This is a genomic window from Corynebacterium curieae (assembly GCF_027570035.1).
Taxonomy (GTDB): Bacteria; Actinomycetota; Actinomycetes; order Mycobacteriales; family Mycobacteriaceae; genus Corynebacterium; species Corynebacterium curieae.
Map to the genome: position 1 here is coordinate 111505 of NZ_JAKMUU010000004.1, position 56660 is coordinate 168164.

Below are 56660 nucleotides of genomic sequence, written 5' to 3' on the forward strand. Positions count from 1 at the left end.
GAAGCTCGGAACCTGCGGCGGGAACTGCCCCTCGGCGTTCCACAGGCCGGCAAACGGCGCACCGTCTTCTTCCGCGGTGGCGTAGATAAAGTTCTCATCCTCGGACTGCATGGCGCGGATCTCCCAATTGAATAGCTCGCCATAAAAATTCATCGCGCTCTGGAAGCCCGAGGTAGCGGTGAGCTCGTGCCAGACCGGGGTGCCGGGCTCGCCAGCGGCAACGAAGTGCTCTGGGCCGGCGGGTTGAATGAGGCCAAACATGCCTCCGGCGGCGTCGACAAGCAGGGCCATGTGCCCCAGCTGCACCTGCTGCGGCTCCACAAGGATGCGCCCGCCCAAGTTCTGCGCGCGCTGGCAATCGCCCGCAATGTCCTTGGACAGGAAGTAGGTCACCCACGTATCCGGCATGGGGGCCTCCTCCGGCTGCGGGATCAACCCAGCGATGGGCAGCCCTTGCAGGCGCGCCATCTGGTACGGATTATCTTCGCCGGACTCGGCGGAAATTTCCCAGCCCAGCACCTGCTCGTAAAAGTGTGCGGACTTGCGCGGGTCCGAGGTGGTCAGGTCAATCCAGTAGGGCATGCCCACTTCAGCTTCGAATGCTGGCATCTACATATTCCTCCACTTTTCCGGATCAAAGTCATCGTCGGCCGTGGCTTCATCAAAGTAATCATCGTCATCATCCGGCTCGCCCACGCGCGCGCAAGCATCCTCGATGCACACCTCGTCGCCTGGGTGGAGCATGGCACCCCGGCGCGTTTCGGGTTCGCCATTGACCGTGACCACGCCTTCTGCGATGAGTTCTTTAGCCTCGCCGCCGGTAGCCACCAAGCTGGCCAGCTTGATGAACTGGCCCAATTTGATGGAGTCGCCGTTGATAGGAATGTCTAGCATGCCGCCCAGCTTACCCAGCCCGCGCGCGGCTATAGCTACGGGTGGGCGATATGGAAGAAATCCAGGACCGTATCGGTGGTCCACTCCGCCCTCACCAGCCCGGAATGGTCCGTGGCCCCGCCATTCCACGTGTGCGTGCCACCGTGGATGGTGTATTGCTCGGTGCGCGCATCACATACCCGCCAGGTAAAGTGCTCCACCGCTTCTTTCCGACGCCTCTTTGGAAACGGGTTACACCCATTCTCCCTGGCAATCCCGCGCAGCGATTGCTTTACCGAGCGGTAGTGCGCGCCGTGTTGGTGCCCGCCATCGTAATTCATGAGCACGTCCTCGGTGCCGTGAATATCCAGGTAATGGGTGGGTTCGCTGGCGCAGTCCTTTTCCACGCGGTCATACTTGGCCGCCGAGACCGTCGCCACCGCCTCGAATAGGCCCGGCCGCTTGCAGCTCACCGCGCGGGCAAACCCGCCACCATTGGAAAAGCCCACGCCATAGGTGGTCTCAGAGGCGGGATAGTGACGGCGGACGAAATCGATCGTGTCATCGACGTATGTGAGGTCATCGTCCAAGCTGGTTACCGCATACGGTGCTGGCGCCCATGCCTTGCCCGCGCCTTGAACGAAGACCGTGATGGCATCACCCTGGGAGAGGTCGGTGCCTTTGAACATATTGCCGGCGTCCATCTCATAGCCGTGCATTGCCACGACCACGGGCAGGCGGTGGTGCTTATCCGCGTTAAACGGCACGTGGACCACAAAGCTGCGGTCATTGCGCAGGTTAATGATCTGGTACTGGCCATTGGCCGTTGTGCCTTGGTCCGGCAGCGTGGTGATATAGCCATCGGCCGCGCCGTGCGATTCATTCGGCACGCTGCCCGGCCGCGGCGGTTCTTCCTCGCAGCCTGCCATGAGCCCAGCGGCCGCGCATAACCCAGCGCATAGAGCCAGTGTTTTCTTGCCTACCTTAGTCACGGGCGCGCAGCTTCACCGCAGTGCCGGTGGCAGTGACCATCAACGTGTCATTCGAGGTGCCCATGGGCGAATAATCAAAGGCGATGCCCACCACGCCATCGGCCCCGAGCTCCTGCCCGCGGCGCCACAACTCATCGAGTGCCGCCTCGCGTGCCTTGATGGCTTCGCTTTCGTATCCAGCAGAGCGTCCACCGGTGATATTGCGGAGGGATGCCCCGAAATCCTTCAGCATATTAATACCGATGACGGTCTCCCCGGCGATAATGCGGATATAGTCCGTAATCTCATAACCATCAACGGTATTAGTAGTGGTAAAAATCATGGCCCCAGATTACATCGCTATAAGGCCACGCACTCCTTCAAAAAGGATGATGATACCCAGCAGCAGGAAGACCACGCCGCTGACAATATCCACCCAGGCGGAGTTCTTAGCCATCCACTTTGAGACCGCACGAGTACTTAAAGCCACGCCTACAAAGAGCACGAGGCTTTCCAGAATCAATACGGCACCCACCATGAGATTGGCGCCAATGCCCATACCGGGATCAATGAAATTGGCAAAGATAGCGCCGAAGAAAATGACCACCTTGGGGTTCGAGAGATCGCAGATAAACCCCATGCGATAGGCGGTGGCCGCCTTGATAATGCCGTCCGGCGTAAACCCGCGCGGCTGCGGGGCGCGGGTTTCGGTGCCCACTACGGTTGCGGGTGCGCGGCGCTCCTTAATGCCACCGGTAATGGCGGTATAGGCCATCCACAGCAGGTAACAGCCACCGAGAACCTGCAGCGCCACGAGGATGCCAGGGTGCGCAGAAATCAGCGCGGATAGCCCCGCCAAGGAGGCCACGGTCCAAATGGTAAGGCCGGTGGTACTACCAAGCGCCGCCCATACGGCTGCGCGCGTAGAACGCGCACCTAAGCGAATGATTTGCACTACGTCTGGGCCCGGCGAGGCCATCGCCGCGAACCACACGCCCATTAAGGTCACCAGGGCGCTAATAGCCACCTAACACCTCCATACTCGCATGCTATTGGATTAACGCATGCCACTATAAGGGCCCTCTCACCTGCAGCGAAACAGGTAAGTTTTTTGATTTAGGTAGATCCTATATCAACTCTTTTATAGAAATCCGCCACCTGCACTAACCGAAGAGCTCGATAGCGCCCTCCACGGCCATAACGAGTCCCAGCACCGCAAAGATAAGACCGGAAACGATATCGATGGCCGCGGAGTGGTGCGCAATCCAGCGCGATGCCGCGCGCACAATGAGCGCAAAAGTAGAAAACCAGGTCACCCACATCGCCACGAGGATTACCGCCACCGCAACGGTCCAAGTGGGCGACATATCGGGGCGAATAAACTGCGCAAAAACTGCGCCGAAGAATCTGCATCTAGTCGGTTACGGCAACTGGAACGGCGAGGGCTCGGCAACGCTGATGAGGGTTGGGGCCTTTATCAAACACACTGCCCAGGTAGTCGCGGGCTGTGTCGATGAGACTCGACAGCACTCCGAATGGATGTCCGTGGTATCAAGACCGCTGAACTATTCAAGTTGCGGGACAAAAAGAGTCTCGCAGTGACGCTTGGTCCCTGAGCAAGTTCGATCCTTCCACGATCTGCGCTGGAGACGCCGAGCGCTCGGGGCCCTTGACCTGCTAGGATACGTGCCGGGTGGGGCTCGCCCACAGCCCCCGTGCCCACCCGCACCGAGAAGGGACAGGTCACCGGGTACGATCCCGATTCCACGGAAACGGATCGTAAACTCAAATGACGTGCCTGGCCCAAGGTGTGTCCGCTCGGCGTGTGGTTTAACCCTTATGAGACTTGCCGGTCACAGCCTCAGCGCTTCGCTTGCGCAGCCCGCAGGCCGTTCAAGATCACGATCACTTCGGCGACCTCGTGAACCAACACGACGGCGGCCAGACCCAGCACGCCGCTGATCGCCAGTGGCATCAACACGATGATGATGGCCAGAGACAGCACGATGTTCTGGTTGATGATCCTGCTTCCTCGGCGGGCGTGCTGCAGCGCCTTCGGGATTAGCCGGAGGTCGTGGCCGGTGAAAGCGACGTCAGCAGACTCGATCGCGGCGTCAGAGCCGGTCGCTCCCATCGCTATGCCCACCGTCGCACCCGCCAGTGCCGGCGCGTCATTGATGCCGTCGCCGATCATCGCCGTCGGCGTCTTGGAGGAGAATTCAGCGACGATGCTTGCCTTGTCTTCAGGGCGCAGCTCGGCGCGCACGTCATCGATTCCGGCGATTCCAGCCAGCGCCCGGGCGGTGCGAGTGTTGTCGCCGGTGAGCATGCTTACTTCCACATCGTTGGCGTGCAGGGCCTGCACGGCTTCGGGCACCTCGGGCCGCAACTCGTCGCGGACCCCGATCGCCCCGGCGAGGGCGTCATCGACGGTGACCAGGACGCAGGTCTGGCCCTCGGACTCCATGCGCTCAACGTCCGCTTTCAGTGGCCCGGCGTCGATCCATCGGGGGCTGCCCACCAGCACCCGTCGGCCTCCGACGGTGCCGCCAATGCCATGCCCAGCTTCCTCGCTGATGTCCGAGGCGGTGGGCGCTTCGGGCCCCGCTGCCGCGATCGCCGCGGCGAGGGGGTGTGTCGATTGCTGCTCAACTGCCACCGCGAAGGAAAGCACCTGCGTCTGATCGAATCCGTCTGCCGGGACCACTCCGGTAACCTCAGGCTGGTTGCGGGTAAGGGTTCCGGTTTTGTCCACTGCCAGGTGACGGATGCTGCCGAGTCGCTCGAACGCCGCGCCGGACTTGATGACCACTCCGAACTGGCTGGCCGCGCCGATCGCGGCCACGACCGTCAGCGGCACGGAGATTGCCAGCGCGCACGGCGACGCTGCGACCAGGACTACCAGCGCACGGGTGATCCACGTCTCAGGGTCGCCCAGCAGCGAGCCGATAACGCCGACCAGCACCGCCAGGATCATCACCCCGGGCACTAGGGGTTGGGCAATCCGGTCGGCGATCCGGGCGCGGTCACCCTTTTCCGCCTGCGCTTGCTCGACTAGGTCCACGAGTGTGGTCAGCGAGTTGTCCGTTCCAGCTGCGGTCGTCTCGACCTCCAGCACCCCGGCGGAGTTGATCGCTCCCGCAGGCACTTCGTCGCCGGGCGCAACCTCCTCCGGAATGGATTCTCCGGTGATCGCTGAGGTGTCAAGGCTGGAGCGCCCGGACCGAATGATGCCGTCCGTGGCGATCCGCTCCCCGGGGCGCACGAGCATTAGCTCGCCAACCTCGAGGTCCTTCGCTACGACCTCGGCCGCTGTGCCGTCGCGCAGCACCGTCGCGGTCTGCGGTACCAGCTTCAACAGTGCCCGCAGTCCGCCTTGGGCCCGATCCATCGCCTTGTCTTCCAGTGCCTCGGCGATCGAGTACAGGAATGCCAGCGCCGCGGCCTCTCCGACGAATCCGAGGATCACCGCGCCGACCGCGCTGATCGTCATTAGCAAGCCAATGCCGAGCTTGCGCTTCGTGACAAGGTTCCGGATCGCTCCAGGCGCGAACGTGTAAGCGCCCAACAGCAGGCCAACCCAATACAGTACCGTCGCGGGCATCTCCAAGTCGGACCAGTCCAGCGCCAGTCCTGTTATGAGGGCTACGCCGGAGAAGATCGGCAGCAGTAGCTCAGGGTCCTTCCACCATGGCCGATCGAGCTCGTCAATCTCCGTGACGGGCTCGTGTTCGCATCCACATGCTGAACTCATGCGTCCGTTCCTTTCTCGCCGCAGTCGGGCACCGAGCACTCAGTGTCGATGCAAGGGGCATTCTCGTCGACGGCCAGCGTCGCGTGGACCAGCGCTTCGAGCGCTGCCGCGAGGTGGGGATCGGCGATTTCGTAGCGGGTCTTGCGGCCCTCCGGCTCAGCGACGACAATGCCACAATCGCGCAGGCAGGACAGGTGGTTCGAGACGTTCGAGCGGGTCAGATCCAAGCTTTGCGAGAGCACGGCCGGGTAGCTCGGACCGTCTAGTAGGGTCATCAGGATTCGGGAGCGCGTCGGATCAGCCATGGCCCGGCCGAGCCGGTTCATGACGTCGAGGCGCGAAGTAATAGTCAGCATGTACTGAACTATACAGTATTCGATGAACTATTTAAAATGGGCTGAACTAACAGTCACGCGAAGGTCCTGCGACCTGCAAGAATTAGTCGATGGGATAGCCGATGACTGGTCCTTCACGGTTCGGCTGCCAACTCAATGCGGGGGCGATATGGGCGGCGAAATTCTCCAGAATCTTCACGTGGATGTCCACACCCACCCCTGTGGGGATGGTGATGAACAGGGTGTCGGCGGACATGACGGCGGCGTGGGTGCGGCCAGCGACACTGACACCAGGTTCTCCATCAAGGGCTAGACACTCACGGACATTGCGTACGGGTCGAACCACACGTAGCGAAGCTTTCTAATAGCCAAATGACTAACTCTTTTCGCTGGTATCCGGGAATGATACTTCCTTGAAGTCGGCGGCCTTGGCTACCCCGCGTACGAAGTACTGGAACTGCTGCTTGGAAACCACTTTGGTCTACGAAGCCATAGCCTTCAAGCTACATCGCAGGAAAATTCCATTTCACGGTCGGTATGGGCCTTTTGCAGTTGGTTAATTCGAAATTTGTTCACCGTCTCCTTAGCCACCCACACGCTTAACACGGTGTTTGGTCATCTTCGCGCGAGGCGAGTAGCTCCTTTAAGTGCGAATCGATGTCATCGAGCTTTTTAATAACGGCAACGGCGAAAACGATACTAATGACTAAAGCGATAATGCTGAGCATCAATGCCTTCCTTTACTCTGGTACCCCATTTCATTGGACCTGGTTCCTTGCGAGGCGATTAAATCATGGTTCTGGTCAGGCGGAGGGGTGCGCGGTGGGGACAAGGAGACGTCGGCAAGCAAAAGCGCCGCGCCCCCAGGGAAGGGAAACGCGGCGCTAGAGCAATCCGGCGGGAGGGTGCTTAGTGGTCGGCGCCCTGGATGGAGTGCTTGTGATCACGGACTGCTTCGCCCTCAGCGTAGAGCGGCATATCCTGCTTAGCCTTGTACCACTCAGCGCGGTTTGGCTCCAGCGGGGTACGGCCGGCGATGAGGTCAGCGGCCTTCTCGCCCACCATCATGGTTGGGGCGTAGATATTGCCGTTGGTCACGGACGGGAAGACGGAGGCATCCGCAATGTAGAGGCCTTCGACGCCCCATACACCCATGGTGTCTGGGTTAACCACGGCCATAGGATCGGACTCCGCGCCCATCTTGGCGGTGCAGGATGGGTGCAGCGCGGTCTCGCCGTCGTTGCGGACCCACTCCAGGATCTCCTCGTCGGTCTGGACATCCGGGCCGGGGCTGAACTCGCGGGCACCTACCTCTTCCATAGCCTTGGTATCCAGCAGGGAGCGGGCAACGCGTACGGCCTCAACCCACTCGCGGCGGTCCTGGTCGGTCTTCAGGTAGTTGAAGAGGATGGACGGCTTGTCGTGGATATCGGCGCTCTTGATGTGAACGTGGCCCTTGGTATCGGAGAACATCGGGCCCACGTGCCACTGGAAGCCGTGCTTGACGTCCGCCTTCTGGCCGTCGTAACGCACGGCCATCGGCAAGAAGTGGAACATGAGGTTCGGGTAGTCCTCGTTCTCATTGGAGCGCACGAAGCCGCCACCTTCAAAGTGGGAGGTAGCAACTGGACCCTTGTGGGTCAGCAGCCACTGCAGACCCATGAACGGCCAGCGCCACTTATCCAGGTAAGGCTGGGAGGAAGCGGTGGACTTGGTGGTCTCATACTGGATGTAGACCTCGAGGTGGTCCTGCAGGTTCTCGCCCACACCCGGCAGGTGCTTGACGACGTCGATGCCGTGCTTCTCCAGAATCTCACGGTCACCAATGCCGGAGATTTCCAACAGCTGCGGGGTGTTAATGGCACCGGCGGACAGCACGATCTTTTCGGCATAAACGCGGTGAACGCCGCCCTGCCACTCGTACTCGACGCCGACGGCCTTCTGGCCCTCGAAGAGGATCTTGGTGGTAAATGCGCGGGTGCGGATCTCGAGGTTCTCGCGATCCATATTGGGGTAGAGGTAGGCACGGGCAGCGGACCAACGCTTGCCGTTCTTAATATTGCGGTCGAACGGAGCGAAGCCCTCCTGGCGGTAACCATTGACGTCATTGGTCAGGTTGTAGCCAGCTTCCTGCACGGACTTAAACAGGGCTTGGAAGAGCTCGGAGGTAGCCGGACCGCGGGAGAGGTAGAGCGGGCCATCGTGGCCACGGCGCGGATCGTTCGGCTCGGCCGCAGCGGCGGTTTCCATGCGGTTGAAGTACGGCAGGCAGTGAGCGAAGTCCCAGTTCTCCATGCCCGGGTTCTGGCCCCACTTCTCATAGTCCATCGGGTTACCGCGCTGGTAGATCATGCCGTTAATGGAAGAAGATCCGCCGAGAACCTTGCCGCGGGCATGGTAGACGCGGCGGCCGTTCATCTCCGGCTCCGGATCGGACTCGTACATCCAGTCATAGTTCTTTGCACCGATTGGGAAAGAGAAACCGGATGGCATGTGAATGAACAGATCCCACAGGGAATCCGGGCGGCCAGCCTCAAGGACCAGCACGCGGGTGTTCTTGTCTTCGGTCAGGCGTGCGGCGATGACGGAGCCTGCGGAGCCACCGCCAACGACGACTACGTCGCTTACTTCATCGGTGACCTTTTTAGCGGAACGCTTCTTGGTCAGCTTGTCCATAAAACCCATAAATCCCCTTCTTTCTGTGAAATATTTCACACGTCAAGATTGCCCCACCGGAAGTGAAAATATTGTAATTTATACAAAACTCTGCATTTATTCACATCGCCTTATGTGCGGGCACTATCTCCAGAGTACACACCCCTCTAGAAGTTTGCCCATCTTAATGTATATTTACCTTGTCCGGATGGATGTCTCTGGAGATGAAATCCGAAGTCTTTGCGCATAGTTCGCCCTAATATGATTCATTTCACTCACCTATCTCTCCCTGCGATCTTGTGAGACTTTTGGGGCACTCGTGCGAAAGATTCGGCCCAAACCAATCAACAATAGGAGAAGTAGATGGCTAACTTTGACCCTCACGATCCTGAGGAGTCTCACACTTCCAATAAAGACCCCCAACAAGGGGGTAAAAACACCTCTCTCGCAACCCCATCTGGAGAGCCCAAGAAGCGCAGCCCGCGCTACCAAGTTCGCGCCCTCGTCGGTAGCTACAAGGCTGAAACCGGCGATGCCGTAGGCGCGGATCAGGTCCCTGCTCCCAAGACCAACTGGCCGGTATTTATCATCTCCGGCGTCCTCATTATTGCCATGGCGCTCTATGCCGGACTCGGCCGCGATTCCGCGGCAGAGACCCTCGCCAGCGTCACCGGATGGATCGGCACCAACCTCGGCTGGTTCTACGTTCTTACCGCCACCATCGCCGTGGTCTTCGTCCTCTCTATTGCCTTCTCCAATGCCGGCAATATTCGACTCGGACCGGACCATTCGCGGCCGAAATTCAATACTTTCTCCTGGGCATCCATGCTCTTTGCCGCCGGCATCGGCGTGGACCTCATGTTCTTCGCCGTGGCCGAGCCGGTCACCATGTATATGCAGCCACCGGTCGGTGACGGCGAGACCATGGAAGCCGCCAAGGAAGCCGTAGTCTATGCCATGTTCCACTATGGCCTGACCGGCTGGGCTCTTTATGCTCTGATGGGCATGGCCTTCGGTTATTTTGCCTACCGCCTCAATATGCCGCTAGCTATCCGCTCCGCGCTCTACCCGCTCATCGGCAAGCGCGTGCACGGCCCCATCGGCTCCGCGGTGGACATCGCTGCCATGCTGGGCACCGTCTTTGGTGTGACCGCCTCCCTGGGTATCGGTGTGGTGCAGCTGTCCTATGGCTTCCACCTCATCTTCGGCATTGAGCAGGGCTTCGGTCTGCAGGCCGCGCTCATCATCATCGCCATCACTATTGCCACCCTCTCGGCCGTATCCGGCGTGGATAAGGGTATTCGCTTCCTCTCCGAGCTGAACGTCTACCTGGCCATTGCGCTGATGATCTACGTCGTGGTCTTTGGCAAGACCGCCTACCTCTTCGATGCCATCGTGACCAATATCGGTGACTATGTCTCGAAGTTCCCATCTTGGACCATGGAAACCTTCGCCTTTGCCGATGACCAAGCCCACGTGGATACCTGGATGCAGTCTTGGACCCTCTTCTTCTGGGCTTGGTGGATTGCCTGGGCTACCTTCGTCGGCCTCTTCCTGGCCCGCATCTCCCGCGGCCGCACCTTGCGCCAGTTCATCTTTGGCACCCTGACCTTCCCGTTCCTGTTCATCTTGATGTGGATGTCCTTCTTCGGTAATACCGCCCTGGACATGGTCCGCTCCGGTGACTACCCAGAATTCGCCGAAAACGCGATCAACGTGCCGGAACAGGGCTTCTATGACATGCTGCACGAGTTCCCAGGCTCCGGCATCGTCATCTTCTTGACCACCTTCATCGGCCTGCTGCTCTACATCACCTCGGCCGACTCCGGCGCGCTGGTGATGTCCAACTTCACCTCTCGCATTACCGATAATCGCCAGGATGGCGCGCGCTGGCTGCGCATCTTCTGGTCCATCACCGTGGGCGCGCTGACCCTGGCGCTGCTGCAGATCGACGGCATCGCCACCGTGCAGTCCGCGACCGTTGTGATGGGCCTGCCCTTCGCGTTCGTGGTCTACCTCATCATGTTCTCCCTGTGGAAGTCCCTACGCCTAGAAAACGTCCAGCGTGAGGCCCGCACCACCGCTATGCACGGCGTGATTTCTTCCCGTACCGAGCGCGAGCCTGCGGATTCCAACCTCTGGAAGAATCGCCTGGACCGCGCCAATACCTTCCCTTCCAAGCAGAAGATGGATACTTACCTGCGCGATACCGCCACCTACGCTTTGGAGCAGGTTGCTACCCATATGCGTACCCGCGGCTACGACGCCATCTTGCTCACCAGCGAGCTTCCCGACGTCGAACTGCCCCAGCTCGACCTAGAAGTAAAGCTGCACAATGAGCGCATGTTCCGCTACCAGCTCTTCCCGGTAGCGGCCGAGCGCCCCGACTTCAGCGCGGGCGAAGGCAACGAGTACTACCGCTTCGAGGTCTACGATATGACCGGTTCGCTGGGCTATGACGTCTACGGCTATTCCGAGAACCAAATCATCAATAACGTGCTGGATCTCTACGAGCGCCACTTGGCCTTCCTCTACATGCAGCAGACCCAGCCGGGCGATTCCGATGTCTCCGATGGCGCCGAGCCCGAGCGCACTTGGCGCGAAGATAGCTAAGCTGGCCATTACAACTACCTCTATGAGAGAAAGGTTGCTTTTCACTTGAGCACCCAGAACACTTTGTTCGACCCCACCCAGACCGAGCTGCTGAAGGGCGTACATGCCGACGGCGCCCCAAAGTCCCTGTTTATCAACGGTAAGTGGGAAGCCGCCCAAAGCGGCGAAACCCGCACCATCATTTGCCCGGCCGATGGCTCCACCGTCGGCCTCGTCTCCGAAGCCTCCGACGAGGACACCGAGCGCGCCATCAAGGTTGCCCGGGAAGCCTTCGATAACGGCGAGTGGGCCAATACCCCGTCCGCCGAGCGCGGCAAGCTGGTCATCCGCGTTGCCGATTTCATCCGTGAGCACAAGGAACTTTTCGCTCAGGCCGAGTCCGCTGATACCGGCAAGCGCTACGAGGAGTCCTTGGGCGATATGGATGACATCGCCAACGCCTTCGAGTACTTCGGCACCCTGGCCCAGCACCAGGCCGGCCGCGTAGTCGACCCGCAGGATCCTAATCTCCGCTCGCGCATCGACGCCGAGCCCGTTGGCGTCTGCGGACTGATTACCCCGTGGAACTACCCGCTGCTGCAGGTCTCCTGGAAGGTGGGCCCGGCCCTGGCAGCCGGCAATACCTTCGTCCTCAAGCAGGCGGAGCTCACCCCGCACACCGCGATGCTGCTCATGGCCGCCCTCAAGGAATGCGGCCTGCCCGACGGCGTGGGCAACCTCATCACCGGCGCTGGCGCTAACTGCGGAAGCCCGCTGTCTCAGCACCCAGACGTGGACATGGTCTCCTTCACCGGCGGCCTGGTCACCGGCAAGATCATTGCCAAGAATGCGGCTGAGACCGTCAAGCGCACCGCGCTCGAGCTCGGTGGCAAGAACCCGAACGTCATCTTTGCCGATGCCGACTTCGACGTCGCCGTGGACAACGCCCTCAATGGCGCCTTCTTCCACTCCGGCCAGGTCTGCTCTGCAGGCTCCCGCATCGTCGTGGAAGAGTCCCTGCACGATAAGTTCGTCGATGCCTTGGTAGAGCGCGCCAATAAGATCAAGATCGGCGGCCCGACCGATGACAAGGCCGAGACCGGCCCGCTCATCTCCGCCGAGCACCGCGAGAAGGTTGCCGCCTACGTGGACAAGGCCCGCGAGCAGGGCGCCAAGATCCTCACCGGTGGCCGCGCGGCTACCAGCGAGGACACCAATGGCCAGCACGGCACCGGCACCACCGACCTGGGCGCTGGTGTGTACTACCTGCCGACCATTATCGATGGCGCTACCCGCGAGATGGACTGTGTCCACGACGAAGCCTTCGGCCCGACCGTGACCATCGAGACCTTCACCACCGAGGAGGAGGCCATCGAGATCGCCAACGACACCGAGTACGGCCTGGCAGGCGCCGTCTACACTTCCGACGCCGGCCGCGCCGAGCGTGTTGCTCGCGCCCTGCGCCACGGCACCATCTGGATCAACGACTTCCACCCTTACCTACCGCAGGCAGAGTGGGGCGGCTTCAAGCAGTCCGGCAACGGCCGCGAGCTTGGCCCCACCGGCTTGGCTGAGTACCAAGAGCACAAGCACGTGTACCAGAACCTCTCCCCTGCCGCTTGGGACCAGTTCGGCCTGCAGTAATTAAGCCGGCCGCATAATAGTCAGCCCCCGCTGCTCACGAAGAGCGCGGGGGCTGAATTTTTGCGCGAGGGACAAGTTGCGGCCACGCTATTGGTCTCGTTCGCCTACCAAAAGGCTAGAACGCGGCTGTTGTGTAGTTCCCAAATGCACAACAAGCACATAGTGACAATTTCACGGGAGAAAATCTACGAAACGCGCTTATTATGCACCCAGGGCCAACGTGGACCGACTAAGCAGAAAGGGCGTCTTCCAGCTCAGCCAGCAAGGAGTTGGTGCGCTCCACCTTGGCATCCACAGGGCGGAACTCGCCGTCGACCCAGTCAGTAAAGAAACCAAAGTCCAGCTGATTGCGAAGCTGGGGCATGGAGAAGTTCACTACGATAGAACGCCATGCTTCCACGCCGCGGATTGCCCCGGCCGGTCCGTAGCCAACGAAGGCAACCGGCTTGCCCGCCCACTCTGCGGCCAAGCAGTCAAAGGCATTCTTGAATGGACCCGGCACGGAGCGGTTGTACTCCGGGGTAACAAAAACGAAGCCATCGCAGGCATCCACTGCATCAGACCACGCCTGTACTTTTGCATCCGCGTACTGCTTATTAGCGGCAGCGGGAACGACCTCGGTGGTCAGGACCGGGATATCGAATTCCTTGAGGTTCAGCAGGGTGTACTCCACGCCGTCCTTACGGCCCTGGGCCAGGTCATAGAGCCACTCGCCCACTTCCTTGCCAGCGGCCTTATCGCGGGTAGTGCCGATGATGATACCGATACGAGACATAAGAGAACCTTCTTTCCTTCAAGCTTTATGTAACATCCCTAGCCTACCGCTCGCGCAGATACTTGTCTGATGGTGATGTTGATACGTCCTTCACTCAACCCGCACCCCTGCGGCAACGTGCCATCGTTTACGCGCACCACCCCGTGGTAAGCAAAGCGCTTCGGTCCGCCAAAGACCACCAAATCACCACTACATAGCGTGATATCGTCCCATGGCCGCGTGCGCGACTCGGTATGGCCCATGCGGAAAAGCGCCTCATCTCCAATGGAGAGCGAAATCACTGGGGCGGGCGATTCCTCAGAATCATCCACATGCATGCCCATAGCCGATCCCGGCGGGTAGTAATTCACGAGTGCCATCTCCGGCACGAAGTTCTCCGCCCATGGCTCTAGCTCGGGTGCCACCTCGGCCACGGCGCACAGCGCTCCCGGAGCAATCCGCCGCAGGCTCTCCGGCACCGGCGGAACCCGCGTGCCGTCCATATTGTCTACATACCGATAGCTGGGATAATGCCAATACCTGCCCAGATGCAGCTGAAATACGCTCATCTGTCCGCCCGATTTCAGCCGCGGACGCACCATCGCCATCGGCGTCGCCGCATACTCGCGCGCAATGCCGCGCATCTCTTCCACCAAGGCTTTCTGCTTATCGACGCCCACCCATCCCGGCACATGCCCCACCCCCGGAGCCACACGCACGCTCGGCCGCGGCAGCGAATCAAAAAGCATGACCTCACCCTAATCCCAGCACCCCAATAAATCGATCCACTCACCCTCTACAATGACACCCATGGATGCACAGAGGCGGCAGGACATGGAACACTACGGCTCATGGAAGCGGATGACCAGCGGGGAGTGGTTCCTGCCGAGCATGCCGGAGGCGAAAGAAGAGCACCAGCGCACTTTTCGCTTGGTTAAGCAGCTCAACGAGCTGCACAATACGGACCAAGAGCGTGCCGAAGGCATCCTGCGCGAGATTCTGCCAGAAGAATCTGCGGTGCCGGGCCTGCACGTGCCGATGAATCTGGAGTATGGCTGCAATCTAGTATGCGGTGAGCGCGTCTTCATTAATTTTGGCACCACCATCTTGGCCCAGGCCAAGGTGACGCTGGGTGATGGCGTCATGGTGGGCCCCAATTGCTCCCTGATTACGGTGGGCCATCCGGTAAACGATCATGAGATGCGCGCCGGTGGATGGGAGATTGCCAAGCCCATCACCATCGGTGACAACACCTGGTTCGGTGCCAATGTCACCGTGCTGCCGGGCATCACGATTGGAAAGAACTGCGTTATAGGTGCAGGCACGCTTATTACCACCGATATCCCGGATAATTCGCTGGTCCTGGGAACACCCGGCCGCGTGGTGCGCAAGCTGGAGAATAATGAGGACGCCTGGGAGCGCCAGGATCTCAACGGTCCTGTCGAGGGTTTTGGAGCCGCCAACTAAATGTTTGATCTCGCTCGCATCGGCGCGGGACTGCCCGTAGCCGAGACCATCGATTCGCTGCCTGAAACCGGAAACGTTGTCATTCAGGCCCCACCCGGTACGGGTAAAACCACGCTCGTGCCACCGGCGCTGGCCAATCATGCGGCAGGGCGCGGAAAGGTCATCGTCACCGCCCCGCGCCGTGTGGCTGTCCGCGCGGCCGCGCAGCGCTTGAGTACTCTTAGCGGCACCCCGGAAAAGGTCGGCTTTGCCATCCGGGGTGAGTCCCGCAAGGGCAGTGAGGTCGAGTTCGTCACGCCGGGCGTGCTGCTGCGCCGCCTGCTGAAGGATCCAGAGCTCGAGGGCGTGGCCGCCGTTGCCATCGATGAGGTCCACGAGCGCCAGCTCGATACGGATCTAGTACTAGGCATGTGCCTGGAACTGGCCGAATTGCGCGAGGACTTTCGCGTCATCGCCATGTCTGCAACCGTGGATGCGCAGCGCTTTTCCCAGCTTATGGACGCGCCCGTCCACGTCACCGAGGCAGTCACCCATCCGCTCGATATCCACTACGCCCCCATGCCGGGCAGGGCGGCGGGAACGAGGGAGTTTTACGGGGACGTCGCCAAGCAGGCAGCCCGCCAGCAGGAATCAACGCTGGTCTTTGTGCCCGGCGTGCGCGAGGTTAATCTCGTGTGCGATGCCTTAGCAGGCCACAATGTTTTCCCGCTGCACGGCAAGCAAACCACCGCGGAGCAAGACGCCGCGCTGTATACCGATGAGCGGCGCATTGTCGTGGCTACCTCTATCGCGGAGTCCTCGCTTACCGTGCCGGGCGTGCGCGTAGTGGTAGATGCCGGGCTCTCCCGCGTTCCCCGGCGCGATGCGCAGCGTGGCATGTCCGGATTGGTGACGGTGTCTACCTCAAAATCGAGTGCGGATCAGCGCGCTGGTCGTGCCGGCCGTGAGGCTCCTGGCACCGTCATTCGCTGTTACGCGCAGGATGATTACCAGCACTTTTCTCCGCATACCACCCCGGAGATCCTATCTGCGGATCTGACCCAGGCCGCGCTGTTTCTGGACTGCTGGGGCGCGGGCCCGGACTTCCCATTGCTCGATCCGCCGCCGGCTCCGGCCCTTGCGGCCGCGCACGCCACGCTTGAACGCATTGGTGCCACACAGGAGCTCGCCCTCCTGCCCACCGATCCGCGCCTCGGTGCCTCCTTGCTCCGGCATGGCAGCCAAGCCGCACCCATCATTGCCTCGCTTGCCGACGCCCCCTTAACCCCCGATCTCACCCGTCACCGCCCACCCCAAAGGGAGGTCAAGCGGCTCGCCCGACTGGTAGACGATCTCGGCCCCGCCGATCCCGGTGAGGTCGTCGCCACCGCCTTTCCCGAGCAGGTGGCTAAGCGCATGGGCGAGGATTACCTGCTGGCCAGCGGTACCCGCGCACGGCTGCTGGACAACTCGGGCCTGGCCGGCGCCTCGTGGCTTGCCATCGCGGAGGTATCTCTGTCCAACGCAGGCAATGCCATCATCCGCTCGGCCGCCCGCATCGAGGAAACCGCAGCGCTGGACACCATCGGCGTCACCGAGGAAACCCGCGCCTTCCTGCGCGATGGCCGCGTGCGCGGCGTTAAGGTCAAAGCTGCGGGCGCCATCCCGCTCTCTGAAACCCCTGTCAAGGTCACTGGCCCCGCGGCCGAGGAGGCCCTTGCCGCCGGCATCCGCGAGGAAGGTTTGGGGCTTTTCACCTTCAGCGAGAAAGCCCAAAGCTTAAAAGACCGCTTGCGCCACCTGCACGCCCACTATGGCGAGCCTTGGCCCGATGTCGATTCCGCGGATCCCGCCGAGTGGCTCGGCCCCGAGCTCCACCGCATTGCGGAGGGCACTCCCGCTGCCAAGCTAGACATGTACCCCGCGCTGCAACGCCTCCTGCCCTGGCCGGAAGCCACCCATCTGGACGATCTCGCTCCCGAGCGCCTCCCAGTCCCCTCCGGTCGAGACGCACGAATCGACTGGTCCGGCGACCGCCCCGTGGTCCACATCAAGCTGCAAGAATGCTTCGGCCTGGCCGAGTCCCCCGAATACTGCGGCCACCGCGTGCAATTCCACCTGCTCTCCCCCGCCGGCCGCCCGCTTGCGGTTACCGATGATCTCGCCAGCTTCTGGTCCGGCCCTTATGCCGGCGTGCGCGCCGATATGCGCGGCCGCTACCCCAAGCACCCGTGGCCGGAGGACCCGTGGAATGCGATTGCTACCGCGCGCACCAAAAACCGAATGTAGTTAGCCCCATTGCTGCCAGCCTAGGTAGCAGCTCATAACCACGACCAAGGTAAGTAGCGCGTAGCGGATGAATTTGGCACCGCCACCAAGTACGGTACGAGCGCCGAGAAGTGCGCCCGCGATATTGGCTACGCCGAGCACGATGCCTAGCGTCCACCACACGTGTCCGCCAATAATAAATACGATAAGAGCACCTAAGTTGGTAGCGGTATTGACTACCTTGGCCATGGCCGCAGAGGTCAAGAAATTCTGCGCAAAAATAGAGGTGAAGGCCATGATCAAAAACATTCCGGTACCCGGACCGAAGATGCCATCATAAAAGGAAATGATGCCGGAGAGCACCAAGACCACGACGGTCCGCCAACCACCACGGGTTCCGGCCGCATCGCTGCTGCCAAAGTCTGGCTTGAAGGCCACGAAAATGCCCACGGCCACCATGAGCACGATGATGATGGGGCGCATGATGTCCTTGTCCAAGCTCGAGGCCACGCTGGCCCCCAACCCGGAGCAGACCAGCGCAATGAGGATGAAGCGCGCCATTTCTGCCTTGTCCAGCTTCACCTTGCGCGCAAGGGTCACAGCTGCCGAGCCGGTGCCAGTCACCGCGGCGAGCTTGCTAGTGCCCAAAGCGGCGGCCGGAGCAAGGCCCGGCAGGACCGCTAGCAGCATCGGGATCAGGATCAATCCGCCACCACCGATGACCGCATCGACCCACCCCGCGGCCGCGGTACCAAAGAAGAGAATTATCCACTGCACCACATCGATTTCCATGCTCCCGATCATAAATCTTAAATGATGTAAGGTGATAACCCGCCTACTGCCATCTCCGTAGTGGAGAAAAAGCAGGCATTATACTTTTGTCGCAGCAGAACTAGGAGGCTCGCATGGCCGCACAGCAGGAAGGCACCGGGCTTAGTGCCCATACCGTGGCACGGTGGGCCATTGTTGTTCCGGCATCGGTCGCACTGGGCTGGCTTTTTAGCATGTGGCACGTACCTGCGGCTTGGATCTTGGCCGCGATCCTCTCCTCCGGCGCCATGGCGCTTTTTACTGGGGAAGATCTGCGCGTGAACCGCAGTTTTTATAGCATGTCGCGTGGTTTTATCGGCATGATGGCTGCGATCCCGCTGACCGTGGTGCCGGTGGGCCAATTGCTTGGCTTCCTGCCTGCCGCCCTGACGATGTCCTTTGTCACACTGATGGTAGGCGTTATCGGCGGCCAACTCCTACATCGCGCGCAGCCAGACGATGTCTCCTCCGAAACCGGCATTTTATCCATGCTGCCGGGCGGTGCTTCGCTGATGCCTGCGCTTGCCGACGAACTCGGTGCCGACTTCCGCTACGTCGCCCTCACCCAATACCTGCGCCTCTTAGTAGTCTCGGTATCGCTACCCGCCGTGGTCGCCTTATTGGACACGCCCGCCGGCGAGGGGGCGGATCTTTCGGTCGACGGCGAAACCACATGGTGGATAGTTGCCCTAGTGGTTGTCATTGCCTGCATAGGAGAAAAGGTAGGCAAGTTCCTCCATCTCCCCGCCGCCGCGGTGCTCGGTCCCTTACTGCTGACGGTTCTAGCCTCTTTCGTGTTGCCGGAGGGCCACACGCTCGAGCCGCTCTATGCATTTAAGGTGATGGCGTTTTTGTCCATCGGCTGGGTCTGCGGCGGCGGGCTTTCGCTGCCGGCGCTCAAAGCCTTTGCCAAGCAATTACCCGCCACGGTTCTTTTCATCGTGGTCATTATCGGCATCTGCGCGGCCACCGCCTGGCCGCTGACTAAGTGGCTGCACATCACCTACTTTGAGGCCTACCTGGCCACCAGCCCCGGCGCGCTGGAGACCGTGCTCGCGCTCTCGGCCGAGGGCGGGGCCGGGCCCGCGGTCATCGCGGTGCAGCTCACCCGACTCATCGCAGTGCTGGTCGTAGCGGGCTACTTGCCACAGCTGTTGCGGCTGGCCCAGCGGCTGCTGCGCCGCTAGTTGTCCAAGACGGCCTCGCGCAGGACGGACATCGGCACGGAGCCAAGGGCGAGGGCCCCGGAGTGGAACTCACGCGCGCTCATCCCCTGCTTCTCGGCCGCGGCGCGGGTCTCCTGCCACAGGCGCTGTCCCAATGCATAGGACGGCGCTTGGCCCGGCCAGCCGAGGTAGCGATTGACCTCAAAGTTGAGGTTCGCATCATCCATAGCGGTGTTCTCACGCATGAAGGTCTTCACGTGCGCCTTGTCCCACACGCCGGACGTCGAGCAATCCGGCAACTGCTTGCCCAAGTGCAATCCGATGTCCACGACCACACGGGCGGCGCGCAGGCGCTGCGCATCCAACATGCCCATGCGGAAGCCCGGGTCATCCATGTAGCCCAGCTCCGCCATGAGCTGTTCGGCGTAGAGCGCCCAGCCCTCGCCATGACCAGAGTTCCACGTCACCGCGCGGCGCCACAGATTGAGGTCTTCTTGCACCAGCGCAGAGCCTAGCTGCAGGTGGTGGCCCGGCACGCCCTCGTGGTGGACGGTGGTCAGTTCCTGCCAGGTGTGGAATGTGTCCTGGCCTTCTGGCACGGACCACCACATGCGGCCCGGGCGGGAGAAGTCATCGCTCGGCGGGGTATAGAAGATGCCGCCGGTGCCGGCCGGATCGATGCAGCACTCGATCTCTTCGACTTCCTCCGGAATATCGAATTCCTTGCCATTGAGCTCAGCGATGACGCCATCGGCAGTAGATTGCATCCACTCCACCAGCGCATCGGTGCCGCGCAGGGTATAGCGCTCCTCGTGGTTGAGCTTGCGCATCGCCGAGCGCACCGAGCAATCGGAGCCGTAGAGCTCGTGGGCGATCCTTTCCTGCTCCGCGCGCAGGCTGCGCACCTGATCCAGGCCCCACTCATAGGCCTCATCGAGGTTAACGGCATCGCCCACAAAGAGCTTGGAAAAGCGTTCGTAGCGCTCGCGGCCCACGGCGTCCTTGTTAGGCGCCTGGGGCTGCAGGTCATTGGAGAGCCAATCGGAGAACTCGCCAAAGGCCTCCTTGGCCTGCTGCACCTCGGCGGAGTCGGCGTCGAGGCCGAGGGACTCGAGCATCGAGTCGGCGTCGGCAAGCCGCTCGCACTGCACAATGACCTCGGAGATCTGGCGGTGCGGTGCCACCATGCCGTGGGAGGCCGCTTCCTCCAAGGAGCTGCGGTAGCCGGCCAGGGAGGTCTTCACCTTGGACAGGCGGGAGCGAATGGCATCGCGGTCCTCGTCCGTGTCCTGCGGCATGAGCAGCAGCGTATCGCGGATGGTCTGCACCGGGGAGGCGATGTTATTCAGGCAGCGTACATCCTCGCTGTGGTGGTGCAGATCTAGTTCAAGGCAAAGGCGATCGCGCAGGACGGCCGCGGTGACATAGTCCACGTCATCAAAGTCATCCTCATCATCGGACTCATCGGTGGTGTCATCTAGGGCATCCAGGTCCGCGACCATTTCGCGGGTGCGGTCTGCGATGGCGGTGAAGTACTCGGGGGAGAAATCCTGCAATTCGCCCTCGTAGCCGTCAATGCCCCACGCGGTGGCATCGGTGGGGGAAAGCTCGGCTAGGTCGTGAACGAAGTTATCGCACGAAGCGTCCAGTAGAGAGGGCTGGCGCTTAGCGGTCTGCTCAGAACTCATAACGAGGAAGTCTATCCCTAAGTATCAGCTATAGGCCACCCGGGCGGGCTGAAGTTGCGAACTTGTTAACTAATCGTTGTCCCACTTTGTACCGGGATAGTTCCAGCGGTCGAATTCATCCAGGATATCCTGCGGTTTTTCCTTCATTACCAATGCGTCCACAAAGCGCGGCAAGATAAAGCCGGACTCGGCCATGGCGGCGTACATGGCGTAGAACGGACGCCAAAAATCCTCGGTGTTTACTAGGCCCACCGGACCGCGGATGGTGCCCAGCTGTTGCAGGGTGAGCACCTCGGTGAGCTCTTCCAGGGTGCCAACTCCGCCGGGGAGGCAAATATAGGCGTCGGCAAGCTGCTCCATGCGCGTCTTACGCTCGGCCATGGATCCCACCACCTCCAGGGTGGTCAGGCCAGGATGGGAAATTTCCAGATCCACCAACGCCTGGGGCATCACGCCGGTGACGGTGCCGCCGGCGGCCAGGCAGGCCTCTGCAACCTCGCGCATCAGGCCGATGTTGCCGCCGCCGTAGACCAAGGTCAGCCCGCGTCGGGCCAGCTCCGTGCCCAATTCCTGTGCCGCCTGCGTATAGGCCGGGGAGTTTCCTGTTGCTGAACCACAATAAACCGCTACTGACTGCATGCTCTCCAGCATAGGTATCTACGGCTCCACCACCACCTTTAGACTATTCGGTACATGAAACTTTTATCAGGTTAGACAAAGCAGTCTGGGATGCTTATACTCCTTTTTATGATCAAATCTGGCCCAGTGTTCACGCGGCCCCGCACACCGGCCGCAAAGTGCCTCCATTTGGTGCGCCTGAACCCGATCATCACCCGGAGCGAACTAGTGGAAGCCACCGGGCTTTCCCAGCCCACCATCACGCGCGCTACGACTTCCCTACTCAACGCGGGCCTCATCCAGGAACGCACCGACCTCACCCAGTCTCGCGGGCGCGGCCGGCCAACGGTGCCGCTTGAGGCGGCCGATAATGACTGGGCGCTCGGCGGAATCTCCGTGGGCACCAAGCAGACCTACATCGGCCTTTATGACATCAAGGGCCGCACGTTGAGCGAAGAGGAATTGACCACCCCGGTGGCTAACCTCAGCGAAGATGACTTCCTCGAGCACATCATGGCCGGCATCAATCGCATGCTGACGAACCTGGACTACCGCTTGGTCTCCCTCGGCGTGACTACCTCGGGCACCGTGGATGATAACGGCCTGGTCACCGCGGAAAATCTCAACTGGCACGGCGTGGACATCGCCGAACGCCTGCGCTTCCAGTTCGGCGTGCCCGTGGTAGTCTCCTCCGCCATCCCGGCCATCCTCGGCTCCGAGACCCAGGCGGCCGAGATTGGCACCAGCGAGCGCGTTCTGGTGCTCTTCGCGGACGATTCCATCGGCTCCGCCCTCTCCATGGAGGACGAGGTCAGCCCCATTATTCCCGTACCCCAGACGAACTCCGAACTTCTGGGCTATGGCGCCTCCGAGCACCTGCTGGCCACCCAGCAGATCCTAGAGAAGGTGCGTCACGAGGGCGTGGAAGTAGCCACACTTGCCGACGCCGCCCAAGTAGCCGACTCCCACCCCGCCGTCCGCGCCATTTTGGACGAGCGCGCCCGCCAGTTGGGCGCCATCACCGCGGAGCTGGTCAAGGCCCACTCCCCGGCCACCGTGGTTATCGCCGGCGGCGCGTTTACCGACGACCCACAGGCCCCCAAGCAATTTGCCGCCACCGTCCGCGCCTCCGCGGGCGATGAGTTGCAGCTGCGCATGATCCCCGGCCATAAGGAGATTGTCCGCGCGGTAGCCCGCACCGTGGCCACCGACCAGCTCCTGCGCCAACCGCTGGAGCTAGGCCGCTCACTCCAGTGCGCTTAGCACCTCGCGTACCGAGTCGATGCCGCGAAAGAGATGGGCATTGAGCCCGCAGTAGCGCGCGCCCTCCACGTAGTCGATGCGGTCATCAAAAAAGTGCGTATCCTTCGGCTGCGCGGAGAGCGCATCCACGGCCACGCGATACGCCTCTGGGTGCGGCTTAGCCACCCCAATATCGCAGCTGAAGGTCACCGCCGCGCAATCTTCTAGCCATGGCTGTTTTTCACGCACCTGGCCCGCCAGCGTGGTGGGGATATTGGACAAGATGCCCACGCTATAGCCTTCCCCGATAAGCCCCTTGACCAGAGCGACCATCTCTTGGTCCGCCTCCAATAGGCCGCGGTTTTCGCACGCTACCGCCTCCGCGACGGGAGCCTCCCCCACCCCGGCGCGGGCTGCTACCTCATTCCAATAGTGGCTATCGCTAAAAATGCCGGCATCATAATCCGGCCGATAAAACCCGTAGGCCTCCCACATCGCCTCTGGGTCTGGCGGCGCGAGGAGGCGCTCCAAGTCCGCGTGGCTTTCTGGGGTGGCCGGGCGCATGAGCACGCCGTACATATCAAAGAGGAGTTTGGGCATAACAAGGCCCAGTTTATGCACGTTTAGGCGCTTGGGTCAGCACGGCCACGATCCCCACGCCGGCACCGGCCACAAAGATAGGCAACATCGCGGGCGCCTGTTCCATCGACAAGGCAAAGATGCCCCCGATTGCACCAATGAGCAGCATCCCACCGAGGCTATATAGCGAGCGCGTGACCAAGCCGCGCTTGCCCACGGCACCATAAACTAGCAACGCGAGCCCAGCGAACGGACCAAGCATCAACGCCGCAGTGGTCAAAAATACCCCCAAGGCCACATGCGTGGACATGATTTCCGCTCCCACGATGAGAAAGAGCGCCAGAATCAAAAGTGTGATGGCGCAGAAAGCCTTGCGTTGCGTTGACATACACACAATCCTCCCACCGCACCGCAGTGCCATGGGAGGATTGCTCTAAATCTTGATGGGTTTGTTATTCACTCGGGCGTGCTTAGGCAGCGTCACCATCGGTGCGGCCAGCTAGGCGCTCATCGATGCGCAGCAGGCCAGAACCGTCATTGCCCACCAGCTTGATCTGGTCCAAAATCTCAGAAACGGTAGCCTCTTCTTCCACCTGTTCGCTCAAGAACCAGTCAACCAACTGGCGGGATTCCAGATCCTGTGCCTCCAGCGCCGCGCGAGCGATGGTGCGGATTTCCTCGGATACCTTCTGCTCGTGCTCCAGGGAAGCCTGGAAAGCATCCTGCGGGGTAGCAGCCTTCACGGAGCCAACCGGAATGTCATTGAGCTCTACGCGGTAGCCACGGGAGAGCAAATGATCCGCAATCTTCTCGGCGTGCCCGCGCTCCTCGGCAGCCTGGCCGAGGAACCAATCGCGCATGCCTGGGAAGGAGAGGTTATCCATCTCAAAGGCCAGCTGGGTGTAGACCATGGAAGCGCCATACTCGCTAATGACCTGGTTATTCAGCAGGGTTTGCAGCTTCTCGTCCATTGTAAAAACCTTTCTGTGCAGGGAAATTAATTAGTGCTAAGCACCACACTACCGAATATTCTCCCGCGATCCAGCAAGGCCTACTTAAGTAAACTTGCACGTCATTATGCTTTTTTAGATTGGATAACCTAAGTTAGCCAAGACAAAGCTAGCCCCCAAGCGCGGGCAAAGTTGCCCTAAGAACGCGAGGTCATCGCGGATACCCCGCACTTAGACCTACGCGAACCCCGTGGCCACTTCGGCGGCTAATGTTTAAGCCGTCGCACGCTAGGGTGCGAGTGTGACTTTAATCACCTAGGCGACCACTCAGGCGATGCAGGCGCTGTGCACTCGCACCTTCCAAGCCACGGAACTCCACCTCAATGCCCCGCTCGGCATACTTCTTCTGCACCGCATCCAGCGTCGCCACGGTAGAGGCATCCCATACCTCGGCCTCGCTCATATCCACCAGCACGTTCTGGGTGTCCAGCGTGTAGTCAAAGGCGTAGACCAAGTCATTGGAGGAGGCGAAAAAGAGCTGGCCGCGCACCGCATACGCGGCATCGCCTATCTGCTCCACCTCCACTAGGTGAGCTACACGGCGGGCAAAGCCGATTGATGCCGTCACCACCCCGAGCACCACGCCTACCGCCAAGTTATGAGTGGCCAGCGTTCCTATCACCGTCACCAGCATCACCAGCGTTTCTGATAGCGGCATGAGCTTAAGCGTGTGCGGGTGCACCGAATGCCAATCCACCGTGGTTGCGGCCACGATGATCATCACCGCCACTAGCGCGGCCATCGGAATGCGGCCGACGGTCTCGCCAAAGAGCAGGCAGAGGATGAGGAGGAAGGCGCCCGCGAGGAACGTCGACAAGCGCGTGCGCGCTTGGGACGCCTTCACGCCGATCATGGTCTGGCCAATCATCGCGCACACGCCCATGCCACCAATGGCCGCGGCGAGGATATTGCCCACGCCCTGGCCAAAGGACTCGCGCGTTTTATCGGAGTGGGTATCCGTAATGTCATCGACCAGCTTGGCCGTCAACAGCGATTCCATCAGGCCTACTAACGCCATGCCAAAGGCGTAGGGAGCAATAAGCTGCAAGGTATCCAGATTCCACGGAATATCCGGCACGAAAAGCCCCGGCAGCGAAGTAGGTAGCTCGCCTTGGTCCGCCACATCCGGGACCTTCCACCCAGCCGCCACCGCAATAATGCTGACCACCAAAATGGTGATCAGCGGGGCGGGAATCACCGTGGTCAGCCGCGGCAGCCCCAGCATGATGGCCAGGCCAATGGCCACCAGCAGATACACCATCCACGGCACATCAATAAGGTGCGGCAGCTGCGTGGTAAACATCATGATGCCCAGCGCATTGACGAACCCCGTCATCACCGAGCGCGGGATAAAGCGCATGAGCTTGGCGACGCCCACCGCAGCCAGTACCACCTGCATAATTCCCGCCAACAGCACTGCGGCGACCACATAATCATGCCCATGCTCATGCGCGAGCGGAGAGACCACCAGTGCCACCGCACCGGCCGCGGCGGAAATCATCGCCGGCCTGCCGCCAGTAAAGGCGATGGACATGGCCATCACCACGGAGGAAAACAATCCCACCCGCGGATCCAACCCTGCGAGGATGGAAAAGCTTAAGACCTCCGGGATCAAAGCAAGCGCCACCGCCAATCCGCCGAAGACCTCCTTGCGCAAGCGCGCGGGCGAAGAGAATGCGTAGCGGAAACTGGCGATGACGCCGGTAGGGGCAGGCTGTTCTTTAATCACGCCTGCACATCCTAGTGGACTTTAGGAACCTTCCTTAAAGGAGCCATCTGCAGTAATAACGGGCAGCACGGACCAGGCGAAGTTAATCCACTGATCGGTCTTCTTCCACGAGAAGTCCGGCTCAAAGATGGTCTTCGGCTTGGTGTAAATGACGGCCGAGCGCACATCGTCTGCGGTTTCCTTGAGCAGGTTAACCACCAGATCCAGAGTCTTGCCGGAGTCTGCGACGTCATCGACTACCAATACCTTCTTGCCCTTCAGCGAATCCGTATCCAGCTGCGGGGATAAGATGATGGGCTCATCCAAGGTCTGACCAATATCGGTGTAGAACTCCACATTGATAGCGCCCATAGCCTTCACACCAATGGCATAACCAATAGCGCCGGCTGGGATCAGGCCGCCGCGGGCGACGCCCACGATAAGATCTGGGAACCAGCCAGATTCCACAATCTGCTCTGACAGGTAACGGCTCGCCTCGCCGAAGACCTCCCAGGTGAGGTTTTCCCGGTCCGGGTGGATCCAATTTTCAGTCACGATTGTGTGGCTCCTTTTGCGTCATGGGATTTCTTTGTAGTTTAACGAGCAATGCCTGCCAAAGAAAAGGCACCTACCGGAATGGAACCTCGCCCAAAGTCCGGCGCAGCTTGCGGGTGCGCAGGCGCTCCGGATTCTCGGCCAAATGCTCCATGGCACGTACCGCACACATGACGTGAGCTTCCTTCGAATTGGAGTAGAACGCCTGCGCCTGCGCCGGCAACTTCGGCACGGCGTGCAGCGGCAGGTCAGAGACCGACAGCAGCGTGCCATAAGGAACGCGATAGCGGTAGCCATTGGCCGCGAGCGTGCACGATTCCATATCCACCGCCACCGCGGTGGAGGTACGCAGCCACTCCCACAGATCCCGGTTGGTGCGCCACTCCCAGTTGCGATCATCGGTGGAGAGCACCGTGCCGGTGCGCATGAGCGAGTTATCGTCGCCGTACACCGCCTTTACCGCGGATTCGAGCATGCGCTGTACCTCTGGAATCGCCGGGATGGGTGAGGTCGCCGCAACCTTTTGGTCCAAGATGTGATCATTGCGCTGATACGCATTGCCCAGAATCAAGTCACCGATGCGCATGCGGCCGTCCATTCCGGCGCAGTGCCCAATCATGATCCATGCCTCCGGTCGCAGCACCGCCAAACAATCCGTAATGGTCTTCGCATTCGAAGGGCCTACGCCGATATTGATCATCGTGATGCCATCGCCACCGGCAGTGATTAAATCAAAGCGCGGCATCTGGTACCGAGAGGTCAACGTTAAACCGTCCACATCAAGGTCCACCGCATCGTTGGGATGGATGGTCTCGCCATTGGGCAGCACCAAGGCGGTATAGCGCGAGTCTTCCTTGGTCAGCTCGCGCAGACCAAACTTCACAAACTCGGTGGTGTGCATCGCGTAGTTAGTAAACAGAATGTATTTCTGCACCGTATCGACCTCGATGCCGGTGTAATGCTCAATGCGCGCACATGCGATATCGAAGCGCTGGGCGCCAAAGTGGAACAGCGGCTTTTCCGCACCGTGGAAAGCGTCCCATTCGCCATCAATGATCGCGTCATTGACCTCATCGAGCGTCGGACGTGGAATGGGCCCGCGTTCTTGTGGGGCTTTACCCGTGTCCTTGATGTACTCCGGCGGGATGCGCTGGTCCGATTGTCCAACAAAGATATCGCACGGATAATTGCCCGCTAGGCGGGTCAGCTGCTCGTGCAGGTAATCCCGAATAATGTGCGGCTTGGAAATTACCGCCGAGTACTTGCCTGCCTCGTTGACGTAGCCGAACGGCTCGGAACGATCGATCGGCTGCCATTTGCGGATATCCACCGTGACCTTGGGGTAGACCACATAGCGATAGTCATCTAGGTTTCCTGAATCCAGCGTCTTACGCGCAAGCTTGCAGGAATTCTCATAGAGCTCAATCAGGCGGTTTACCGCCTCATCAACGGAGTGGACATGCTGCAGGTCGGTCATAGACGTGAGTGTAGCGGGGACTTAGCAGCGCGGCAGCGGTCTGCGCTTTTCTTTCTTCTTTTCGTCACGGCTTCGGCAATATGGCTGCTGATACCATTGTCAAAAAGAAACGCGCACGAAAGCCAACGAGCCAAAACAATATCCGTTACATGGAGGCAGAAGTGCGTACGGAAGTCAGCGATACATTCCAACCGAAGAACGTTTGGGGTAGCGCTTCATGAGGACTCCCGCGAAGCTCCTGCTGAGATTCCCCTCCCACCACGCGATGATGAGTCGCGGACTATGAGTTCCCATGACCATCGTCGGTAGGAACGTCATTTCAGAGGCCATGAAGTTCGAACCTCGCATTCGGCAAGCAGATTGCCACGGTTAACACGCAAAGAATTGCGGTCTGCCGGACCCTATCGGCACACTGCCCCACGAGAAATGTACGCGTCTTTGCTGACACAGGCGTCCTGTCTTTTATCCGTGAAATTCTTAATTCTCATTATCCCTAGGCTTAGGGAAAGACAAGGCTCTCGCCCCGATACTGCAGACGATACCTACTAAGACTACGAATAGCGCCCCCAATAATATTCCCGCGGAGGATGGCAACAATAGGCCACCTACTGCGGAGCCAACAGCCGAACCCAGATAATTCGCGGACGCATTAGCAGCAACGGCAGTCGCACCTTCATTAGGATTTGCGCTGAGCATCGAATGCTGTTGCGGTGCCATGGAAGACCACCCCAAAAGCCCCCATGCAAAAAGACACACCAGTGCCACCATACGGCTCGAGGGAAATAGCAACAACATTGCAAAATCAGCAGCAAGCAAAACAATGATTATGGTCGTTAGCTTGCGAGAACTATCTACCTTATCGAGCACCCGCCCGATTCCAAATGCACCAATTGCACCGCCAATTCCCCAAATCCACATGCCAGCAATGGTGTCTACCTGCACTCGTTCGAGCACCACGGAAATATAGGTATACAGTCCCAGCGAACCGACTCCCACGAAGAAAGTAACCAAGACCGTTAGGAAGTTATCCACCCGACCAATGATTCGGAGTCGCTGCCCTAGCGAGGAAGAAGGCACAGCTGGTACAGCACTCGTTCTACGTATCGCTATACCTGCCAACGCCGCCACGCCAACCACCGATACCAAAGCAATGGCAGCCCGCCAGCCTAGCTGCTTGGCCACTCCCAGTCCCGCTGGTACACCCACAACAGTTCCCACCGCCAAACCGGCTAGCACCAATGAAAGCGCACGTCCTCGACGCTCCGCCGTGACCGACATGCCCGCTACCGCCGCGGACAACGGCGAGTAGATTCCCGCTGCCGCACCTGCAATCAGCCGCGAAACTATAAAAACACCTACCGTAGGGGATACAGCGGTCACAATATTGGCCAGAGAAAACACAGCAATAGCGCCCAGCAGTCCATTTCGCGGATCCTTGCCCGCCCTACCCGATAATAGTGGGCCGCATACCGCGTACGCACCGGTAAAAGCGGTAACACCCAAGCCAATCACGCTGCCACTTGCACCCAAGTCTTCGGCAATCTGAGGCAGCAGCCCAGCAATAACATACGCATCCAACCCGAGTGCTACGCTGCCCAAAACTAACGGCCATAGCTGTTTAAGCATTAGAAATCACCATGTCGAGCAAACCTGGAAAACACTCGTCTAGATCGTCTCGACGCAAAGAGATGACACAAGTGCGCCCCTGGCTTCTTGTCCACGTCACACCGGCTTCACGCAGCTGCCGAGTGTGGTAAGTCAGGGTCGACCGAGGCAGGTCGTCAGCAAGCATCAAGCTATCGTGCTCCTTGCCGTCTGCTAAGCGCTTGACCATTTCCAACCGGATGGGATCACTTACTGCAGCCAATACACGGACGAATTCTAAATCCTCGGTGGCCGGATGCTCATATTTTCGTGGGCTCATTCCAACTCCAATCGTGCAAGAATTCTTGAACGATTAGCCACATTAAGTTATTCGAGACATTCGTGCAAGATTTCTTGCATAAACGAAGGCCCGCCGACAGTACATCGGCGGGCCTTCTCCCCATGACTAATCTCTCGGCACCCAAGGAGGGAGTGGAGCGCACCCTCCTGCAAGCACCGCCCGTGATTAGGCAAGCCTAAGTTTATAAACCTTTCGTAGGATGGTCAAGGGTTTGCCCATAAATTTCTTCACCCTTGACAAAAACACAGTTAACCTGCAATAACGAGTACAATCCGGAACCATGGCTGAGTTGAAATCCACTATTTCCGAGCAACTCCGCAAATTCTGGCGTGCCAACGAGAAGGAATTGACCGATTCCCCGCGTCGCGGCGTCGCCTCCCCTGCCGAGGCCACAGCACTGCGCGAGGAAGTCGCCGCCGAGATTGCGGACCTCATCAAAGCCCAGAAGGTCAAGACCAGCCCCGGCGATACCGCTCTCGACGCCGATGCCGCCGCTACCCTCCCCCTTGGCGCACGCATCAAGCCGCGCGGAATCTTTGAAGATGACTGGGGCGCGCGTCCTACTGCGGAGCGGCCTTGGCCGGTCATCCTCATCCACGGCACCTGCGATACCAAGGGCGTATGGCAAATCCTCGGCAATGAACTGCGCCAAGACGGCTGGGCCGTTTTCGCTCCTGATTACGGACGCCGCGCTACCCAACCCCTCGCGGAGTCCGCGAGGGAGCTTGGCGCCTATATTGATGCCGTGCGCGCAGTCACCGGCGCGGACAAGGTCATCCTCATCGGCCACTCCCAGGGCGGGCTTCTTGCCCGTTATTTTATGCGTATGGAGGGAGGCGCCGAAAACGTCCTGCACCTGATGTGCATTAGCGCGCCGAATCACGGGACCACCTATGGCGGAATCGCCAGCCGCCTCATCCGCACCCCGCGTCAAGAAGCGGTGCTGCGTTCCATCATCGATGGCTGGTTTGGGCCGGCGGGCATGGACCAGGTCGTCGGCAGTGAAGCCCTGCGCGAAACCAACCGCGATGGCGATCTGGAATCCGGCGTGAGCTATACCTGCATTGCCACGCGTTCCGACGCCGTCGTTGTCCCGCCCGAAACCTGCTTCCTCGACCCTCGCGGCGCCGCAGAGGGCACGGTCCGCAATATTTATGTCCAAGACTTTGACCGCCGCGCGATGGTCATGCATGAGGATATGCCGATGGATAAGCGCGTTCGCGCGATCGTGCGCACCATTTTGGAACTGGTGGAGACTATTCCGCGCTAGTTAAAGCCCCAGCTCATCGAGGATTGCATCAAAGGCCGGACCTACCTGTGTACGCCACAGCGTATCCACTTTCTGATCACCCCGGCCGGGCCCGCCATTGATGACGGCCACGCGCTTGCCCTGCTTCTTTGCCTCCAGCACAAAGCGGTACCCGCTCATTACCGCCAGCGAAGAACCAGCCACCAACAGCGAGCGCGCTTGGCCCAACACAGCAAAGGCGGCATCGCGGCGCTCTACCGGCACGGGCTCGCCAAAGTAGACGACGTCCGGTTTCAGCAATTCAGAACCACAGCGCTCGCACCCTGCCATGCGGAACGCCGCTACGTCGACCTCCTCTAGCGTCACGTCACCGTCCGGATTCACTTGGTCCGCCTCCACGAAGAGGCCTTCTAGGTAGCCCGGGTTCGCTGTGGCTAAGCGCGCGTCGAAATGCGCCCGTGCCTCTCGATAACCGCACATCAGGCACACGACGGTTTCCATATCGCCATGCAGCGCTACCAGGTTCATGGTTCCTGCCTGTTTATGCAGGCCATCTACGTTTTGCGTGACCACGCCATTGACCAGTCCGGCACGCTCCAGTTCCACCAGCGCATAGTGCGTGCGATTCGGCATTGCAGAATCCATAACCCGCCACCCCACAAAGCTGCGGGCCCAATACCTATGGCTCGCGGCTGGGTCGTGGCGAAATTCCTGATAGGTCATCGGCCGGTGCCTACTGAGCGAGCCGCGCGGGCCCCGATAATCCGGCACGCCCGATTCCGTAGACACCCCTGCCCCAGTCAGCACCATCACTGGGCCCTCGCGCAGCTGCGTGACCACCTCCCCCAAAGCCTTCCCTGCCTCCGTATGCGGCGCCGATTCTTCCACTACGCGGGCGATCGAACGCAGCGCAGACTGGTGGGCAAGGGAAACGGCTGGATCCATGCTCCCGATGCTAGCTTTCGGGCAAGTGCTCTACGTAAAGCCACTCCGAATCCAGCTCCCCGTGGCGCGAGCACTTGGTGTGCCAGCCATCGGGGCGCACCTGGGCCACCATACGGCGGCCACAGATCTGGCAGTAGCGCGGCACATCGAGACCGGCTGCGGCCGCCGGGTGAAGCGTGAAGACCTCTTCGATCGGCTTTCCGGTATTCGGATGGAAAATCGGCTCGTCCCCGGAGAGGACGGCGGCGGCCAATTCGGACGTCGGCTCGGATAAACCAGACACTATAGGGCCTTAATCGGCAGATCGATGCGGTTCAACATGTCCACATCCTTTTCAATCTGCTGGCCCAGGGTGGTCAGGTAGTTGCCGGCGATAATGGCGTTGATGCCACCGAGCAGGCCGCGCTCAGTGCCGTCGTCGCCAAGCGAAAGCTCGCGGCCACCTGCAAAGCGCAAGGTGGTAGACGGCATGGCCAAGCGGAATGCCGCCACGGCGCGCAGTCCCTCACCCAGCGGAACCAACGGGCGATCCGCAAATGGGGTGCCCGGGCGTGGATCGAGGAAGTTCATCGGCACCTCGCACGGATCAATCTCTGCCAGCTGTGCGGCAAACTCGGCGCGTTGCTCCAAGGACTCACCCATGCCGATGATGCCGCCGCAGCAGACTTCCATGCCTACTTCGCGCACATAGTCGAGGGTCTGCTTGCGCTCCTCCCAGGTGTGAGTGGTGACCACATTGGGGAAGAAGGAGCGGGAGGTCTCTAGGTTGTGGTTATAGCGCTGCGCGCCCATGTCCTTCAGGCGTTGCGCCTGCTCGCGGGTCAGGGTGCCCAGGGAGCAGGAAATCTCAATATCGACGGCGTCATTAATCGCGGCAATTGCCTCGCCCACCTGATCCAATAAGCGATCATCCGGAGACTTTACTGCGGCAACGATGCAGAACTCGGTAGCGCCGGTCTTGGCGGTCTTCTGTGCCGCTTCCACCAGCTCAGGGATGTTCAAGCGCACAGCGCGCACTGGAGATTCAAAGAGGCCGGACTGGGAACAGAAGTGGCAATCCTCTGGGCAGCCACCAGTCTTAATAGAGATAATGCCTTCCACCGATACGTCCGGACCGCACCACTTCAGGCGGGTCTGGTGGGCGATATCGGCGATTTCCTCCAGCTGGGAATCCGGGACCTGTAGTACTTGCAGTAGTTCTTCCTGGTTGAGGCCTTTGCCTTGCTCCAGGGCTTTTTCACGGGCAATGTCAACGATACTCATGGTGTGAACCATACTTGAACGGCGTTCAACTTTGGTTAAAATCACATAAAATTTTTCCCAGCGTTAGGCTCGAGGGCATGACGCTTTATGATGACACCCTCTCACTCCTCCAAGAACTTATCCGCAATGCCTGCGTAAACGACCTCACGCCGGATTCCGGCCACGAAGTGCGCAATGCAGATAGCTTAGAAAAATTCTTCGCGGGTGAAGACGTACAGATTGAGCGCTTCGAGTCCCACCCAGGCCGCGTTTCCATCGTCGTAACCGTCCCCGGCGATCCAAAAAAGGAACCGCTCACCCTCATGGGGCACACGGACGTCGTCCCCGTGGACGAGCCCAAGTGGACCAAGCCGCCCTTCGAAGCACTCATCGAGGACGGCAAGCTCTACGGCCGCGGTTCCGTAGACATGCTGTTTATTACCGCCACCATGGCAGCGGTTACCCGCGAGGTCGCCCGCGCCGGCAACCCAGGCGGCACCCTCGCTTTTGTGGGCATGGCCGATGAGGAGGCCCGCGGCGGCCTCGGCGTGCGCTTTATGTCCGAAAACCACCCCGATGCCTTTTCGTGGAAGAACTGCCTGTCTGAAACCGGCGGCAGCCACCTGCCCGGCGCGGTGGGCTTCAACGTGGGAGAAAAGGGCGCCGGCCAGCGCCGCCTGCACGTGCATGGCGATGCCGGCCATGGCTCCACTCCTTATGGCAAGGACTTTGCCATCGTGAAGATCGGCGAGGTGGCCCGCCGCATCGCTACTGCCGAGCCGCCCACAGCCTCCAATGAGATCTGGGAGGGCTTCGTCCGCACTTTCAAGTTTGACCCCAAGACGGAGCAAGAGCTTATCGACGGCACGGGTGACTACTCCAAGTTCGGCAACCTCGACGCCTACGCCCATGCCTTTAGCCACACCACCATCGCCGAGACCGTCCTGCGCGCTGGTGGCGCAATCAATGTGCTGCCTTCGCATGCCTACTTGGAAATGGATGTGCGCCCCTTCCCTGGTCAAACCCAGGAGGATCTGGATGAATTCCTGCGCAGTGCACTCGGAGACATGGCCGATGAGGTAGAAATCGAGCGCCTCATTACCGAAGATGCCACGCAATCCTCCACCGATACCGAACTGTGGCGCGCCATTGAGGCCACCTCCAAGGAGTTCTTCCCTGACAAGGCCGTCGTCCCAGTCCACGCCACCGGCGGTTCGGATCTGCGCTTCGCCCGACGCAAGGGTGGCAATGCCTATGGCTTTGCCATGCACGCCGAGGGCCGCGATATGGCCAGTGCCAATTCGCAGCTGCACAGCCACGACGAGCACCTTTACTTGGAGGACCTCGAGCTCACCGTGCGCGCTTACCGCAGCCTAGTCAATCGCTTCCTTGGCCTGCCACAGGCGTAACAAGTGTGGCAAGATGTCTGGCATGAGCTTTGCACGTAAGTCCGCGCTGCTATCTGCAGCTACCGCCCTGACCGTAACCCTCGCTGCGCCTGCCGCTGCCCATGCCGACACCGTTGATAATCTCCTTACCAAGATGCCTGCTGGCCAGATTTCCTGCTCCCAGGCAAAGCAGTACTGGACCAACTCCGCCGATTATAACCAGAAGAAGTCACAGGCCCTCGCCGTTGCCACCGTGCACCCACGCGGCAACGAGGTCCGCGGCGCCATCGGCCGCATGGATGAGGCCATTGCTCGCTGCGGCCTGAACGGCACCACTGGTCAGGGCAAGCCGGTCAACACCGGCGGCCAGCGCGGCAATGCTCCCGCCCCCAAGCCAGCCCCGGCCCCGGCCCCGGCGCCAGCCAAGAACGCCAAGGTCATCGAGCTGGGAACCATCCCTGGCCAGCCGACTGTCGACGTCCCGTTCTTGGGCCAGACCTTCCGCATCCCGGATGCGGCCAAGATTGCCCAGAATGCTGTATCCCAGTTCCAGCTGCCACAGATTCCACAGATCCAGCAGCTACAGCAGCTGTCTTCCTTCTAAGACGCTGACCTCGGTTGGGCCACTTATCGGTCCAGCTGAAAATAGATCCCGGCATGCGCGCTGCAGCCGGGATTAAATTTATGTCCGCAATGGGGACACGCAGGTGCGGCGGAATAGGCGTGGTAGTTCATCTCGGTGCGGCAGCAGCCGCAGAGGACCGAGGGGGCGTCGAGAAGCATGGGCCCAAACTCATGATCAGAAAGCTCGGAGTGGCACAGCGCGCAGGCAAAATACTCGCCACAGGTGGCACACTTATTGGCCACCACGTCTAGCGGGGAATGCCAATGCTTACACCGGCCTTCCGCATCAATCGCGCCGTGTATCTTCATGGCCGTCAGCATACGCGCCGCCCTGTTGCCACTGCTGTTTCTTTTCTTCGGACTTTTTGGCATTGCGCACGGCCTGGATGCCCACCACGATCGCGATGATGAGTGGTACCCACACCTTGCTGTAGTCCATGAGGAATACCAGCCAGTCTGGTGGATCGAAGTCGATGTCGATTTTCGGCGCAGGCAGCTCAATCCGCGGAAACTCCGGCACGGGAAGCACAATATCCGGCAGGTTGATGTCCGGCAGCTCCCAATCCGGCAGTAATCGGGCCAAGATGCGGCTAATGATCGGGCCGAACACAATCACGCCAATAGCCCAGCCGGACTTTCCCAGTCCACCCAAAAGCGGATACAGCACCCGCTTGAACGAGCTTTCCTCCATGGCGTGGCGGCGTTTCTCCCCCAGTGAGCCGGCCGGCGGATCGAGGGCGACTGCCTCCTCGCCATTGCGGTAATACACATCTAATAGCTCGCCGAAGGGGGAGGCTTGGATATCTAGGTAAGGCTTGCTCCGCGGTGCGGAGTTCTCGAGCAGGGTGAGGTCTTTTTCAATCTTCTTCTTGAGCGAATAACGGCCCGCACGCGGCCGATCGTGGCGGCTGCGTACCTGACCGTTCACCACAATCTGCAGGCGTGGGCTCGGGTTCTTCCGCCAGAGCCGGAGGCGCTCCGCCGGGGAGGCATCACCCGGTACCGGGGTGAAGTCCTTCGCCTTCTTAGGCCACTCGCCCATCTCCGCGAACTCAGCATCGTATCCACACTGCACCTCGATGGTTCCCACTTCGGGGTGCTCGAGGCGCCACGTCTCCATTAGCTCTTCCCTGCCTTGGAGCCCACCACGGCACCCAGCCGACTCGCGGCCCATGCCAGGAGCACAACCACTGGGAGATAGATCCAGGTTCCCTCATTGAAGTACAGGGACATGGCGGCAACATAGGCAAGCCCAGCAACGCAGAAGATTGTCCAGGAGGCGCGGAAAGTGGCGCCGTCGACAAGAGCGATGGCCACCGTCAGCACGACCATGAGGATGAGCAAAATGGTGCCGGAGACAAATTGATAGGTGGCGGGCGGCAAGCCAACGAAGACCGCGGCCATGGCGATGGGCGCCCACCATTGCCACCACACGCGGCTTGGCTCGTCTGTCGATTCCGCCTCTTGCTCTAGCTCCTCAAACACGCACCCAACCTATCACAGGGCTTGAGGAAACTTATGGGAAAGAAATCCGCCCTGTGGTCGGCCTAACCCTCCCCGCGGAGGATACCGCGCTGAACAGGGCGTACCTAGCGTTGAAGACATGAAAAGCACACCACTCATCCTCGCGGCAGGCGTAGTATTTGGCGCCATCTACGGCACCAATGCGCTCCTGCCAGACATGTATGACAACCCCACTTCTGAAGTGAAGGCGGGCTCGGCCCACATCCCCGGACTGTCCTGCCTTGAAGAAGACGGCTCCACTGCGGACAATCCGCGCTGGGACTGTGACGGCACCCTAATCCGCGCTAAGGAAGCCGGCGTACAAGACAAAGACCAAGCCACCCGCCGGTACCTCCGGGCAATGGGTGAGGGCACGACCATACCGGAAGGAGACATCGACCGCGACGGCGATAAACGCACGCTTGCCGATGGCGACCTTGTAGCCATCAGCATCGAGGACGATGGCCCCACCACGTTCGTTTCCCTGCGCGGACCGCGCGCTGAAGAACTTGCCCAGGAAGTAGAAAAGGCATGAAGAATCTGTATTGGCTATCTATCGCTTTTGGCCTTGTAGTCTCCGGCTTCTTTTTGGCTGATCGTCGGTTTACCGAGGTTGGGCTCATCGGTGCGCTCATCTGCGTGGGCCTTACACTCGGCCTGGGGTTCTTGTGGTTTAGGCCGCGGCCAGTGTGGCAGGGCATCCTGTGGGGCGCACTCGCCCAACCGGTGGTGGTAAGCCTCAACGACCAAATGGTGGGGATCTCAAACAAGCTGGGGCTCACCCACCTAGACGCGGCCTTCTACTCGCCGCTTCCAGAGGAAACCATCAAGCTCCTCGGTGTCGTTATTATTATTATTGCGGCTTTTGGAAACGTGAAGCATCCCTACCAGGCCGCTGCGATTGGTATGGCGGTGGGCCTTGGCTTTGATGCCATGGAAAACGTTCCGTTCATCCTCAACGCGGCCATCGATAACTTGGACGGCGACCTCTGGGGCGCCATCATTACCGGTACCGGGCGACTCTTCACCGGGGCCTTTAGCCATGCGCTGTATACGGGGATTGCGGCGTGGGGCGTCGGCAAGCTCTATGCGGGCGCGCGCCACGGATACTGGCAGGTGGCCGGTTTCTGGCTGGCCGCTATCGCACTGCATACCTTGTTCAATGGCGCGACCATGATTGCGGGTGAGTGGCCGGCGACCATCCTCGTTATCGCCCTCATCACGTGGACGCTTATTATCTGGGGCCTGCGATTCATGCGCAAGCAGGACAAGACATACGCGGCACAAAGCAGCGAAAATGTCCTATTCACTAAAGATCCGGAATATAGCTCCTGAGCTGCGAAGATGTGAAGAAAAAGGCTCGTGTCCGAGGCTTATTATATGGTGTAAATCGTACACAAGTTCACAGCACAATTTAGGTATGATGCACCATGGAAGAACCCTACTTTTCCACGACCAACACCACCGACCCCACGACACGCTTAGCCTTTGAGATGCGAAAAGCGGAATACGAGTTCTGGGTTAGCCAAGTCCCGGATCTCGATTCTGATTTCGAATTAGTCACCCAATCTCTCTACCGCACCACCGGCGTTAATGAAGGCCGGATCGGCCATATCCTTATGGCGCTACACCGTTTAGAGGAGCTGCCTGAGCTCCAAGCGCTACAGCACCACCTCTATCACTTGGACCTCGACCGGATTATTGCCATCAACAAGTCCCTCAACCGCTTGGGGAACCCGACCCCTGCGGTGGTAGAGCGCATCGATAAGCAGCTCACCGCCTACCTCACCCCTACCCGGCCAAACCAGGCCATGCGTACGCAGGCGCAGATTAAACGCAAGCTCAACGAGCTCATTAACCTCGCCGATGACACGCTGGCCGTCACCCAGGGCCCTACCCAACCGCGCTACACCATGGAAAACTGGGGCGATAACACCTCAGCGGTGACTTTGAGTGCGGACCCGGCGGTTATCGCGAGCGTCGATAAGTGCGTCCGGCAAACCGCGCTAGAGCTAGATTGCTCGCTTGCCGACGCCGCCGTTGCACTCCTCACCGGCCGCACCCAAGCCCCCGAGATCATTCTCAACGCCTACAAGGCCACCGACGTGCCCAATTCCCCGGCATTTATTGAGTCCGTGGGCTGGCTCGACCCGGCACGCTCGAATGCGCTGCCCTACACCAAAATCCGGGAGATGGACCCTGACCACGAGGTCAAGGGCTATGTCACTCCCACCGCCATGGCCGCGTACCTGGAAGGTTTCGACGGCACCTGCCGCTACCCTGGATGCAACCGCCCAGCCACGGCCTGCCAAAAGGATCACCGTATCAACCACGCGGACGGCGGGCCGACCACGCCGGCAAACCTTGCCTGCCTGTGCCAGCACCACCACAACGTGAAGACCGATGGCCGGGCCTTTTATGTCATGGACCCGCATACGCGCGACATCATCTGGCTATTTGAAGATGGCACCTGGACCACCACGGAGCCCTCCGGTCCGCTGGCGCACAAGAACAAAAACTGGGTGCAGACCTTCGCACAAACTATGACCGCCCACCGCGCCCGGGCGTACGAGGAAGCGCAAGCACTCATGCACCAGCAGAAAACCACCCCTAGGGAGGAGGAATAAAACCACCAGCTTCCCTACAGTGGCTGGCATGTCGCAAAATTTATTCACACTTGACGAGCTCGTAATTTCTCAGACCAAGTCCTTCCTCAATGACCAATTCATGATCGCCGATATCAACGGCACCCCGGTGGGCACCATCCTGCAATCCACCAGTCTCAAAGACATGGTGTTTAAATCCTCTCGCAGCCTAGAGGTCGCGCTCACGGATGCCGAGGGCACCCCTCTACAAACGGTCATGACGATTTCGGACCCGCCGAATTTTCTGCGGGATACCTACGAGGTGCACTTGCCGGGAATCGAGCAACCCATGGCCGTTATCACCAAGCGCTTCTCCCTGCTCAAGACAAAGTTGGACTTGACCATGGAGGGCTTTGCCGACGTCGAAATCCACGGCGACTTCTGGGATTGGAACCTTTCCATCACTTCAGGGGATCGCCTGCTTGCTGACGTCTCTAATGAATGGACTGGCATGGGCAATTTCTTCATGGGCAAAAACACGTACCGCCTGCGCATCACGCCGGGCCTCAATGAGCAACAGCACGCCGCCATCATCGGCGCCGTGATGAGCATGGATATGCTGCGTACTAAACAAAACAACAGCGACTAGAAAATATAAAAATAACCGGAGTGGAAACTTCTGTGGTTTCCATCTCCGGATTTCGATGGTGTGATGTTCACGATGGCAGCTCAACATAGCTTTTCAAAAAGCGTATCCCGAGCTGCGGATATGAAATCTCCCGGGAATTAACTACGCCCACGCCCCTCCCTCATTGGCACAAATACAGCCTTAAAATCACCTTCTCACCGGTCGGCGAGAGCCCATAGCACAAAGAGGGGACATGAAAAACGCTCACCTAGAAAAGACCAGGTGGGCATTAGCACATACGTTTTAGATTATTTCCCAGGCAATTAAGTCCGAGGCGGGACCTTGGCCAGATCTCGGCCAGTGTCTTCACGAACCATACGAAGCCGTCGCGTCATCGAGTCTTGAACTGCGGTTTTCCGCTCGAATGACTCTTGAATCGCCAGATTCGTCGAGGCCACCCACAGCGCGAGCGTGATGTAGAGCATCGGCTCACGCCTCACGCCTCGCTTGAAAGACTCCATCCCGGTGATATGTGGTGATTTCATGATCGAAAAACGCTGCTCGGTAATAGCGCGAGCTGCTTCATAATAAGTCGCATGCTCCCAGGAGCCAGGAACGAGCCCCCATTGCGCACGTTTCCACTGTTCAGGGGTAAGTGTGTGGGTAATGCTGGATTTTGCGCAGCATTTATACTGATCCGCACTCCAGCTAGGTGAAATTTCTGGTGCCTCCTCGGGTGATTGAGTCATGGACACCGGCTTGAGTGGGCATCGCACTCGCCCCTGCACGGCGGGGCAGACCAAATCGATTTTCACGGGCCGTTCAGCCTCATGTTCATCCTTACGAGGGCGGCCACGGCCTTGACGTGCCCGATAAGGCCTCGAATTAGTCCCCATGATTAGCGGGAATAAAGCTTCGAGTCGAGCATCGTGGCGTTCAAAACCATCGTCCTCTCCAAGCAGCTCCATCGTGCGTCGGACAATCTTCCCGTCACCTGCGATCCCACGTACAGCAGGACAGTAAAACTCGCCCGCGATTTGCAGTGGTCCACTGGCGGGTTCTTCACCTGCAGCGCTGTCAGATGCGAAAACCGTACGCCAAGATTTGGGATAGCGAACCACCGGAGCATAGCCTGTGGCCAACAGGTTGTCGTTAAAGTGCTGTTTGACGTTGTAGCCCATGTCGACGGTCAGCAATGGCAAACGTCCACGATTAATGCGCTGGTCAAACCCATTTTCTTGATGAAATCTGATGGCGCGTGTCAGCCCCTGCACCGAACCTGAGCTTGGCTTATCGATCGAAATTCCTGTAATCACCGGGGCTACTGAATACACGGCTTTTGGTGGTCCGACGCGGCACACCGCAGTAATGCCAACGGCTACCCCACCTTTGGTACTACGCCGGGTACCCAGCTCGGAATGCAAGGAGTGATCTTCGCGATCGCGGATGTAATAGACGCCCGCGTACGCGGCACCTCGGCGTTTGGTGTCCCGGCTGCCTAGCCCCATCGACTGGCCTGCCAAGTCGATGATGGTTTCGTCGGCGATGATATCGCCTCGATATCCTTTGGGGGCTTGCTCATGGATTGAGCCTGCCACCAGCGAGTTTACAACCTGATGAAGTCTCTCGGACGCAACCTCAGAGGCTTGTTCTTGCTCCGGAGAGCGCGCGGCCATCATTCGACGGTGATCGGCATTTTTCACGCGGCGCGCGGGAGCCTCCGGCAGTGAATCAAGGGGCTCAAGCCGTCGCGTTAGCCACATGGCAAAAGCCCTGTAGGTGCCCTCGCCACAGGAAAGGTCGAGGTCGAGCCGTTCCTGTTGGGCGGGGTCTAGGGTCCATAGGGTGCGCCAGATCTCCGCCATCGAGGGCACACGCCGAATCCCGATTAAAGCAAGGCCAATGGTGAGTACGCCCAACATTGAATATTTTGGTCCCGTGGATTTGCGGCCACCCACACCACGGCCCTGGGAAAAATAAAAATCAATCATCCGGTGCGCACCAGATTTTTCAATCACAGCCGCGCAGCGCTCCACATAGTCCGGGGAGATCATCACCCTCTGCTCCTGCATCGCAACGGTCATCAGCCGTCCACCTCCTCACAGTGCAGCAAGACTTTTGCCTCGTCTTCCGGCGAAAACTTCGGCAGATCCGCTTCCAGATCATGCAAAACCCGCAGGTCAGCAATGCCCGCCATTTTCATCAGCATCGCCGCCGGGACCCCCGGGTCAGAGGCCAGTTTTACCACCCAACGGTTCCGCAACGACGCTACATTAAATGCAGGAAAACCCTGCTCAACGAGCTCCTCCGAGACATGACAAATTGCATTTCGAGGCATGGAATCCCCCACAATAGGAAAAACGAAACCGCTGCCGACCTCGCGTGCCCGTGTCAAAAGACGATGTCCTCGAACGGGGCATACGACCGGCACCACGCGAGAGACAATGCCTCTTTTCCTCACAGCGATCTGCACCACCGTGCGTTCGGGCAGCTCAAGAGGAGAAATATCGCTGCCCCGCAGGTGACGGATCTCTTGAGACGACAGCCCCGCGCCCGTAGTCAGATCTAAGATCGTCAGCAGTTGCACGCGCAGCATCGGTCGTAGGCTCGGAGCAATCGCATACAGTTCATTCTCCAGGGATGTTTTCGCGGCCGGAACTGCTTTGCGGCGCGGTCCTCGTTGACGATGAGGTTCAGGGAATTCGTGAGGGTACAGCGTCCGGCCTGCCGCATAGAGGATTGTCCGGTATGTGCGCTGTGACCTGCGAGAAAAGACGTCATCCCGGAAAAGCCATTTATCCACTGCAGGTCGTGTCAGCGCTCGTTCTTCGTCAACCGAACCGAAAACGATCGCCTCATCGTAGAGGTATCGCGCCACCACGCGCGCAGCCTTGGCATCAGCAACCTCATCAAGCACTCGGGTGTGCGCTTGGACAAGAGCTGCACGGTCAATAGCCTCACTCCGCAGTGGTCCCGCAGGACGCTGGATTCCGATCTCCCTCAGTCTCAGATAGCGATCTGTATCAGGAAGCGTGCGTCGAGTAAGTCGGCGCACCCTCGACGGCGATGCCTGCCCAATCACCGACACAGCCGGAATACCCTCGCGTCTTGATTTCTCTACAGCTACGGGTGCCGCCGCAAGCGCTGCAAATCTACCCATTGCCGATCACCTGCTCGGCAATAGGAGTGGCAAAAGTGCCACCGTTATTGCTAATTGATTTTAGGCATGACAAAATTAACACATCCCGTTTGATTCTCTGGAAAGTTTTGAATGGATTTCTGGCACTAAGCTCCTCAGGCTTGTGCATCTACAAAGCGTGATCTGGCAGGATCACGCTTTGTTTCGTCTTTGGTGAAAAACTCTCTGACTAGTTTTCCTCCCCAGGACCATGCTGCCTATCGTCACTGACTAAATGCTCAAGCTCATCGGTTACGACTCGGGCAATGGAAGCACCCTTGGCATTAGCCAAAATGGTCAGCTCTCTGACCATTGGCGCTGGAAGGCGCACCTCCAGTCGGACATACGAATCCTCAGACACCCAGCGAGCACGTCGTCGACCAAAATGCGGGGCAGGAATACAAATAGCCTCCATTTTATCCACCTGTACACCTCTCCCATTTGATCGCAATCTCCTCGCTGGCAGCACCAGATTAACCGGTTGCAACCGGCACTAGAAAACGCTTACCCCCACGTCAAACAGCGAAAATGCCGGATAATTTTAATTATCCGGCATTAACGAAACAGTGCTGGTCAACACCTAGATTTTAGCGTGTATGTTTTACAGTAGGGTGCATCTATTGCGTGCTTTAATTTTGACCTCCCTGAAAACTACCCCCGGCCTCGCGCCAGAGATAGCTTTCATTCGCTCATTGCGAAAGCCACTGCGCTAACACCGCAGCCGCAAGACCAACCCTCACTCAGCAGAACAACCATGAAAGTCTTTAAGCTTCTCATCGAGCTATTGTGCGGCGAGAGATGCTCGCCGCCGCTTCCATCCACGTAAATCGGATCGCCTTAAGCTGGTCCCGTTCGGAGACTTATAACTAAAGGCGAGCCCAACGCGGCACCAGAGCTAGAAGCAGAGCACGAAGACGACCAGGACGCCGAACTCTAACAACGCTCAATAAAACAGGCTTAGTCCTTAGTTGGTGCTTTCCCAGAAATCATCAGGGATAGCTTTCCTATCCAGATCGTCTAAATACTCTATGGCTTCCGCCTCGCTCATGCCTTGACTCATAAGCTCATCAATCATGTACTGGGTGGCAGCATTTAATTCCTGCGGGGAAATATCCCGCAAGCTCGGTCCTCGCCGCTGACCCTCCCCAGTGGTCGTAGTACCGGGGTTTGGGGTGGAGTTCGGATAGTCCTGCGAAGTGCTCATAGCACTAAGGCAACCACACCCACGCCCGCTATGAAAGACCAACCACGCTCACCCTGTGGACAAACCCGCACGGGGCCAGTGTGGCTATCCACAAAAATCCACGTTGCTTGCAGTGTTCGATAGCGTTTAGGCGGGCATGTCGGTCTTTGCGGTCATTGATACCGAAACCACCGGCCTTAACAAGCGCTACGACCGCATCATTGAACTTGCTGCCGTGCGCGCTGACGCATACTTCAATCCCGTCGACTCCTGGCACACACTGCTCAACCCTGACACCAACGCCGTGTCCGCTACTCGGGGGGACACCCCCGCCCACCTCGGCACTCAACCCTGCTGTGGGGGTTACTCGTAGCGAAGCGAGCTGAGCATCCCGGTTGCCATGTGATAGGCGTTATGGCAGTGAAATGCCCACTCACCGGGGTTGTCAGCGATCAGGTCGGCGATCATGGTTTCACCGTGGCGGAGAAGGACGGTGTCCTTGCGTAGCCCGCCGCTGCCGGGCAGCGCCCACGTGTGGCCGTGGATGTGCATGGGATGGGGCATCATGGTCCTGTTGCGCATGACCATCCGCAGGCGCTGGCCCTCCTGCACGGTCGCGGAGGAGGATTGGCCGTCGGTGAGAATGCTCCATTCATACGGCATCATCTGCCCGCCCAGGTCGATGCTGACTTCTCGGTCTGGTGTGTCCTCGGGCAGGAGTGCACGGTCTGCTGGCTTCAGGGAGGACAGAAGCAGTCCGGTGGACGACAACTCGGGGAAGTCGACATCGGGGTGGGGGGCTTGGCCGCCGGCGGTGCGGATGACGGCGAAGGCGCGGTCGTCTTTACCCACCGCCAAAGCCGTGAGCGGGAAGATGCCGTCGTCGAGGATCACCTCGACGTCGACACGCTCGCCCATCGACAGGTAGATCGATTCGGTCTCCCGGGGCTGGACGGGGAAGCCGTCGGTGTGGGTGACGGTCATGCGGTGACCACCGAGGGCCACCTTGAAGATGGTGTCACCGCCGGAGTTGATAAACCGCAGGCGGGCCTTGTCGCCCGGGCGAGCCTCGAAGGTCCGGTGAGCACGGGGGATACGTCCGTTGATGAGGTAGTGCGGATACATCACATCGCCGGCATCCCCGCCCAGTACCCGGTCCGGGGTGCCGTGCATCATATGGCCGTGACCTCCCATCCCCTTCTTCCCGTTATGGTCGCCCGAACCCATTCCGGTGAGCTTGTCGAGCTCATCGTCGGGAGTGCCCTGAATGCCGTCGACCCAGTCGTCGAGCACGATGGTCCACTCGACGTCCTGGTCCTCAACGTCTTGCGGGTCACGGACGATCAGTGGGGCGTGGAGGCCGCGATCAAGCTGCAGGCCGGAGTGGGAATGGTAGAAGTAGGTGCCACCGTGGGGGACTTCAAAAACATAGGAGAAAGACTCGCCAGGTTCAATGGGCTCCTGGGTCATGCCGGGCACACCGTCGGCTGCGTTGTGGAGTGCGATGCCATGCCAGTGGATGGAGGTGCTCTCAGGCAGTTCATTGGTGATATCGACCTGGAGGACGTCGCCGGCGGTGGCCTCAGTGGCCGCATCCCCGGTGTCAGAGACGTATCCCCACGTCTTGGCTTCGATACCGCCGATATCCAGAGAGAGGGGCCGGGCGGTCAGTGTCCGGCGCACCGTCGGCTCACCGAGCGCAGTGGGGGTGGGAGTGGGGCGAAGGGAGGAACCTGGTGCCGAGGCAGCGGGTCCAGGGTCGCTGGTGCAGGCGGCCACGGCCCCGGTGCCGGCGAGGACGAGTCCGCCGAGCAGAAACTGTCGTCGGGAAAATCCGTTTATCATGATTTAACCTTCCTTGGTGTTAGATTTCAGTGATACGGGAGACAGACGCAGGTGAGGACCCTGCTGAGCCATCACGTCAGGTGCAGGTCTGTGACACAGGTGGCACCGTCGTCGGCGGTGGAAAACTCCGTGGTGCCGGTACGCCCCTGGTAGCTGACCTCAATCAGGCCGGTGGCATCATCGGGAAGCCAGAAGCCAATAAACCCGTTGTCGAAAGTGGTTGTCGCCTCGTCCACCAGCACCTCACCGGTCGCCTCATCGGTGATCGTGACCTGGATATCCTCATTGTCGAGTTCCCCCAGGCAGGTCGTGAGGCTGTGGTAGAAGCAGTCGTGGGTGGAGGTGAGATAGGGTGCGATCGAGACATACGTCTGATTGTCGGGAAGATCGACCACGACTTCCTGGTCATCGCTCGAGAGCAGCAGTTCATCGGTACGCACTGAGGCGATCAGATCCGTGGGACGCTCAGTGACCTTCTGCCGGTCGAGGTGATCAATGATCTCCACCGCGTCCATGGCGGCCAGGCCATGGGTAGTCAGGAATGTATCCTGAGACACCGTCCCGTCGGCGGTGGGTTCCGGGTCGGCGGCCGAACACCCTGTGAGGGCGAGGGCAAGGGCGGCGGCTGCGATCGCTGCTCGTTTCACGTCAATCTCCTTGGATCGTGGTAAGACCATGAGAAGACACCGCCTCAAGGTCGATGCCATACCTTTATTTAGCACGGGTGCCTGACGGACTAGAAATCAAAAACCCTGCTCACAGCCTTATAACAGGGCGAAAAGGGGGTGAATTCGGTGGGCTGGGTCACCACCGGGACACCACCCCACAGCCGTGGGCTATGGCCTTCTACCCGCCCCGGATATGCGGTGCAGGCAGTGAAATCCCTGGTGGTGCTTGCTGAACCGACCAGGGGAGGCGATGCCGCCGACCCGGGGTGGGGCACAGGGGTGACGGCGGTCGAAGGGTGATGTTTGAAGATTTAATGAAGATTTCCCCGCCGGGCACCGAGCGAGGGTGGTATTCCCCCCTGACCGGAGCGATACTGGGGTCTATGGCTGACCGCACACCGACCACCGCCACGCCCCCGGGGCGGGTGCTGGTCGTCGATGATGAACAACCCCTGGCTCAGATGGTGGCCTCCTACCTCATCCGGGCCGGCTTCGATACTCGCCAGGCGCACACCGGCACTCAGGCCGTGGACGAGACCCGTCGCTTTTCCCCCGATGTTGTGGTGCTGGATCTGGGGCTGCCCGAACTCGACGGTCTGGAGGTGTGCCGACGGATCCGCACCTTCTCGGACTGCTACATCCTCATGCTCACCGCGCGTGGCAGCGAGGACGACAAGATCAGCGGTTTGACCCTGGGGGCGGATGACTACATCACCAAACCTTTTAGCATCCGGGAACTGGTGACCCGGGTGCATGCGGTGCTGCGCCGCCCGCGCACCAGCACCACCCCACCGCAGGTGACCACCCCCTTGATCGTTGGTGACCTCATCCTTGACCCCGTCGCCCATCAGGTGCGGGTGGGGGAGACGACCGTGGAGCTCACCCGCACGGAGTTCGAGCTGCTGGTTGCCCTGGCCCTGCGCCCCGGCCAGGTGCTGACCCGCCACGACCTGGTCACCGAGGTCTGGGACACCACCTGGGTCGGTGATGAACGCATCGTCGATGTCCACATCGGCAACTTGCGTCGCAAGCTCGGCACCAACACCCAGGGCCGGGGGTTTATCGACACCGTGCGTGGCGTGGGCTACCGGGTGGGGCAGCCATGAATCACGGACCCGGCCTGACCTTCCGCTTCCTGGCCGCCCAGGTGTTGGTCGTGGTGATTAGCCTGCTGGTGGCCGCGGCCGTGGCCACGATGGTGGGCCCGACCCTGTTCCATGATCATATGTTGATGACCGGCCGGGAGGACCCCTCGCTGGAGCTGTTCCATGCCGAGCAGGCCTACCGGGGCGCTAACCTGATCACCCTGGTCGTCGCCCTGCCCACCGCCTTGATCTGCGCCCTGCTGGCCAGCCTGTGGTTATCGCGTCGTCTGCGCACCCCCCTGCAGGATCTCACCCGCGCCGCTACCGGCCTGACGGCCGGCAACTCCCGTATCCGCGTGCCCGCCGGAAAAGCAGGCCCCGAGGTCACCACCCTGGCGCATGCCTTCAACACCATGGCCGACCGGCTGGAACACACCGAACAGGTCCGCCGCCAGATGCTCTCTGATCTGGCCCACGAAATGGGCACCCCCTTATCGGTGCTCACGGTCTACCTCGATGGTCTCCAGGACGGGGTCGTGGACTGGAATAATGCCACCCACACGATCATGGCTGACCAACTCACCCGCCTGACCCGGTTGATGGAAGACATTGACGATGTTTCCCGGGCCCAGGAACGCCGGATCGATTTGGACCTGGCGGAGGAAGGGCTCGGGGATCTGCTCCATACCGCCGCTGCTGCCGCGGGGGAAGCTTATGCTGACAAAGGCGTCGATTTACAGGTCGAGACCACTACAGACACCGCCCGGGTGCTCGTGGACCGGCAACGCTTCGGCCAGGTGATGAGCAATCTCCTGTCGAACGCGCTACGGCACACCCCGGCCGGCGGGCAGGTCCGGATCAGCGTCCACCGACAGGGGGCGTCCACCGCGCTCATCCACATTGCCGATGACGGCGAGGGCATCCCACCTGACCAGCTCGGACACATATTCGAACGCTTCTACCGGGGGGATGCCGCCCGCAGCCAGGACGCCGCCGGGGCCGGTATCGGTCTGACCATTTCCAAGGCATTGATCGAGGCTCACGGCGGCACTCTCACCGCCACCTCCCCGGGACCTGGTCGCGGAGCGGTGTTTGCCCTCCGCCTCCCGCTGTCCCCTCCCGACAGTGAGGAGGCTGCTCGGTGACCACAGCCTGCCCCGCGTGAGGGCCGTGCCCTCCACCCCTTGAAAATATACCCCCAGGGGGTATGCTGAAATTATACCCCCTGGGGGTATACGCTAGAGAGCGGCATCGCCGCACCCCACCGATCCGAAGGAGCTTTCCCATGATCACCTCCCCGCGCCGCCTCTTGCCGATGGCCTCCCACGGCTGCAGCTGTTGCGGACCTGCCTCACGTGCCGACACCGCCTCCATCCCTGCCGCCAGCGACTCGTCAGCAGGAGCGTCCTCCCCTAGCTACCAGGTCACCGGCCTGACCTGCGGGCACTGCGCGAAAAGCGTGACCCAGGCCCTTCAGGCCCTCCCCCAGGTCGACGACCTCCAGATTGATCTCGCTGCTGGTGGTGTTTCCACCGTCACGGTCACCGGTGTCGTACCTCCGGAGATGGTTCGCCGGGCCATCGAGGAGGCTGGCTACACCGTCTTATCCTGATTAGTTTTACCCATCATCTCGACCCCGACCGGGTTGAGCGAAAGGAACGTCATGAGCACTCCCCACCATTCGGGTGATCACCATGGTGATCACCCCGCTCCGGAAACAGACCACACCCACCACCCGGATCATGCCAGCCACGAACACCACGCAGATGCCGACAACCACGGCCAGGCGATGCCCCACGATCACCCGCACTCCGCCCTGGACGAAGACCACCACGTTCATGGCCACGGCGAACACGCCGGACACAGCACCGCAATGTTTCGGGACCGCTTTTGGTGGTCGCTGATTCTGTCCATTCCCGTCGCTATTTTCAGCCCCATGGTCGCCCACCTGCTCGGCTACCACCTCCCGGCATTCCCCGGATCCACCTGGATCCCCCCGGTGCTGGGCACGATCATCTTCGTCTACGGCGGCACGCCTTTCCTCAAGGGCGGATGGAAAGAACTGAAATCCCGCCAACCCGGGATGATGCTCCTGATCGCCATGGCCATCACCGTGGCGTTTGTCGCCTCCTGGGTCACCACTCTGGGGCTGGGCGGTTTTGACCTGGACTTCTGGTGGGAGCTGGCCCTGCTGGTGACCATCATGCTGCTGGGCCACTGGCTGGAGATGCGCGCTCTCGGGGCCGCGTCCTCCGCGCTTGACGCGTTGGCTGCCCTGCTGCCGGATGAGGTCGAGAAAGTCATCGACGGGACCACCCGCACCGTGGCTATCTCGGAGCTGGTCGTCGACGACGTCGTGCTGGCGAGGGCCGGTGCCCGGGTGCCGGCCGACGGAACCATCGTCGACGGAGCCGCCGAATTCGATGAGGCGATGATCACCGGCGAATCCCGTCCCGTCTTCCGCGACACCGGTGACAAGGTGGTCGCCGGTACTGTGGCCACCGACAACACCGTCCGCATCCGGGTGGAGGCTACCGGCGGGGACACCGCCCTGGCCGGGATCCAACGCATGGTTGCCGACGCCCAGGAGTCCTCCTCCCGGGCCCAGGCCCTAGCGGATCGGGCGGCGGCGTTGTTGTTCTGGTTCGCGCTGATCTCCGCTCTGATCACCGCGGTGGTGTGGACCATCATCGGCAGCCCGGACGATGTCGTGGTGCGCACGGTCACGGTGCTGGTCATCGCCTGTCCGCACGCCCTGGGCCTGGCGATTCCGCTGGTCATTGCGATCTCCAGCGAGCGGGCCGCGAAATCCGGGGTGCTCATCAAGGACCGGATGGCGCTCGAGCGGATGCGCACCATCGACGTGGTGCTCTTCGACAAAACCGGCACCCTGACCGAGGGTGCGCACGCGGTCACCGGTGTCGCGGCAGCTGTCGGCGTCACCGAGGGCGAGCTGCTGGCCCTGGCCGCCGCCGCGGAGGCCGACAGCGAGCACCCCGTGGCCCGCGCCATCGTGGCGGCCGCGGCCGCCCATCCCGAGGCCTCCCGTCGGCAAATCCGTGCAACTGGTTTCAACGCCGCCTCCGGCCGAGGGGTCCGGGCCACTGTCGATGGCGCTGAGATCCTCGTGGGCGGGCCGAACATGCTGCGCGAGTTCAACCTCACGACCCCGGCCGAGCTCACCGACACCACCAGCGCCTGGACCGGGCGTGGGGCCGGTGTGCTCCATATTGTCCGCGACGGTCAGATCATCGGTGCAGTGGCCGTCGACGACAAGATCCGCCCCGAATCCCGCGCCGCCGTGAAAGCCCTGCAGGACCGCGGGGTAAAGGTCGCGATGATCACCGGCGACGCCCAGCAGGTCGCCCACGCCGTCGGTCAGGACATAGGCATTGATGAGGTCTTCGCCGAGGTCCTGCCCCAGGACAAAGACACCAAGGTCACGCAGCTGCAGGACCGGGGTTTGAGCGTGGCCATGGTCGGTGACGGTGTCAATGACGCCCCCGCTCTGACCCGCGCGGAAGTCGGTATCGCCATCGGTGCCGGCACGGATGTGGCCATGGAATCTGCCGGGGTGGTCCTAGCCAGTGATGACCCGCGGGCAGTGCTGTCGATGATTGAGCTGTCCCAGGCCAGCTACCGCAAGATGATCCAGAACCTGATCTGGGCCTCTGGCTACAACATTCTCGCCGTGCCGCTGGCCGCCGGAGTGCTCGCCTCGATCGGGTTCGTACTGTCCCCGGCCGTGGGCGCGATCTTGATGTCTGCCTCGACCATCGTGGTGGCCCTGAACGCCCAGCTGTTGCGCCGCATTGATCTGGATCCGGCTCACCTGGCTCCGACCGAGTCGAAGGAGGAACACACCACGCCTACTCCGGCATCCACCGCCGTCCACTGATCCACCACTTCTCTCCACTGCCCCCATATGACCCTGGAAGGTGCTGTTGCAAAGTTGGGGCAGTAGGAAGGGCGACGTGAAATAGTCACAGCAATGGGTATCTTCTCCGGTTGTCATTTCCCCCGTGGCATCATTCTGTGGGCAGTGCGGTGGTACTGCCGCTACGGGGTGAGCTACCGCGATCTGGAGGAAATGATGACCGAGCGGGGCGTGCCGGTCGATCACACCACGATCTACCGCTGGGTCCAGAAATACGCTCCTGAGCTGGACAAGCAAACACGGTGGTACCGACAGGTACCTTACTGGCAGGCCAGTTCCTGGCGGGTGGATGAGACCTATATCCGGGTCGGCGGCAGGTGGTGCTACCTCTATCGGGCGATCACCGCCGGTGGCCGGACCCTGGACTTTTACCTCTCTCCGAAGCGGAACGTGGCCGCAGCGAAGCGTTTCCTGGCCAAGGCCCTCAGATCCAATGCGTCAGCCGGGTATCCCAGAGTGATCAACACCGATAAAGCACCCTCCCTAGCCAGGGCAATCGCCGAGTTGAAGTCAGTGGGAATCTGCCCGGCAACAGTGGAACACCGGCAGGTGAAATACCTCAACAACGTCCTGGAAGGCGACCATGGTCGGCTGAAGCGGATCCTCGGGCCAAAAGGCGCGTTTAAGAACCGGACATCCGCATATCGGACGTTGAAAGGGATGGAGGCGATGCACTCATTGCGGAAAGGGCAAGGCGCGATGTTTGCCTACGGGCAACCGAACCCGGACGCGGTGATCGTCAACCGGGTCTTCGAGACGGCCTAACAACGCCCACACGCAGCGGCCATCAGGGAATGAGAAACTGAGTCTTCGCTGCTCTCCGCCCAACTTTGCAACAGCACCTTGTCTATGACTTCCTTAGAGAAGGGGGACTCACAACACGAGATGCTACCTGCCTGTTAGCACACGCTGGCAGAGTTTAAGCCAATATGATGAAAGCCACAGGGCAAGGAAGCCGCCCCTTCTCAGCACAAAGAAAATGAGCCGCGTGCCGCTAGCAGTCTCCGGTTCTCAGCTAAAGCCACTAGACCCTCACCACTAATCCAAGAGCTATTGTTGCACTAAAAAGAGTCCCCCAGGCGGTCACCACCGCACCTAGGGACTCTCACCGCAATTCTCCACGCTGCTTACGGAGTATATCTTGTGCTTTGCGCAGCGCAGTCTCGTTCGATTTCGCCAACTTGGAGGAAGCCTTCAGTGCGTCAAAGAACTCTTCTGATTCAGCCCATCGCGCCAATTCTTCATACGAAAATTCGGACGCTTCGTCTTTTCTATTTATAGTCACTTCACCTGTGCTTTCGTCGACACATACACAATGTGTTCAAACATGCTACTTGGGTTAAGGGTTAAAAGAACCGAGTTTAGTAGGAAAATACTCTGTTGAGGGTTGAGGGACAGACCCTTTTGACCCTTAACCCTCTGTTGACACCATCGAAATAAAAATTCGAAAGGCGAGAGCGGGAGCTAGGATGTAAATCCCCACACTTACAATCCTCAACCGCTAAAGTTCAGAAAAAGAAAGAAACCGGAGGTCACGAACCCTTTCGAGTTTGTTACCTCCGGTGTCGCAGTTTGTTCAACTGCTCATGGTGCCCGGGGCGGGACTTGAACCCGCACGTTCTTATCGAACACTGGCACCTGAAGCCAGCGCGTCTGCCAATTCCGCCACCCGGGCAGGGTGTGGTGTCTTAGCGACCTGATAAAGATACCACGAAAAGCGCATTAAACTACAAATCTGCAGGAAAAGCGGATTATTTCGGGGAGGGGGTGGCGAAATTTCTGGGAACTTTCGCGCCACCATCTACGTTTCGAGGGGGTGAACAAACTATACTGATCGCTACTGATCGCTGCATGGTGGAAAGGAGAATGGCTCGTGGCGTTTTTAGAAAAGCTGGCGAAGCTTGACTCCGCCATGCAACGCGGCCTTGATAATGGCATGGCTCTTGTCTTCGGCGGCAAGGTCGTTCCAGCAGAGATTGATGAGCTTTTAAAGCAGGAAGCTCAGGACAATCTCGCACGCGGGGACGATGACAACCTTTATAGTCCGAATGTGATGACGGTAGGTGTCTCCTCCAAGGATTTGGAGAACTTGTCGCAGGATCGCAATCTGCCAGCCGATTGTGCAGACCAGTTGACGCGGTTTATTCGCAATAGCGGATGGTCCCTCGCGGGCCCCGTGATCGTGCGGGTGGCAGAAGAATCTGGTTTGCGCACGGGTCAACTTCGCGTGTCCTCGTTTATTGACCACGAGCCCACGGAAGAGACCGGTTTTGAGGCTATTTTCCACGACTTTAATGGTCAGGAGGACCAGATGACCGAGCAGCACGACAATACTGCCGATGATGCAGTAACTACCGCTTTCATTGCTCCAGATAGTCGACCCGCCCCGCAACCGCAGGGCCCCGCAGTCAACTTGATGCTGCAAGACGGCTCCTCGCGCGTCTATCACGTGCAAGAAGGCTCCAATATTATCGGCCGCAGCAATGACGCGGACCTGCGCCTACCGGATACGGGCGTATCCCGCCAGCACGCGGAGATTACTTGGAACGGCCAAGATGCGGTGCTGGTGGATTTGCAGTCCACTAATGGCACCACTGTGAATGAAACGCCGATTGACAATTGGCTGCTGGCCGATGGCGACGTGATCACCATGGGCCATTCCCACATCGAGGTCCGGATCACTGGCCTTGATTCGCACAGCTACTAAGTTCAGTTAAGGAAGGGAGGTCGCCATGGATGCAGTCATCATGCTGGCGCTTCGCATCGGCTTGTTGGCTCTGCTCTGGATTTTTATCCTGGTGGCCTTGAACGCCATGCGCCGCGATACCAATAAGTCCGCCGGTGCGATCCGCACCCAATCGAAGAAGGGCGGGGCACAGCGGCGTCGGGAAGCAATTAAGCAGCTGTCCATCGTAGAAGGCCCCCTGCAGGGCTCCCATATGGAATTGGGCACGCTGGAGGATTGCACGCTTGGCCGCGCCTCCGATTGTGACTTTGTCACGGGTGACGATTATTCTTCCGGCCACCATGCTCGGCTATTCCGCCGCGGTAGCGAATGGGTCGTGGAGGATTTGGAATCTCGTAATGGCACCTTTGTCAATGGTGTGCGCATCGACCAACCCGAGGTAGTCGGCGCGGACTCCGAGATTAAGCTAGGCCGCACCACCGTGAGGTTGAACGCATGACACTAAAGCTGAACTTTTTTGCCAAGTCCGATCGCGGTCTCATTCGGGATAATAATGAGGACTCTGGCTACGCTGGGCCGCACCTGCTGATCTTGGCCGATGGCATGGGTGGCCACGCTGCGGGCGAAGTTGCTTCCGAACTGATGGTTAACCACCTAGAAATCTTGGACCAAGATCCGGGCCAAGAGGACACTAAGGCGCTGCTAGAGGCGGCCGCCGAGCAGGCAAATGAGGCCATTAGTGATCACGTCAAGGCTCATCCAGAGACCGAAGGCATGGGCACCACGCTGTCCACCATGCTCTTTAATGGCACGGATTTCGGCGTCTGCCACGTGGGCGATTCCCGCGGCTACCTGCTGCGCGACGGCAAACTCAAGCAGATCACCAAGGATGACACCTACGTACAATCCTTGGTGGATAAGGGCGAACTGGACCCAGGCGATGTCTCGTCCCACCCGCAAAAGTCCCTCATCCTGAAGGCCTATACGGGCCGCCCAGTTGAGGCGACGCTGTTTACTCTCGATGCCAAGCCGGGCGACCGTATCTTGCTGTGCTCCGATGGACTTTCGGATCCGGTAACCGCATCCACCATTGAGACCGCACTCGGACAAGGCAGTATTGAGCAAGCCGGGGCCACCTTGGTGGACCTAGCCATCCGCTCCGGAGGCCCGGATAACGTCACTGTGGTTATCGGTGAAGTAACCGAAGAGAAACCGAAGGAACACGAACCATTCCGCGTGGGTGCGCTCGCAGGACCTACGGAAGAGCCAACCCATCCGGATTCCTCGGCCTCGCGGGCGGCACAGCTCTCCCGCAAACCCCAGGTAATCCCCCCAGCTGTTATGGCGGACGGGGAAGACGAGCGCACTGAGGCGAGCGATGACGACGCGGAGGATGAAACTTCCGGCCGAAAGATCGGCTGGAAGGTACTCATTGCCTTGCTCATCGTGCTGGCCCTAGTCATCGGTGCCGGCGTGTGGGCGAAGAACTTCTTGTCCAATAATTACTACGTTGCCACCAACGAGGCACAGGAAATCACCATCCAACAAGGTGCTGATTACTCCGTCTTTGGCAAGGAACTTCACTCCACGCACCAAAACGTGTGCATCAATGACAGCAATACGCTGCTCTTTTCCGGCGAGCCATGCAAGGGAGACTTCGCACCGCTGAAGGTCACGGACCTGCCAGAATCTGAACGCAGCGCCGTCGACCATCTCTCCACTGGTGATCTAGGCGAGGTGCAGCAGCAGATCAATGATTTGGGCGATAAGGCGCTCAAGCCATGTATCACTGCGCCGAGTCAAAAAGATAAGAAGGATGCCAAG

General features: G+C 60.0%; 57 protein-coding genes and 1 tRNA gene (2 of these 58 only partly in view). 22 read left to right on the plus strand and 36 right to left on the minus strand.

Features of this window, described 5'->3' with window-relative positions; genetic code table 11:
• The 11 genes from L8V01_RS08075 to betA all read right to left on the minus strand — a co-directional run.
• Positions 1-609, minus strand: partial view of a VOC family protein gene (locus tag L8V01_RS08075; protein WP_269946570.1) — the 5' portion only. Its footprint begins 219 nt before the window's first position; only the first 609 of its 828 coding nucleotides appear in the window; its start codon is at positions 607-609; the stop codon falls past the left edge of the window.
• Positions 610-894: an RNA-binding S4 domain-containing protein gene (locus L8V01_RS08080; protein WP_005323225.1), complete on the minus strand. Its 285-nt coding sequence runs from the start codon at positions 892-894 to the stop codon at positions 610-612. It lies immediately after the preceding gene.
• A gap of 35 nt (positions 895-929) precedes the next feature.
• Entirely contained in the window at positions 930-1865 is a 936-nt protein-coding gene (locus tag L8V01_RS08085) for a CE1 family esterase (protein WP_269946571.1), read from the minus strand.
• Positions 1858-2187, minus strand: coding sequence for a YbjQ family protein (locus L8V01_RS08090; RefSeq protein ID WP_269946572.1), 330 nt, complete (start codon positions 2185-2187; stop codon positions 1858-1860). Before L8V01_RS08090 ends, L8V01_RS08085 begins: the two co-directional genes overlap by 8 nt.
• 9 nt (positions 2188-2196) lie before the next feature.
• Entirely contained in the window at positions 2197-2871 is a 675-nt protein-coding gene (locus L8V01_RS08095; RefSeq protein ID WP_198492333.1) for a LysE family translocator, read from the minus strand.
• Positions 2872-3007: 136 nt separating this feature from the next.
• Complete coding sequence (locus tag L8V01_RS08100) at positions 3008-3211, minus strand: hypothetical protein (RefSeq protein WP_269946573.1); 204 nt, start codon at positions 3209-3211, stop codon at positions 3008-3010.
• A gap of 494 nt (positions 3212-3705) precedes the next feature.
• Positions 3706-5598: a heavy metal translocating P-type ATPase gene (locus tag L8V01_RS08105; protein WP_269946574.1), complete on the minus strand. Its 1893-nt coding sequence runs from the start codon at positions 5596-5598 to the stop codon at positions 3706-3708.
• Positions 5595-5954, minus strand: a complete 360-nt coding sequence (gene cmtR, locus L8V01_RS08110; RefSeq protein WP_269946575.1) for a Cd(II)/Pb(II)-sensing metalloregulatory transcriptional regulator CmtR — start codon at positions 5952-5954, stop codon at positions 5595-5597. The genes L8V01_RS08105 and cmtR overlap by 4 nt, the downstream gene beginning before the upstream one ends.
• Positions 5955-6036: 82 nt before the next feature.
• Positions 6037-6279, minus strand: coding sequence for a hypothetical protein (locus L8V01_RS08115; RefSeq protein WP_269946576.1), 243 nt, complete (start codon positions 6277-6279; stop codon positions 6037-6039).
• A gap of 253 nt (positions 6280-6532) precedes the next feature.
• The gene (locus L8V01_RS08120) at positions 6533-6661 is read right to left on the minus strand and encodes a chemotaxis protein (protein WP_269946577.1); all 129 of its coding nucleotides are present in this window, start codon (positions 6659-6661) and stop codon (positions 6533-6535) included.
• Positions 6662-6842: 181 nt separating this feature from the next.
• Entirely contained in the window at positions 6843-8618 is a 1776-nt protein-coding gene (betA, locus tag L8V01_RS08125; protein WP_269946578.1) for a choline dehydrogenase, read from the minus strand.
• A gap of 333 nt (positions 8619-8951) precedes the next feature.
• On the opposite strand from betA, the gene betT reads away from it, so the two are divergent.
• Both betT and L8V01_RS08135 read left to right on the plus strand, forming a co-directional pair.
• Entirely contained in the window at positions 8952-11201 is a 2250-nt protein-coding gene (gene betT / locus L8V01_RS08130) for a choline BCCT transporter BetT (RefSeq protein ID WP_269946579.1), read from the plus strand.
• 45 nt (positions 11202-11246) lie between these two features.
• On the plus strand, positions 11247-12824 hold the full coding sequence (locus L8V01_RS08135; protein WP_269946580.1) for an aldehyde dehydrogenase family protein: 1578 nt from the start codon (positions 11247-11249) through the stop codon (positions 12822-12824).
• Positions 12825-13053: 229 nt separating this feature from the next.
• On the opposite strand, the gene L8V01_RS08140 is transcribed toward L8V01_RS08135, so the two are convergent.
• Positions 13054-13599, minus strand: coding sequence for an NADPH-dependent FMN reductase (locus L8V01_RS08140; protein ID WP_269946581.1), 546 nt, complete (start codon positions 13597-13599; stop codon positions 13054-13056).
• 38 nt (positions 13600-13637) lie between these two features.
• Positions 13638-14327: an alpha-ketoglutarate-dependent dioxygenase AlkB gene (locus L8V01_RS08145; protein WP_269946582.1), complete on the minus strand. Its 690-nt coding sequence runs from the start codon at positions 14325-14327 to the stop codon at positions 13638-13640.
• Positions 14328-14379: 52 nt separating this feature from the next.
• On the opposite strand from L8V01_RS08145, the gene L8V01_RS08150 reads away from it, so the two are divergent.
• Together L8V01_RS08150 and L8V01_RS08155 are read left to right on the plus strand one after the other, a co-directional pair.
• Positions 14380-15045 (plus strand): sugar O-acetyltransferase, encoded by a 666-nt coding sequence (locus L8V01_RS08150; protein WP_269946583.1) that lies wholly within the window; start codon positions 14380-14382, stop codon positions 15043-15045.
• Complete coding sequence (locus L8V01_RS08155; protein ID WP_269946584.1) at positions 15046-17313, plus strand: ATP-dependent RNA helicase; 2268 nt, start codon at positions 15046-15048, stop codon at positions 17311-17313. It begins immediately after the preceding gene.
• On the opposite strand, the gene L8V01_RS08160 is transcribed toward L8V01_RS08155, so the two are convergent.
• Positions 17314-18084 carry a TSUP family transporter gene (locus L8V01_RS08160; RefSeq protein ID WP_269946585.1) on the minus strand — a complete coding sequence of 257 codons (771 nt, stop codon included), beginning with the start codon at positions 18082-18084 and terminating at the stop codon, positions 17314-17316. It abuts the gene before it with no gap.
• 113 nt (positions 18085-18197) lie between these two features.
• On the opposite strand from L8V01_RS08160, the gene L8V01_RS08165 reads away from it, so the two are divergent.
• Entirely contained in the window at positions 18198-19289 is a 1092-nt protein-coding gene (locus tag L8V01_RS08165; RefSeq protein ID WP_269946586.1) for an AbrB family transcriptional regulator, read from the plus strand.
• Here L8V01_RS08165 and L8V01_RS08170 read toward each other — a convergent pair.
• Both L8V01_RS08170 and L8V01_RS08175 read right to left on the minus strand, forming a co-directional pair.
• Entirely contained in the window at positions 19286-20956 is a 1671-nt protein-coding gene (locus L8V01_RS08170; protein WP_269946587.1) for a DUF885 domain-containing protein, read from the minus strand. The genes L8V01_RS08165 and L8V01_RS08170 overlap by 4 nt on opposite strands.
• 69 nt (positions 20957-21025) lie before the next feature.
• A complete protein-coding gene (locus tag L8V01_RS08175) occupies positions 21026-21595 on the minus strand; it encodes an LOG family protein (RefSeq protein WP_269946588.1) in 570 nt (189 codons plus the stop codon).
• A 108-nt stretch (positions 21596-21703) separates the two neighbouring features.
• Here L8V01_RS08175 and L8V01_RS08180 point away from each other — a divergent pair, with 108 nt between their 5' ends.
• Positions 21704-22837, plus strand: a complete 1134-nt coding sequence (locus tag L8V01_RS08180; protein WP_269946589.1) for an ROK family transcriptional regulator — start codon at positions 21704-21706, stop codon at positions 22835-22837.
• Here L8V01_RS08180 and L8V01_RS08185 read toward each other — a convergent pair.
• The 8 genes from L8V01_RS08185 to L8V01_RS08220 all read right to left on the minus strand — a co-directional run bounded on the left by L8V01_RS08185 (position 22820) and on the right by L8V01_RS08220 (position 30069).
• On the minus strand, positions 22820-23416 hold the full coding sequence (locus L8V01_RS08185) for an HAD-IA family hydrolase (protein WP_269946590.1): 597 nt from the start codon (positions 23414-23416) through the stop codon (positions 22820-22822). The two genes, L8V01_RS08180 and L8V01_RS08185, sit on opposite strands and share 18 nt — an antisense overlap.
• A gap of 13 nt (positions 23417-23429) precedes the next feature.
• Positions 23430-23783, minus strand: coding sequence for a hypothetical protein (locus L8V01_RS08190; protein ID WP_269946591.1), 354 nt, complete (start codon positions 23781-23783; stop codon positions 23430-23432).
• Positions 23784-23865: 82 nt separating this feature from the next.
• A complete protein-coding gene (locus L8V01_RS08195) occupies positions 23866-24366 on the minus strand; it encodes a ferritin (protein ID WP_269946592.1) in 501 nt (166 codons plus the stop codon).
• A 286-nt stretch (positions 24367-24652) separates the two neighbouring features.
• The gene (locus L8V01_RS08200) at positions 24653-26134 is read right to left on the minus strand and encodes a SulP family inorganic anion transporter (RefSeq protein ID WP_269946593.1); all 1482 of its coding nucleotides are present in this window, start codon (positions 26132-26134) and stop codon (positions 24653-24655) included.
• A 21-nt stretch (positions 26135-26155) separates the two neighbouring features.
• Positions 26156-26668 carry a phosphoribosyltransferase gene (locus L8V01_RS08205; RefSeq protein ID WP_269946594.1) on the minus strand — a complete coding sequence of 171 codons (513 nt, stop codon included), beginning with the start codon at positions 26666-26668 and terminating at the stop codon, positions 26156-26158.
• 73 nt (positions 26669-26741) lie between these two features.
• Complete coding sequence (gene amn / locus L8V01_RS08210) at positions 26742-28145, minus strand: AMP nucleosidase (protein WP_269946595.1); 1404 nt, start codon at positions 28143-28145, stop codon at positions 26742-26744.
• 477 nt (positions 28146-28622) lie between these two features.
• Positions 28623-29771 carry an MFS transporter gene (locus L8V01_RS08215; RefSeq protein WP_269946596.1) on the minus strand — a complete coding sequence of 383 codons (1149 nt, stop codon included), beginning with the start codon at positions 29769-29771 and terminating at the stop codon, positions 28623-28625.
• Positions 29764-30069 (minus strand): ArsR/SmtB family transcription factor, encoded by a 306-nt coding sequence (locus L8V01_RS08220; protein WP_269946597.1) that lies wholly within the window; start codon positions 30067-30069, stop codon positions 29764-29766. Before L8V01_RS08220 ends, L8V01_RS08215 begins: the two co-directional genes overlap by 8 nt.
• Positions 30070-30370: 301 nt before the next feature.
• Between L8V01_RS08220 and L8V01_RS08225 the strand changes: the two genes are divergently transcribed.
• Positions 30371-31360: an esterase/lipase family protein gene (locus tag L8V01_RS08225; RefSeq protein WP_269946598.1), complete on the plus strand. Its 990-nt coding sequence runs from the start codon at positions 30371-30373 to the stop codon at positions 31358-31360.
• On the opposite strand, the gene L8V01_RS08230 is transcribed toward L8V01_RS08225, so the two are convergent.
• The 3 genes from L8V01_RS08230 to bioB are packed head-to-tail and all read right to left on the minus strand — an operon-like array spanning position 31361 to position 33547.
• Positions 31361-32284, minus strand: coding sequence for a Sir2 family NAD-dependent protein deacetylase (locus tag L8V01_RS08230; RefSeq protein ID WP_269946599.1), 924 nt, complete (start codon positions 32282-32284; stop codon positions 31361-31363).
• 10 nt (positions 32285-32294) lie between these two features.
• Entirely contained in the window at positions 32295-32567 is a 273-nt protein-coding gene (gene bsaP, locus L8V01_RS08235; RefSeq protein WP_269946600.1) for a biotin synthase auxiliary protein BsaP, read from the minus strand.
• On the minus strand, positions 32567-33547 hold the full coding sequence (gene bioB / locus L8V01_RS08240; RefSeq protein WP_239236566.1) for a biotin synthase BioB: 981 nt from the start codon (positions 33545-33547) through the stop codon (positions 32567-32569). Before bioB ends, bsaP begins: the two co-directional genes overlap by 1 nt.
• Before the next feature lie 77 nt (positions 33548-33624).
• Here bioB and L8V01_RS08245 point away from each other — a divergent pair, with 77 nt between their 5' ends.
• Together L8V01_RS08245 and L8V01_RS08250 are read left to right on the plus strand one after the other, a co-directional pair.
• A complete protein-coding gene (locus L8V01_RS08245) occupies positions 33625-34935 on the plus strand; it encodes a M20/M25/M40 family metallo-hydrolase (protein ID WP_269946601.1) in 1311 nt (436 codons plus the stop codon).
• A gap of 22 nt (positions 34936-34957) precedes the next feature.
• A complete protein-coding gene (locus tag L8V01_RS08250; RefSeq protein WP_269946602.1) occupies positions 34958-35518 on the plus strand; it encodes a hypothetical protein in 561 nt (186 codons plus the stop codon).
• A gap of 23 nt (positions 35519-35541) precedes the next feature.
• Here the strand turns inward: L8V01_RS08250 and L8V01_RS08255 are convergent, their stop codons facing one another.
• From L8V01_RS08255 to L8V01_RS08265, 3 genes are read right to left on the minus strand one after another with little or no spacing between them, the layout of a single operon-like run.
• The gene (locus L8V01_RS08255; protein ID WP_269946603.1) at positions 35542-35847 is read right to left on the minus strand and encodes a CHY zinc finger protein; all 306 of its coding nucleotides are present in this window, start codon (positions 35845-35847) and stop codon (positions 35542-35544) included.
• Positions 35825-36658 (minus strand): hypothetical protein, encoded by an 834-nt coding sequence (locus tag L8V01_RS08260; RefSeq protein WP_269946604.1) that lies wholly within the window; start codon positions 36656-36658, stop codon positions 35825-35827. Before L8V01_RS08260 ends, L8V01_RS08255 begins: the two co-directional genes overlap by 23 nt.
• Entirely contained in the window at positions 36658-37023 is a 366-nt protein-coding gene (locus L8V01_RS08265) for a heme transporter (protein ID WP_269946605.1), read from the minus strand. Before L8V01_RS08265 ends, L8V01_RS08260 begins: the two co-directional genes overlap by 1 nt.
• A gap of 118 nt (positions 37024-37141) precedes the next feature.
• Between L8V01_RS08265 and L8V01_RS08270 the strand changes: the two genes are divergently transcribed.
• The 4 genes from L8V01_RS08270 (at position 37142) to L8V01_RS08285 (ending at position 40275) form a co-directional block, all read left to right on the plus strand.
• Positions 37142-37576: a hypothetical protein gene (locus L8V01_RS08270; protein WP_269946606.1), complete on the plus strand. Its 435-nt coding sequence runs from the start codon at positions 37142-37144 to the stop codon at positions 37574-37576.
• A complete protein-coding gene (locus L8V01_RS08275) occupies positions 37573-38376 on the plus strand; it encodes a PrsW family glutamic-type intramembrane protease (protein WP_269946607.1) in 804 nt (267 codons plus the stop codon). Before L8V01_RS08270 ends, L8V01_RS08275 begins: the two co-directional genes overlap by 4 nt.
• A 95-nt stretch (positions 38377-38471) precedes the next feature.
• Complete coding sequence (locus tag L8V01_RS08280) at positions 38472-39668, plus strand: HNH endonuclease signature motif containing protein (RefSeq protein WP_269946608.1); 1197 nt, start codon at positions 38472-38474, stop codon at positions 39666-39668.
• Between the two features lie 28 nt (positions 39669-39696).
• A complete protein-coding gene (locus tag L8V01_RS08285) occupies positions 39697-40275 on the plus strand; it encodes an LURP-one-related/scramblase family protein (RefSeq protein WP_269946609.1) in 579 nt (192 codons plus the stop codon).
• Positions 40276-40577: 302 nt separating this feature from the next.
• Here L8V01_RS08285 and L8V01_RS08290 read toward each other — a convergent pair whose 3' ends face one another.
• The 3 genes from L8V01_RS08290 to L8V01_RS08300 form a co-directional block, all read right to left on the minus strand.
• Positions 40578-42338 (minus strand): hypothetical protein, encoded by a 1761-nt coding sequence (locus L8V01_RS08290; protein WP_269946610.1) that lies wholly within the window; start codon positions 42336-42338, stop codon positions 40578-40580.
• A complete protein-coding gene (locus L8V01_RS08295; RefSeq protein ID WP_269946611.1) occupies positions 42338-43171 on the minus strand; it encodes a hypothetical protein in 834 nt (277 codons plus the stop codon). Before L8V01_RS08295 ends, L8V01_RS08290 begins: the two co-directional genes overlap by 1 nt.
• Positions 43172-44396: 1225 nt before the next feature.
• A complete protein-coding gene (locus L8V01_RS08300; protein ID WP_269946612.1) occupies positions 44397-44636 on the minus strand; it encodes a hypothetical protein in 240 nt (79 codons plus the stop codon).
• Between the two features lie 136 nt (positions 44637-44772).
• On the opposite strand from L8V01_RS08300, the gene L8V01_RS08305 reads away from it, so the two are divergent.
• Positions 44773-44988, plus strand: a complete 216-nt coding sequence (locus tag L8V01_RS08305; protein ID WP_269946613.1) for a 3'-5' exonuclease — start codon at positions 44773-44775, stop codon at positions 44986-44988.
• On the opposite strand, the gene L8V01_RS08310 is transcribed toward L8V01_RS08305, so the two are convergent.
• Both L8V01_RS08310 and L8V01_RS08315 read right to left on the minus strand, forming a co-directional pair.
• Positions 44979-46460, minus strand: a complete 1482-nt coding sequence (locus L8V01_RS08310) for a multicopper oxidase family protein (protein ID WP_269946614.1) — start codon at positions 46458-46460, stop codon at positions 44979-44981. The two genes, L8V01_RS08305 and L8V01_RS08310, sit on opposite strands and share 10 nt — an antisense overlap.
• 71 nt (positions 46461-46531) lie before the next feature.
• Positions 46532-47107, minus strand: coding sequence for a CueP family metal-binding protein (locus L8V01_RS08315; protein WP_269946615.1), 576 nt, complete (start codon positions 47105-47107; stop codon positions 46532-46534).
• 404 nt (positions 47108-47511) lie between these two features.
• On the opposite strand from L8V01_RS08315, the gene L8V01_RS08320 reads away from it, so the two are divergent.
• The 5 genes from L8V01_RS08320 to L8V01_RS08340 all read left to right on the plus strand — a co-directional run bounded on the left by L8V01_RS08320 (position 47512) and on the right by L8V01_RS08340 (position 52915).
• Positions 47512-48234: a response regulator transcription factor gene (locus L8V01_RS08320; protein WP_269946616.1), complete on the plus strand. Its 723-nt coding sequence runs from the start codon at positions 47512-47514 to the stop codon at positions 48232-48234.
• On the plus strand, positions 48231-49358 hold the full coding sequence (locus L8V01_RS08325) for a sensor histidine kinase (RefSeq protein WP_269946617.1): 1128 nt from the start codon (positions 48231-48233) through the stop codon (positions 49356-49358). Before L8V01_RS08320 ends, L8V01_RS08325 begins: the two co-directional genes overlap by 4 nt.
• 140 nt (positions 49359-49498) lie before the next feature.
• Positions 49499-49825: a heavy-metal-associated domain-containing protein gene (locus L8V01_RS08330; RefSeq protein WP_269946618.1), complete on the plus strand. Its 327-nt coding sequence runs from the start codon at positions 49499-49501 to the stop codon at positions 49823-49825.
• A gap of 51 nt (positions 49826-49876) precedes the next feature.
• Positions 49877-52111 carry a copper-translocating P-type ATPase gene (locus L8V01_RS08335; RefSeq protein ID WP_269946619.1) on the plus strand — a complete coding sequence of 745 codons (2235 nt, stop codon included), beginning with the start codon at positions 49877-49879 and terminating at the stop codon, positions 52109-52111.
• Between the two features lie 93 nt (positions 52112-52204).
• A complete protein-coding gene (locus L8V01_RS08340) occupies positions 52205-52915 on the plus strand; it encodes an IS6 family transposase (protein ID WP_269946620.1) in 711 nt (236 codons plus the stop codon).
• 822 nt (positions 52916-53737) lie between these two features.
• On the opposite strand, the gene L8V01_RS08345 is transcribed toward L8V01_RS08340, so the two are convergent.
• Positions 53738-53825 (minus strand) — tRNA-Leu (locus tag L8V01_RS08345).
• Between the two features lie 198 nt (positions 53826-54023).
• Between L8V01_RS08345 and L8V01_RS08350 the strand changes: the two genes are divergently transcribed.
• The 3 genes in view from L8V01_RS08350 to L8V01_RS08360 are tightly spaced (at most 25 nt apart) and all read left to right on the plus strand, a layout consistent with a single transcriptional unit that may run on beyond the window.
• Positions 54024-54857: a DUF3662 and FHA domain-containing protein gene (locus L8V01_RS08350; protein ID WP_269946621.1), complete on the plus strand. Its 834-nt coding sequence runs from the start codon at positions 54024-54026 to the stop codon at positions 54855-54857.
• 25 nt (positions 54858-54882) lie between these two features.
• Positions 54883-55335, plus strand: coding sequence for an FHA domain-containing protein FhaB/FipA (locus L8V01_RS08355; protein WP_269946622.1), 453 nt, complete (start codon positions 54883-54885; stop codon positions 55333-55335).
• A protein-coding gene (locus tag L8V01_RS08360; protein WP_269946623.1) for a PP2C family protein-serine/threonine phosphatase crosses the window boundary here: on the plus strand, positions 55332-56660 show its 5' portion. It continues 36 nt past the right edge of the window; 1329 of the gene's 1365 nt are visible here — the first part of the coding sequence; it begins with the start codon at positions 55332-55334; its stop codon lies off the right edge, out of view. The genes L8V01_RS08355 and L8V01_RS08360 overlap by 4 nt, the downstream gene beginning before the upstream one ends.

Bases quoted from the DNA above. Each gene is read 5' to 3' on its own strand.
- L8V01_RS08080 (WP_005323225.1), bottom strand. From the start codon at position 894: ATGCTAGACATTCCTATCAACGGCGACTCCATCAAATTGGGCCAGTTC.
- L8V01_RS08090 (WP_269946572.1), bottom strand. From the start codon at position 2,187: ATGATTTTTACCACTACTAATACCGTTGATGGTTATGAGATTACGGAC.
- L8V01_RS08100 (WP_269946573.1), bottom strand. From the start codon at position 3,211: ATGTCGCCCACTTGGACCGTTGCGGTGGCGGTAATCCTCGTGGCGATG.
- L8V01_RS08105 (WP_269946574.1), bottom strand. From the start codon at position 5,598: ATGAGTTCAGCATGTGGATGCGAACACGAGCCCGTCACGGAGATTGAC.
- cmtR (WP_269946575.1), bottom strand. From the start codon at position 5,954: ATGCTGACTATTACTTCGCGCCTCGACGTCATGAACCGGCTCGGCCGG.
- L8V01_RS08120 (WP_269946577.1), bottom strand. From the start codon at position 6,661: ATGCTCAGCATTATCGCTTTAGTCATTAGTATCGTTTTCGCCGTTGCC.
- betA (WP_269946578.1), bottom strand. From the start codon at position 8,618: ATGGGTTTTATGGACAAGCTGACCAAGAAGCGTTCCGCTAAAAAGGTC.
- betT (WP_269946579.1), top strand. From the start codon at position 8,952: ATGGCTAACTTTGACCCTCACGATCCTGAGGAGTCTCACACTTCCAAT.
- L8V01_RS08140 (WP_269946581.1), bottom strand. From the start codon at position 13,599: ATGTCTCGTATCGGTATCATCATCGGCACTACCCGCGATAAGGCCGCT.
- L8V01_RS08145 (WP_269946582.1), bottom strand. From the start codon at position 14,327: ATGCTTTTTGATTCGCTGCCGCGGCCGAGCGTGCGTGTGGCTCCGGGG.
- L8V01_RS08150 (WP_269946583.1), top strand. From the start codon at position 14,380: ATGACACCCATGGATGCACAGAGGCGGCAGGACATGGAACACTACGGC.
- L8V01_RS08155 (WP_269946584.1), top strand. From the start codon at position 15,046: ATGTTTGATCTCGCTCGCATCGGCGCGGGACTGCCCGTAGCCGAGACC.
- L8V01_RS08160 (WP_269946585.1), bottom strand. From the start codon at position 18,084: ATGGAAATCGATGTGGTGCAGTGGATAATTCTCTTCTTTGGTACCGCG.
- L8V01_RS08165 (WP_269946586.1), top strand. From the start codon at position 18,198: ATGGCCGCACAGCAGGAAGGCACCGGGCTTAGTGCCCATACCGTGGCA.
- L8V01_RS08170 (WP_269946587.1), bottom strand. From the start codon at position 20,956: ATGAGTTCTGAGCAGACCGCTAAGCGCCAGCCCTCTCTACTGGACGCT.
- L8V01_RS08175 (WP_269946588.1), bottom strand. From the start codon at position 21,595: ATGCAGTCAGTAGCGGTTTATTGTGGTTCAGCAACAGGAAACTCCCCG.
- L8V01_RS08180 (WP_269946589.1), top strand. From the start codon at position 21,704: ATGATCAAATCTGGCCCAGTGTTCACGCGGCCCCGCACACCGGCCGCA.
- L8V01_RS08185 (WP_269946590.1), bottom strand. From the start codon at position 23,416: ATGCCCAAACTCCTCTTTGATATGTACGGCGTGCTCATGCGCCCGGCC.
- L8V01_RS08190 (WP_269946591.1), bottom strand. From the start codon at position 23,783: ATGTCAACGCAACGCAAGGCTTTCTGCGCCATCACACTTTTGATTCTG.
- L8V01_RS08195 (WP_269946592.1), bottom strand. From the start codon at position 24,366: ATGGACGAGAAGCTGCAAACCCTGCTGAATAACCAGGTCATTAGCGAG.
- amn (WP_269946595.1), bottom strand. From the start codon at position 28,145: ATGACCGACCTGCAGCATGTCCACTCCGTTGATGAGGCGGTAAACCGC.
- L8V01_RS08215 (WP_269946596.1), bottom strand. From the start codon at position 29,771: ATGCTTAAACAGCTATGGCCGTTAGTTTTGGGCAGCGTAGCACTCGGG.
- L8V01_RS08220 (WP_269946597.1), bottom strand. From the start codon at position 30,069: ATGAGCCCACGAAAATATGAGCATCCGGCCACCGAGGATTTAGAATTC.
- L8V01_RS08225 (WP_269946598.1), top strand. From the start codon at position 30,371: ATGGCTGAGTTGAAATCCACTATTTCCGAGCAACTCCGCAAATTCTGG.
- L8V01_RS08230 (WP_269946599.1), bottom strand. From the start codon at position 32,284: ATGGATCCAGCCGTTTCCCTTGCCCACCAGTCTGCGCTGCGTTCGATC.
- bioB (WP_239236566.1), bottom strand. From the start codon at position 33,547: ATGAGTATCGTTGACATTGCCCGTGAAAAAGCCCTGGAGCAAGGCAAA.
- L8V01_RS08245 (WP_269946601.1), top strand. From the start codon at position 33,625: ATGACGCTTTATGATGACACCCTCTCACTCCTCCAAGAACTTATCCGC.
- L8V01_RS08250 (WP_269946602.1), top strand. From the start codon at position 34,958: ATGAGCTTTGCACGTAAGTCCGCGCTGCTATCTGCAGCTACCGCCCTG.
- L8V01_RS08255 (WP_269946603.1), bottom strand. From the start codon at position 35,847: ATGAAGATACACGGCGCGATTGATGCGGAAGGCCGGTGTAAGCATTGG.
- L8V01_RS08260 (WP_269946604.1), bottom strand. From the start codon at position 36,658: ATGGAGACGTGGCGCCTCGAGCACCCCGAAGTGGGAACCATCGAGGTG.
- L8V01_RS08270 (WP_269946606.1), top strand. From the start codon at position 37,142: ATGAAAAGCACACCACTCATCCTCGCGGCAGGCGTAGTATTTGGCGCC.
- L8V01_RS08275 (WP_269946607.1), top strand. From the start codon at position 37,573: ATGAAGAATCTGTATTGGCTATCTATCGCTTTTGGCCTTGTAGTCTCC.
- L8V01_RS08280 (WP_269946608.1), top strand. From the start codon at position 38,472: ATGGAAGAACCCTACTTTTCCACGACCAACACCACCGACCCCACGACA.
- L8V01_RS08285 (WP_269946609.1), top strand. From the start codon at position 39,697: ATGTCGCAAAATTTATTCACACTTGACGAGCTCGTAATTTCTCAGACC.
- L8V01_RS08290 (WP_269946610.1), bottom strand. From the start codon at position 42,338: ATGACCGTTGCGATGCAGGAGCAGAGGGTGATGATCTCCCCGGACTAT.
- L8V01_RS08300 (WP_269946612.1), bottom strand. From the start codon at position 44,636: ATGAGCACTTCGCAGGACTATCCGAACTCCACCCCAAACCCCGGTACT.
- L8V01_RS08305 (WP_269946613.1), top strand. From the start codon at position 44,773: ATGTCGGTCTTTGCGGTCATTGATACCGAAACCACCGGCCTTAACAAG.
- L8V01_RS08310 (WP_269946614.1), bottom strand. From the start codon at position 46,460: ATGATAAACGGATTTTCCCGACGACAGTTTCTGCTCGGCGGACTCGTC.
- L8V01_RS08320 (WP_269946616.1), top strand. From the start codon at position 47,512: ATGGCTGACCGCACACCGACCACCGCCACGCCCCCGGGGCGGGTGCTG.
- L8V01_RS08325 (WP_269946617.1), top strand. From the start codon at position 48,231: ATGAATCACGGACCCGGCCTGACCTTCCGCTTCCTGGCCGCCCAGGTG.
- L8V01_RS08330 (WP_269946618.1), top strand. From the start codon at position 49,499: ATGATCACCTCCCCGCGCCGCCTCTTGCCGATGGCCTCCCACGGCTGC.
- L8V01_RS08335 (WP_269946619.1), top strand. From the start codon at position 49,877: ATGAGCACTCCCCACCATTCGGGTGATCACCATGGTGATCACCCCGCT.
- L8V01_RS08340 (WP_269946620.1), top strand. From the start codon at position 52,205: ATGGGTATCTTCTCCGGTTGTCATTTCCCCCGTGGCATCATTCTGTGG.
- L8V01_RS08355 (WP_269946622.1), top strand. From the start codon at position 54,883: ATGGATGCAGTCATCATGCTGGCGCTTCGCATCGGCTTGTTGGCTCTG.